Here is a 57,671-nt window from a genome sequence, read left to right on the forward strand (position 1 = left end):
CTTCCGGCTTCCGGCTTCCGGCTTCCGGCTTCCGGCTTCCGGCTTCCGGCTTCCGGCTTCCGGCTTCCGGCTTCCGGCTTCCGGCTTCCGGCTTCCGGCTTCCGGCTTCCGGCTTCCGGCTTCCGGCTTCCGGCGGATCACACCCAGAACTCGTTGGTCCTGTCGATGTCCGCGACGCACTCGTCGAGGTCGGTGATCTTGTCGCCGACGATCCGGAAGACGATGCCTCCCATCTCGTCGATGTGCCGGTCACCGCGGTCGGCGGTGAAGTGGTGCACGGACACGGCGTGCCCGCGGCCGTCGACGAAGACGTTGCGCAACTCGACCCGGAAGGTTCCACCCGTCTCCGAGTGAAGCCGGGCGTAGTACCCGCCGAGGATCGCGTCGGTCCCCTTGTGGTCACCCGAGAGCGGGTGCGTTCCGGGCACGTGCTGTGCGCAGTCCCCGGTCATCATGTCGCGCAAGGTGTCCATGTCCCCGCGCTGGAATGCCTCGTAGCCCTTGCGGACGAGCGCTGCGTGCGGGTGTTCAGCCATGGCGATCGCCACCTCTCCTTCGCTCGGCGATGAACGGCTGACACCTCCGATTCTCCTCGCGCCGGACCGGGATGACGAGACGAGCCGGAACCCGCTCGGCACCGGGGCACCTATCCGCGGCCCCGCGATCTTGCCGCCCGGGCGATGACGACGACCGCCTTCTCCAGGGCGTACTCGGGGTCGTCGCCGCCGCCCTTGACCCCGGCGTCGGCCTCGGCGACGGCCCGCAGGGCGACGGCCACACCGTCCGGCGTCCATCCGCGCATCTGCTGCCGCACCCGGTCGATCTTCCACGGCGGCATGCCCAGCTCGCGGGCGAGGTCGGCGGGCCGCCCACCGCGGGCGGAGGACAGCTTCCCGATGGCCCGCACACCCTGCGCGAGCGCACTGGTGATCAGCACGGGTGCGACGCCGGTCGCCAGGGACCAGCGAAGCGCCTCCAGCGCCTCCGCGGCCCGGCCCTCGACGGCCCGGTCGGCCACCGTGAAGCTGGAGGCCTCCGCCCGCCCGGTGTAGTACCGCCCGACGACCGCCTCGTCGACCGTGCCCTCCACGTCGGCGACCAGCTGGGAGACCGCCGACGCCAGCTCGCGCAGGTCGCTGCCGATGGCGTCGACGAGCGCCTGGCAGGCCTCGGGGGTCGCGGACCGCCCGGCGGCGCGGAACTCCTGCCGCACGAAGGCCAGCCGGTCCGCCGGCTTGGTCATCTTCGGACAGGCCACCTCCCGCGCCCCCGCCTTGCGCGCGGCGTCCAGCAGGCCCTTGCCCTTGGCGCCGCCGGCGTGCAGCAGCACGAGCGTGATCTCCTCCGCGGGCGACGAGAGGTACGCCTTCACGTCCTTGATCGTGTCGGCGGACAGGTCCTGCGCGCTGCGGACGACGACCACCTTGCGCTCGGCGAACAGGGAGGGACTCGTCAACTCGGCGAGTGTCCCCGGCTGAAGCTGGTCCGGGGTCAGCTCGCGCACGTCCGTGTCGGCGTCGGCGGTCCTCGCGGCGGCCACCACCTCCTGCACGGCGCGGTCGAGCAGGAGGTCCTCCTGGCCCACGGCCAGCGTCACCGGGGCGAGAAGGTCGTCGTTCGCAGTCTTCCTGGGCATCGGGACAAGCATGGCACGCGCCACCGACAGCGCCTTGCGGCCGTCTGTCGCAGCGGCCGCGGCGGGTGGGCCCGGCGGCCCCGGGGCGCGGACCGAGCCGCCACGGCCGTGGAGCCGACCGGCCGTGGCGGGCCGACCGCAGGTGGGCCGGCTCAGGTGGGGCGGCTCAGGTGGGGCGGCTCAGGTGGCAGCGGCTGCCGACGGGCGGGGTAGACGGGCGGGGTAGACGGGCCACGGGTGAGGCGGCTGGTGGCGGGCGGGTGGGAACGGCCGCGGCTGGGGGCAGCTGCCGGCGGGCGGATGAGGCCGGCCGCGGGGTGCGGGTGGCTGCGGGCCGGGGCTCACCTCACGGCTCCTCGCGCCACCCGTCCCACTCCCCCGCGAACGCGTCCAGCTCGCCCGGGTCGAGCCGTCCCTCCTCGTCCCGCAGCACGACGAGCCACTGCGCATCCTCCGCATCGTCCTCCCCGGCCAGCGCGTCCCGGACGACCAGCGGCTCCTCCCGTACCCCGAACCGCTCCGCGAGCGCCTCCACGGCCTCCTCCGCGGCATCGCGGTCGGGCAGCACCAGCACATGTCTCACATCACTCACGCCGCCATTTTCCGGCATGCCCGGACCAGGGACTGCCGGGCGCCCACGGCACCTTCCGCCCGTCCGGCCCGACCGGGTGCCGGACCCCGCCGTGCCGCAACCCCGTGCCGGTCCCGGCACCGCCGACGGGTTCGGCGTGGTCGCCGTACCCAACGCACCCGGCGGCCCCGGCACATCCGGCCCAGTCGCCGGGCCCCGCATGCCGCCCTCCCGGTTCGGCAGGCCCGGCAGGCAGGCCGCGTGCCCGAGGCCCAGGGGCCCGGGATCAGCCGTCGCCGTCGCGGTCCCGCACCTCCGGCACCCGGTCCAGCTCCATGCCGAAACGCTCCCGGTACACCGACAACACCTCCTCGTCTCCCTCCAGTTCCCGCGTCTCGCGCCCGCCGTCGGCGTCCGTCACCGTGAGCCGCCGCCCGCTGAGCGTGATCCGGCCCCCGTCCTCGGTGACGCGCGAGCACACCAGCGACTGCAGGAAGTGGGAGCGCGGGCTGGTGCTGTGCCACCAGGCGCCGGTCACGAAGTTCCCGAGCACCCGGGGCCGCAGCTCCAGGCGGTACTGGCGCGCGCCGTCCCGCAGGACGTCCAAGTCGCCTCCTCCGCCCGCCTGCTCGACCGCCCCGCCTCCGGCACCGGCCGCGTCCGGTGCCGACTCCGCGATGCGGAACACCCCGCCCGGGTCGAACTGGTCGCCCCGGTCGGCCAGTGCCAGCGGGTAGTGGCTGTGCGCCCCGAACCCGACGTCGGCCAGCCAGTCCCCGCCGTCCTGCGTCCGCACCCGCAGCGCGAGATGGTCGTACGGGACACCGAGCCGCCCGGCCTCCCCGTACACCCGCGCCGCGAGCAGCGCCACCTCGAAGCCCAGTGCGGAGAGCAACGCCCCGAACGCGCCGTTCAGTTCGTAGCAGAATCCGCCACGGCGGGCGGCCACCAGCTTGTCCACCAAGTGCTTGTCGTCCAGCACGATCTCCTCACCGAGGTGGACCGACAGGTTCTCGAAGGGGACGGTGCGCAGGTGGCGCAGGTGCAGCGCGCGCAGTCCCTCACCGGTGGGCGGGACGGGGGTGTCCGCGGCACCCAGGCGGCGGAGATAGGCGTCGACCTGTGCAGCATCCATGGCCTCAGTCTGCCGCCACCCGCAGCCCTCCGTCCGCCCCCGTGACCGCCAGCGTTCCGTCCCGGTCCGTGCGCAGCACCGCCGCCCCCAGGGCCCGCAGGGCCGCGACCGTGCCGGGCGCCGGGTGGCCGTAGGGGTTGTCCGCGCCGCACGAGATGAGGGCCAGCCGGGGTGCCACCAGGCGTATGAGGCCCGCGTCCTGGTAGGCCGAGCCGTGATGGGCCACTTTCAGCACGTCCACACGGCCCAGCAGCGCTGCCGCCGGCGACCTCAGCAGCGCGTGCTGGGACGGGGGTTCGAGGTCGCCCAGGAGCAGCATCCGCAGCCCGGCCGACCGCACGAGCAACGTGACGCTGGCATCGTTCGGCCCTTCCGGCTCCACGGTGGCCGCCGGGCCGCCCGGCGGCCACAGCACCTGCCAGTCGACACCCGGGGCCCGCCGCAGCTCCCCCGCCGCGGCCCGGGTCAGCGGGATGTTCCGCCGCGCCGCCTCCCTCCTGACGAACCGCACCTGGTACGGGGGCTCATCGAACCCCGTCGTCTCGATCGCACCGACCTGCCGCCCGCGCAGCACACCGGGGAGCCCGGCCACGTGGTCGGCGTGGAAGTGGGTCAGCACGACGAGCGGGATCCGGGTGACGCCCAGCCGACGCAGGCAGCGGTCGACGCGGCGGGGCTCGGGACCGGCGTCCACGACCACTCCCGTGTGCGCGCCGGCCGCGAGCACGACCGCGTCTCCCTGCCCCACGTCGCACATCACCAGCCGCCAGCCGGGCGGCGGCCAGCCCGTGACCACCCGGGTCAGCGGGGGCGGCTGCACCACGGCGAGCAGGAGCAGCACGCCGCAGGCACCGCAGAGCCAGGGGCGGCCGGGCAGCAGCCGGCGTCCGACGAGAACGAGCGCCACGGTGACGAGGGCGAGCAGCAGGGCGCCGGTCCAGCCGCCTGGCCAGTCCACGGCCCCACCGGGCAGCGCGGCGCCGGTCCGGGCGATCCCGGCGATCCACCCGGCGGGCCAGCCCGCGCACCAGGCGAGCCCCTCGGCCACCGGCATCGCCACCGGCGCGCACGCCAACGCGGCGAAGCCGAGCACCGTGGCCGGCGCGATCGCGACCTCCGCGAGCAGGTTGCAGGGCACCGCGACGAGGCTGACCCGCGCGGACAGCACCGCGACGACGGGGGCGCACACGGCCTGGGCCGCCCCTGCCGCGGCCAGTGCCTCAGCCGTCCGGGCAGGGACCCCGCGCCGCCGCAGGGCGGCGCTCCAGTACGGTGCCAGCGTGAGCAGGGCACCCGTGGCCAGCACGGACAGCAGGAAGCCGTAACTGCGGGCCAGCCAGGGGTCGTACAGCACCAGCAGGAGCACCGCCGTCGCCAGCGCCGGGAGGAGCGACCTGCGGCGCCCCGTGGCCAGTGCGAGCAGCGCGACGCCCGCGCAGGCCGCCGCCCGCAGCACACTCGGGTCGGGCCGGCACACGAGCACGAACGCCAGCGTGAGCATCCCGCCGAGCAGCGCCGTCGCGCGCAGTGTGAGGCCCATGCGGGGCGCTGCGCCGCGGCGCTCGGCACGCTGGGCGAGCCCGGGCGGCCCCAGCAGCAGGGCGAGGACGACGGTGAGGTTGCTCCCGGAGACGGCGAGGACGTGTGCGAGGTCGGTCTCGCGGAAGGCGTCGGCGAGCTCCGGGGCGATGCGGGCGGTGTCCCCCACGACCAGCCCGGGCAGCAGTGCCCGGGCATCCGCCGGCAGCCCGTCGGTCGCCTCCCGCAGCCCGGCCCGCAGCCGCCCCGCGAGCCGCTGCGGTCCCGACGGCTGCCCCACCACGAGCGGTGGTGCGGCGCCCCGGACCCGCAGCACGGCCGCGATCCGGTCACCGGTCACGGCGGGCGGTGCCAGCCGTCCGGTCACCCGCACCCGCGTCGTCGGCAGCAGCCGCAGCCATCGCGAGCGGTCCGGCGCGCCGTCCGTCTCCTGGGCACGGCCTCCTCGGGCCGGGACGATCACCAGCACCGGGGTCCTGGTCGCCACGGGCGCCCCGGCGCCGTGCTCGATGCCGCGCACCTCCGCCTCCAGCACCACCGAGGGCGGGGCCGCACGGTCGCCCGTGACCCGGGGGCGGGTGAGCCGGGGGTCGGACACGACCTCCACGTCGGCGGTCACGGTGGCGTAGCGGCGGGCCAGCTCCGGCAGAGGTCCCCGGCTCAGGTCCGCCCCGTGCAGCCCGGCCGAGGCGGCAGCCGCGGCGGCGCAGAGCAGCGCGGCGGCGGCCGTGGCGCGCGGCCATCCGCTCCGCCCCGGCCCGGGAGGGCCTGCGGGCCGGCGCCGCCGGGCCGCCAGCAGCAGGGCGGCGGCGAGGCAGGCGACGACGGCAGCGGTGACCGCGGCCTGCGGGGCGTTCAGCGCGAGGGCCGCCGCGGCCCAGGCGGCCAGTGCCGGAGGCACCAGTCTGAGGTCCGCCGGCGCCTCCTGCCGCGGGTGGGCCGCGCCGAGGCGGCTGCCGGAGGCGCGGTGCACGTCGTGCCGCCGGGCGGGCGGTGCCGAGGCGGTGCGGGCGGTGCCGTCCTCGCTCCGGCTCACGGCCGCACCAGGTTCCGCAGATCGGCGAAGCGGCGCTCGCCGATGCCGTTGACCTCGCGCAGTTCGTCCACCGAGCGGAATCCGCCGTGCCGGGTGCGGTAGTCCACGATGTGCCGCGCCAGCACGGGGCCCACGCCCGGCAGCGTGTCGAGTTGGTCCAGGGTGGCGGTGTTGAGCGAGACGGGGGCCACGGGCACCGCACCGGGCGCCATGGGGCCACCCGGTGCGGTGCCCGCGCCCGTCACGGTCACCGGGGCCGTCGCGCCGACGATCACCTGCTCCCCGTCGGCAAGGAAGCGGGCCCGGTTCAGGCCCGTGAGGTCGGTGCCCGGACGCGCCCCGCCCGCGGCGTCGAGCGCGTCGGCCACCCGGGAGCCGGCCGGCAGGCGGTGGATCCCGGGGCGGCGGACCTTGCCGCCGACGTCCACGACGATCTCCGCGCCGGGCGCGGCGCCCGGCGCGCCGCTGTCCGCGCCGCCGGGCCGTGCCGCCCCTCCGCCGGAACCGAAGGCGGGTTCCGGACCGGTCCCGGCCGCGGTGCCCGCGGGAGCGCTCGCGTCACCGGTCCGCTCCATGCCGTGGGGAGCCGCCGCCCGGACCACCTCCGGGGCCCGCACGGGCCTGGTCCGCCCGCCCCAGAAGTGCTGTGCCGCGAAGGCGACGGCGACGACGAGCAGCACGGCGAGCGCGATCACGCTTCTGCGTTCCAGTCCGCACCGTGTCTGGACCCAGACCGGCATCCGCTCGCGCAGCGCCATCCCGGCACGCGCCCACCACGCTGCCCCGGCGGGCGCGGCCGCGACGGCGGCGTCCGTGCCGGCGTCGGGGTCCGCCGGCGCGGGAGGCCCCGGGTCGCCGGTCCCGGCGGTCCGCGGACCGCCCGGAGGCGGTCCCGCGCCCGACTCGTCTCCGGGGCGGGCGCGTTGGTGCTCCTCGCCGGCGTGTCGCCGCTCCTCCTTGCTGTGCGGGGTGAGGAGGAGCGCCTCCGCGCGCCGCTTGAGGTCCTCGGCCGGCGCGCGGCGCTGCCGGGTGTGCCCGCGGCCCCGCGGGCGGCGGTGGTGGACGCGGCGGTCGGAGCCTGGCTCGCGGCCCGGTCCACTGGTGGCGGTGTGCGAACGTGATCGAAGTGCCATGCCCCGAGAATGGGGCACGGCCGGACATCGCGATGATCTTGCTCAGTTTCCGGGGACGAGGGCCCGATTGTGGACAACTCCGCCACCCGCACGAGTGATGCGTCGTACGGGCCGCCTCCCGGGGACGCCCCCGGTGGAGCGCACGTTCACCGCGAGGAGACCACGACCCCCAGCAGTCCCGGCCCCGTGTGCGCCCCGATCACCGCGCCGACCTCGCTCACGTGCAGGTCGGCCAGGCCCGGCACCCGCTCGCGCAGCCGGTCCGCCAGGGCCGTGGCCCGGTCGGGGGCGGAGAGGTGGTGGACGGCGATGTCGACGGGGGCGCCGCCGGCGCGGTCGGCCACCAGCTCCTCCAGCCGTGCGATCGCCTTCGACGCCGTGCGGACCTTCTCCAGCGGCTCGATCCGGCCCTTCTCCAGCTGCAGCAGCGGCTTCACCGCGAGGGCCGAGCCGAGCAGCGCCTGGGCCGCGCCGATCCGGCCGCCGCGGCGCAGGTAGTCGAGAGTGTCGACGTAGAAGTAGGCGAAGGTGCCGGCGGCGCGCTTCTCCGCGGCCGTGACGGCCTCGTCCAGCGTGCCGCCGGTCTCCGCCGCCTCGGCCGCGGCCAGCGCGCAGAAGCCGAGGGCCATGGCGATCATCCCGGTGTCGACGACCCGCACCGGCACCGGTGCCTCCCGGGCGGCGGCGACCGCCGCGTCGTAGGTGCCGGACAGCTCGGCCGACAGGTGCAGGGAGACGATGCCGGCGGCCCCCGTCTCGGCGACCTTGCGGTAGGTCTCCGCGAACAGCTGGGGGCTGGGCCGCGAGGTGGTGACGGGGCGTCGCTTCTGCAGCGCCTGGGCCAGGGAGCGGGTCGAGATCTCGGTGCCCTCTTCCAGTGCCCGGTCGCCGAGAACGACGGTCAGGGGCACCGCGGTGATGCCGTGGCGCTCCATCGTCCGCGGCGGCAGGTAGGCCGTTGAATCGGTGACGATCGCGACATGGCGGGACATGAGCTGGAGATTACCTGTCGTACCGCTCGTGCGGCAGCCCGACCCCGCTCACCCGGGACAGGTGTGGCCGGATCACGATGTGCTCTCGGGGCGGGGCTTCTTCTGCCAGGAGTACGTCGTGCGAGGGGTCGGCGGGGTGACGGCGGGGCGGGCCGCTTCCCCGGGCAGCGGGGAGGACGGGGGCGGCTCCGGGGCCGTCCAGTGGCGCAGTGCGCCGGCCTCCACGTCGATCTGGGCGCTCAGGGAGTCGAGGTCGTCGTCGGCGAAGCGGCGGGCGCGGTCGCGTGCCGCCCAGCGCAGCGAGTCCGCGGACCGCGTGATGCGTTCGGTGCGCTCGCGCAGGGCGGGCAGCAGCCGGGCGAGCGCCACGCGGTCCGGTTCCGCCTCCAGGCGCTTGAGTTCGTCGTCGAGTTCACGCCCGTGCAGGCTGAGCCGCTCGAACAGGCCGACGGACTCCTTGAGGGACTCGTCGCCGCTCACGCCCGCGTGCAGCGCGTCCTGGGTGGCGCGCATCGATGTGCGCAGGGTGAGGCGGAGCTGCGCGATCTCGCCCGCGGGCCCGGGCTGGGTGAGCGACTTGGCGCGCAGGGTGTGGTCCTCGACGGTGCGGCGGGCCTGAGTGAGGGTGCGGTCCACTCCGCGCCTGGCGGCACCGATCGCCTTCACCGTGACGTACGCGCCGAGGCCCACGAACAGTACGAAGAGCAGGGCGAAGACGGCGACAACTACTTCCACGGCACTCCTCCTCCGGCCCGCGGCACCCGCCGCGCCGCTCTTCCACGGTAAACGCAACGGGCAGGTTCGGGGTTCCACCGGGAACCCCGAACCTGCCCGTAGGGGACTACCCCGAGCGGGACACCGGCCCGCCCCGGCGGCTCACGCGGGCACGATGTTCACCAGCTTCGGCGCCCGCACGATCACCTTGCGGATCCCGGCGCCGTCCAGTGCCGCGACGACCTTGTCGTCGGCCAGCGCGGCCTTCTCCAGTTCCTCCTCGGAGATGGCCGGCGGCACCTCCAGCCGCGCCTTGACCTTGCCCTTGATCTGGACGACGCAGGTCACGGTCTCGTCGACCACGTAGGCGGGGTCGGCGACCGGGAAGTCCCGGTGGACGACGGAGCCGGTGTGGCCCAGCTTGCGCCACAGTTCCTCGGCGATGTGCGGGGCCAGCGGCGCGACCAGGAGCACCAGCGCCTCGGCCACCGGCCGCGGCACCGGGCCGCCCGCCTTGGTCAGGTGGTTGTTCAGCTCGGTGACCTTGGCGATGGCGGTGTTGAACCGCATGCCCTCCAGGTCGCCGCGCACGCCGTCGATCGCCTTGTGCAGGGCGCGCAGCGTCTCCTCGCCGGCCTCGGTGTCGACGACGGTGGGTTCGCCGGTCGCCTCGTCGACGATGTTGCGCCACAGTCGCTGCAGCAGCCGGAACTGGCCCACCACCGCGCGCGTGTCCCACGGGCGGGAGACGTCCAGCGGGCCCATCGCCATCTCGTACAGGCGCAGGGTGTCGGCACCGTACTCGGTGCAGATCTCGTCCGGAGTCACCGCGTTCTTCAGGGACTTGCCCATCTTGCCCAGCAGGCGGCTGACCTGCTCGCCCTGGTAGAAGTAGGCGCCGTCGCGCTCCTCCACCTCGGCGGCGGGCACCGCGATGCCGCGGCTGTCGCGGTAGACGTAGGCCTGGATCATGCCCTGGTTGAACAGCTTGTGGAACGGCTCCGCGGAGGACACGTGCCCCAGGTCGTAGAGGACCTTGGACCAGAAGCGCGCGTACAGCAGGTGGAGCACGGCGTGCTCGGCGCCGCCGACGTACAGGTCGACGCCTCCGTGCGGCAGGCCCTCGCGCGGGCCCATCCAGTACTGCTCGATCTCGGGGTCGACCAGCTTCTCGCTGTTGTGCGGGTCCAGGTAGCGCAGCTCGTACCAGCAGGAACCGGCCCAGTTGGGCATGGTGTTGGTCTCACGCCGGTACTTCTTCGGCCCGTCGCCCAGGTCCAGGGTGACGTAGACCCACTCCTCGTTGCGCGACAGGGGCGTCTCGGGCTGGGTGTCGGCGTCGTCGGGGTCGAAGGTGCGCGGGCTGTAGTCCTCGACCTCGGGCAGCTCCAGCGGCAGCATCGACTCGGGCAGCGGGTGGGCGATGCCGTCCTCGTCGTAGACGATCGGGAAGGGCTCGCCCCAGTAGCGCTGGCGGCTGAACAGCCAGTCGCGCAGGCGGAAGTTGACGGTGCCCTCGCCGATGCCGCGGCGCTCCAGCCACTCGGTGATGCGCGCCTTGGCCTCAGTGACGCCCAGTCCGTCCAGCTCGACGCCGTCGCCGGCCGAGTTGACGATCGTCGCGTCGTAGGAGGAGAACGCGTCGTCCCAGGTGGTCGGGTCGGTGCCACGGCCGTCGGTCGGCTCCACGACGCAGCGCACCGGCAGCTCGAAGGCGCGGGCGAAGGCGAAGTCGCGCGTGTCGTGCGCCGGGACGGCCATGATCGCGCCGGTGCCGTAGCCCATCAGCACGTAGTCGGCGATGAAGACCGGGACCTGCTCGCCGTTGACGGGGTTGGTGGCGAACGCGCCGGTGAAGACACCGGTCTTGTCCTTGGCCTCGGCCTGCCGCTCGACGTCGGACTTGGACGCGGCCTGCGCCCGGTAGGCCGCGACGGCCTCGGCCGGGGTCGCGTGGCCGCCGGTCCACGTCGCGCGGGTGCCCTCCGGCCAGGCGGCGGGGGTGAACTTCTCCACCAGCGGGTGCTCGGGCGCCAGCACCATGTACGTCGCGCCGAACAGGGTGTCGGGGCGGGTGGTGAAGACGGTGATGCGCTCTCCGTCGATCGGGAAGTCGACGCGGGCGCCCTCGGAGCGGCCGATCCAGTTGCGCTGCTGGAGCTTGATGGCCTCGGGCCAGTCCAGCTCCTCCAGGTCGTCCAGCAGCCGGTCGGCGTAGGCGGTGATGCGCATGTTCCACTGGCGCAGCTTGGCCTTGAAGACGGGGTAGTTGCCGCGCTCGGAGCGGCCGTCGGCGGTGACCTCCTCGTTGGCCAGCACCGTGCCCAGGCCGGGGCACCAGTTGACCGGCGCGTCGGAGGCGTAGGCCAGGCGGTACTCGCCCAGCACGTCGGCGCGCTCGGTGGCGCTCAGCTCGCTCCACGCGCGCGTGGTGCCCGGAACGGCACGCTCACCGGAGGCGAACCGGGCGACCAGCTCGGAGATCGGGCGGGCCCTACCGGCCGCCTCGTCGTACCAGGAGTCGAAGATCTGCAGGAAGATCCACTGGGTCCACTTGTAGTACTCCGGGTCGATCGTGGCGAACGACCGGCGCTTGTCGTGGCCCAGACCCAGCCGGCGCAGCTGGGCCTTCATGTTCTCGATGTTGGCCTCGGTGGACACGCGCGGGTGCGTGCCGGTCTGCACGGCGTACTGCTCGGCGGGCAGGCCGAAGGCGTCGAAGCCCAGGGTGTGCAGCACGTTGTGGCCGGTCATCCGCTGGAAGCGGGCGAAGACGTCGGTGGCGATGTAGCCGAGGGGGTGGCCGACGTGCAGGCCCGCACCGGAGGGGTACGGGAACATGTCCATGATGAACTTCTTGGGCCGGGCGACCAGCTCGGGGTCGCCCGCCAGGTCACCCTGCGGGTTGGGCGCCGCGTAGGTGCCCTCGGCGTCCCAGAAGTCCTGCCAGCGTGCCTCGATCTCGGCGGCCACGGCAGCCGTGTAGCGGTGCGGCGCAGCCACCTCCGAAGCGGCAGCGGTGTTCGTCTCGCTCATGATCCTCTAAGCTCCATCGATCGTCTCTGCCTGCGCTTCACCCAAGAAACGAAAAAACCCCTCGCACAGGAGGGGACGCCGCGCCGACTCCGACCACGTTCTCACCGGTGGTCGGGACTGATCAGCGCGGCCCGCTAAGCAGAAGGCGTACGGCACGCATGGCGCCAGGGTACCGCACGGCTTGAGCAAGCCGCGACGCCCTTCCGTACGCCTAGTCGACACACCCCGTCGACGCCCGCATCCACAGAACCGAGGTCGGATTACTTCGCGTAACACACCCTAAGGGACATCACACCGGCCGCATTGTCCTTTGATAACAACGCAATAACTCAAACCTCGTACTGATCGGTATGGCGCGACCTAGAGTGCGGCCCGGGACCGCTCACCCGAACTGCTCGGAGTTGCCCCCATGAACCCTCGTCGTAGTACCACCTCACTCCCCAAACCGGGCCGCTCGGCCTACGGGGCGGCATCCGTCGTCGTCCTGCTGCTCATACCCGTGATCGTGCTGATCGGAGGTGAATGGCTGCGGAACTTCCTCAACTTCGGTGCCGGCGTGCTGTCGCTGGTCTCGCTCAGCTGCTCGGTGATCTGGGGCCTGGTCGCCCAGGACCGGCTCCTGCTCAACATCCGCCAGCGGATCATCGGGCAGGCGGTGCACCGTACGACCGCGGTCGCCTCGATCGCCTTCCTCCTGGTGCACATCACCATCAAGCTCGCGCTGGATCACACCGAACTGATCGCCGCGGTGATCCCCTTCTCCCTCGGCTTCAGCAGCAGCGGCGGACTCATCGGCCTCGGCTCCCTGGCCGGCCTGTTGATGATCTTCGTCGGCATCACCGGTGCCCTGCGCAGCAACTTCGCCGCCCCGGCCCCGGTCGCGGCGCGCTGGCGGGCCATGCACATGCTGGCCTACCCGGCCTGGTGTGCCGCGCTCGTCCACGGGCTCTACGCGGGTCGCCCCGCCAAGCCGATCTTCACCATCCTCTACGGTCTGTCCGTGCTCGGCGTCATGGCGGCGCTCGCCCTGCGGGCCGCCCCGCGACCGGTCAAGCGCAAGGTCGCCGACCGGATCATGGAACTGCTCGGCACCGAGGACCGGCCCGGCCGCGAAGACCTGGACACGAGCCGGGCGCGAGCGGCGGACACCGGTTCCACCGCCCTGCCGGGCTATGAGGGCCGCCGCCGAGCGAACCCCGCCGAGTCGCCCGCCGCACCGCTGTTCGACGCCCCGGAGCCCGCAGAGCCCGCCGGTTCCGGATTCTCCGCGGCCTACCGCGCCGTGTCCTCCCGCGGGCGGGGACGGCAGCAGTACGCCACCGGCGAGACCGCGTACAGGGACGTCCCGCAGGCCGCTCAGCCCACGGAGACGCTCCCGCGCGTCGACAGCGGCGGCAGCACCTCGGGCAGCTGGCCGATCCCTTCCCCGCCGCCGGTCGGAGAGGCGCCGCCGTCGGCGTACGACCCGCTCACGGACACCGGATACACCGTCCCCACCTATGGCAATCCGGGCGCCGGCGGCTACGACGGACGTGATGTGTACGACACCGGTGAGACGAACACGGGGTACGGCACGTACAACCAGAACGACACGTACAACAGCGGTCCCGCAACCGAACCACTCCCCGGCACGTTCGACGCGCCGGGTTCGGGCGAACCTTGGAACATGCCGTCCGGAGGCTATAGGTGAACGAGGCCCTGCCCGACGTCCCCGAAGTCCGCGTGGTCGGCCTTCCCCAGCTCACGTCAGGTTTCGACCTTGTCGAACGGCTCGATCTGCCCATGCACCTGAAGGTGCACGGGCCGCTCGAACCGATGGGCGGCGAGCAGCTCGCGCAGCTCGCCGAACGCATCAACCTCAGGGGCCGCGGCGGCGCGGGCTTCCCCTTCCACAAGAAGCTGCGGTCGGTCGCCGAGTCGGCGATCCGCCGCGGCGTGAGGCCGGTCGTCGTCGTCAACGGCAGTGAGGACGAACCCGCCTGCCGCAAGGACACGGTGCTGATCAACCGCTCCCCGCACCTCATCCTGGACGGCGCCCTGCTGTGCGCCGAGGCCCTGGGTGCCCGCACGCTCGTGGTGGGGGTCACCCGGGAGTCGACGCAGCGCTCCATGGAGGCGGCACTCGCCGAACGCGGTCTGAGCAACGGGCGCCGATCGGCGCTCCGCGCGCGCGTGCAGCGCAATCCGGTACGGATGGTGACCGGCGCCGCCGCCTCTCTGATCCGCTCGATCGACGGCGGCCCGGCCATCCCGCCCGGCCGCAAGGTCAGCGCCTCGCAGACCGGCGTCGGCGGCGCACCCACCTTGCTGTCGAACGCCGAGACGTTCGCCCAACTGGCCATCGCCGCCCGCATCGGCCCGGAGCGCTACGGCAACACCGGCCTGTACGACGAACCCGGCACCGTGATGCTGACCGTGTCCGGCGCGGTCGCCCGCCCGATGGTGATCGAGGTCCCCACGGGCGTGCCGCTGCGCTACGTCCTGCAGCTGGCCGGTGCCCCACCGGTGCCGCAGGGCGTGCTGACCGGCGGCTACCACGGCCGGTGGATCGACGCGGCGACGGTCAACGAGGCGATCGTCTCCCGCAACTCGCTGGACGCGGTGGGCGGTGCGCTCGGCGCCGGCGCGATCCTGCCGATCACTCAGGAGACCTGCCCGCTGGGCGAGTCGCTGCGGGTGGCGCAGTGGCTGGCGGAGGAGAGCGCGGGCCAGTGCGGCCCGTGCTACCTCGGGCTGCCCGCGGCGGCGCGCGGCATGGAGGACATCCTCAACGGCGGCGGACCGGCCGCGTTGGAGGCCCTCAAGCAGGTCGCCAAGAGCGTCAAGCGGCGCGGCGCGTGCTCGCACCCGGACGGCTCCGCGATGTTCCTGGAGTCGACCATCAAGGCGTTCACCGACGACCTCGCGGCGCACGTCCTCGGCAACGGCTGCGGACGCCCCGTGGAGGGCGTGCTGCCGCTCTTCGAGGGGGGCAGGGCCCCGACGGGCATCCCGGGCGGCGCGGAGTCCGAGGAGAACGGTCCCAGCCGCCAGAAGATCTACGTCGACTGGACGCTGTGCCGGGGCCACGGCCTGTGCGCGGACATCCTCCCGGAGGTCTTCCAACTCGGCGCGGACGGTTTCCCCACCGTCGCGCAGGCGGCGGTTCCGCGGTACGCGGAGGCGAAGGCGCTGCGTGCGGTACGCCGCTGCCCGGCCCTCGCGCTGCGCCTGGAGGAGGACACGCGCGCGCAGGGGGAATCCCGCACCAATCTGCCGGTGCTCTCCCAGGGGCGCGGCAGGCGGGCCCTGGGACGCTGAGCGACGGAGCGGATCCTCCACCGGGGGGATCCGCTCCGCTCCGTCCGCGTCGCGTACGCACGCGACACCAGCCGGGTCACCGAACGTCGAGGGCGGGCCACCCGTTCCGGATGGCCCGCCCTCGACTTCTGTGGAGCTAAGGAGAATTGAACTCCTGACCTCTTGCATGCCATGCAAGCGCTCTACCAACTGAGCTATAGCCCCTTGTTGTCATGTGGTGGAACCACATGCTTTTTCATTTCGCCCGGTTCCCCCGGCGACGACGACAACATTACACGGTCCTGGGGGGTGAACACCAAATCGGTTCTCCGTCGGGCCGTCAGGCCGTGACGAACGAGTAGAACCGCTTCAGCGTGCAGTGTTCCTCCAGGAGGCGGCCGTAGATCGGCTCGCCCTCCAGCTCGCGGTAGGTCTCGATCGGGTCGCCTTTTATGATCAGCGCCCGCGCGCATTCCTCGCACCAGTACTGGTAGTCCGGGTTGACCGGTTCCATGTCCCGCACGATCGGGGTGCCACTGCCGCACCAGTCGCACTTTCGCCTGTGTGCACCCATCGATCAGCTCCAGCTGTGACCGCAGGAGGTGCACACGTACGAGATTCCGCCGTTGTCGCCGAGGACCTGGGCCACATGTGCGGAACCGCAGGAAGGGCAGCTGAGGCGGGTCGCCGTGTCCCGTGTCCAGCCTGCGTCGGAGAGGTGACCGACCTCTCCGAGGATGCACGAAGGCATCACTGCTCCCTCCCGTCGGGCCGCGCCCCCTTCCGGCCGTTTGATTCTGCCACGGCCCGGCCGATACGGTCAGCGACGCCTCAGGACCAGTCCGGACACCGCACCCGCGACGGCCGTCGCGGCGAGGGCGAGCATGCATGTGAGAAGCGCTTCCGCAGAGGTATACGCCCCCGGGGCCCCGAGCGACTCAAGCCGACCGAGGAACAGGGCGCCGAAGGCCGCGACTCCGACCAGCTGGCCGAGCTGCGCGACCGTGGCGAGCAGTCCGCTGGCGTCCGCCGCGTCCTCGGGCCGGACCGCGGCGAGCGCCCGGGTGAGCGTCGGGCTGAAGGCGAGCGCGAGCCCGGCCCCGACGCCGGTGTACGCCGCCCAGAGCGCCGCGCCGCCGGAGCCACCGCCGTCGAAGGCCAGGCCGACACCCGTGACGCCGACGGCGGTCACCGCGAACCCCGCCGGCGTCAGCGCCCGCTGCCAGGAGGCGGGCCAGCGGCGCCAGGTCAGGCCGACGGCGCCGAAGACGGCCGCGGTCGGCGCGAAGGTGAGTCCGGCGCGCAGGGCGCTGTAGCCGAGGCCGCCCTGGACGTGCAGCGTGACCCCGAACAGGAAACCGCCGTTGACGGCCATGACCGCCAGGATGCGCAGCACGGCCAGGCCCATGCCGGGGTTGTGCAGCACGCGGGGCGCGATCAGCGGGGCCCCGCCGCGCCGGGCGAGCCGGGACTCGTATCCGCGGAACAGGCCGAACACGACGGCGGCCGAGGCCAGGGACAGCCAGGACCACAGCGGCCAGTCATGCTCCTGCCCGAGCACCAGGGGCACCGTCAGCAGCGTCACCGCACCGCCGAGCAGCACCAGGCCGGGCAGGTCGAGGCCGCGCTCCCGTTCGCTCCGCGGTGTGGCGCCCAGCGGCAGGACGCGCCGCCCGAGGGCCAGCAGCAGGGCACCCACCGGCACGTTCACCAGGAACACGGGCCGCCAGCCGGTGCCGAAGAGGTCGGCGTCGACCAGGATGCCGCCCAGCACCTGCCCGGCGGCCGCGCCCACGGCGAGCACCGCCGAATAGGCGCCGAGGGCCCGGGCCCGGCGCTCGCCGCTGAAGGTGCGCTGGATCAGACTGAGCACCTGCGGGATCATCAGGGCCGACCCGGCGCCCTGCAGCAGCCGGAAGGCGATGAGCCCGGTGGCGCCCTGCGCCAGGCCGCAGGCGAGCGAGGCGGCCGTGAACAGGGCGAGCCCGGCGAGATGGACCCGGCCGTGGCCGAGCCGGTCGCCCAGCCGGGCCCCGGTGATCATCAGCACCGAGTAGGTGACGGCGTAGCCGGCGATCACCATCTGCAGGTCGGCCCCGGAGGCGTGGAGGTCGGAACCGATCGTCGGGGCCGCCACGTTCACGATGAAGACGTCGAGCAGTGCCATGAACTGGGCCGAGAGGACCAGGGCGAGCAGCCGCCGGTCTCGGGTGCCGGTGGCGGGGGCTTCACTGGATGCGGGGCCCGGCAGGGGCGCCAGGCCCGGCTGCGTCCCGGGAGTTGTCGTCATGCGACCCAGCCTGGCGACGCCCCGGTACGGGTGCCGAGTGCCCGCCGATGCTGGTGGTGGCAGCACCTGGCAGGCGACGGAGCGGGACGCGAGGATGGGGGACGTGACGGTGGGTACGACACAGCGGCGCCGGCCCGAGCTGGCCGCCTTCCTGCGCAGCAGACGCGCCCGGGTGACCCCGGCCGACGTGGGCATGCCGCCGGGCCTCCGGCGTCGCACGCCGGGGCTGCGCCGCGAGGAGGTCGCCCAACTCTCGGGGGTCGGCGTGACCTGGTACACCTGGCTGGAGCAGGGCCGCCCGATCAACGCCTCCCCACAGGTGCTGGACGCGGTGGCGCGGACCCTGCGCCTGGACCCGGCGGAGCGCGAGCACCTCTACCACCTGGCCGAGGTGCCCTGCTCCCCCGCCCCGGAGGCACCGGCGCAGAGCGTCGGCCCGGAGATCCAGGGCATCGTCGACGCCCTGGATCCGCGCCCGGCGGTGGTCTACAACTCGCGGTACGACGTCCTGGCCTCCAACGCCGCCTACCGCGACCTCTTCCACCCGGGCCTGCTGCCCGCCGGCCGTCCCGCCAACGCGCTGTGGACGCTGTTCACGACCCCGGAGGAGGACTGCCCGCTGGTGCAGCGGGACAGGGAGCTGCCGGTGATGGTGGCCACCCTGCGCGCGGCGTACGGCCTGCACGCCGGCGAACCCGTCTGGGACGACTTCGTCCTCCGGCTGTCGGCGGCCAGCGGGCTCTTCGCCCGGCTGTGGGCGAGCGGTGACGTGGCGCTGCCCGGCCGGCGGGTGAAGGTCTTCCGCCACGGGCACGTCGGCGAGCTGCGGATGAGCACCCTGTCGCTGTCGGTCGACGGCATGCCGGAGTGCCGGGTGGTGGTCTACTCCCCGGACGACGCGGAGACGGCGCGCCGGGCGGCACTGCTGCGCGAGCGGCGGGAGAGCCTGTGGCCGCGGGGGACGGAGCATCGGGAGCGGACACCGTGACAACAGAAGATCCCGCCCCCTGTGGGGACGGGATCCTCGTACCGTTCCTCGGCGACTCCGTGGAGTACCGATCGGTGGAGCTAAGGAGAATTGAACTCCTGACCTCTTGCATGCCATGCAAGCGCTCTACCAACTGAGCTATAGCCCCTTGCCGCCATGCGGTGGAACCGCATGCCTCGTCCGCCCCACCCAGCGGGGCGAACAAGAAGAACTCTAGCCTGCCACCTGCCGGAAAGTGAAATCCGGGGTCGGCGGCCGCTTCGGGCGGCAGTCAGTCGTCGTCGCCGAGCACCGGCTCCGGCAGCGTCCCCGCGTTGTGCTCCAGCAGGCGCCAGCCGCGGGCGCCCTCGCCGAGGACGGACCAGCAGCAGTTGGACAGGCCGCCGAGGCTCTCCCAGTGGCGGCCTTCCAGGCCGAGGAGGCGGCCGATGGTGGTACGGATGGTGCCGCCGTGGCTGACCACGACGAGCGTGCCGTCGTCGGGCAGCTTGTCGGCATGCCGCAGGACGACGGGCGCTGCACGCTCGGCGACCTCGCTCTCCAGTTCGCCGCCGCCGCGGCGCACCGGCTCGCCGAGCTTCCAGGCCGCGTACTCGTCGCCGTGGCGTTCGACGATCTCGTCGTGGGTCAGCCCCTGCCACACCCCTGCGTACGTCTCCCGCAGACCCTCGTCATGGGTGACGTCGAGCCCGGTGAGCGCGGCGAGTTCGGCAGCGGTGTTCGCCGCCCGCTGCAGGTCCGAGGAGACGATCGCGTCGGGGCGCAGCGAGGCGAGCAGCCGCGCGGCGCGGCGGGCCTGGGCGATGCCCGTGTCGGTGAGTTCGACGTCGGTCGTGCCCTGGAAGCGGCGCTCCACGTTCCAGGACGTCTGGCCGTGGCGCCACAGGATGACGCGGCGGCCCCGGCCCGGCCGGCCGGCGCTCACCTCACCGGTGCGGCTCACCGCCACTCACCACCCGGTCCCGCCGCCTCCTCGGCCGCCTGCAGCTCGGCGTGCTCCTCGGCCTTTCCGCGGGTCGCCTTGGCGTCCTCGGGCAGCTCGATCTCGGGGCAGTCCTTCCACAGGCGCTCCAGCGCGTAGAAGACGCGCTCCTCGCTGTGCTGGACGTGGACGACGATGTCGACATAGTCGAGCAGGACCCAGCGGGCCTCGCGGTCGCCCTCGCGGCGTACCGGCTTGGCGCCGCGCTCCTTGAGCAGCCGCTCCTCGATCTCGTCGACGATCGACTTGACCTGGCGGTCGTTGGGCGCGGAGGCCAGCAGGAAGGCGTCCGTGATCGACAGCACGTCGCTGACGTCGTAGGCGATGATGTCGTGCGCGAGCTTGTCGGCGGCGGCCTGTGCGGCGGTGTCGATCAGCTCGAGGGAACGGTCGGTTGCGGTCACTGCAGGGCTTTCCGTCGGCGGTCACTTGCCGTCCAGGGTCTCACGGACCGCCGCCGGCACCCCACGCGATAACGGGATCACGCCGGGCGGCCACGCTCCGTCACCGGGACCGGGCCGCCGCGGCACCGCCGCCGTCCCCCGGGGCGGCGCCCGGGGGACGGCGGCGGTCAGGGCTTGTAGTCCTGGCCGAGGACCACCGAGACGTCGGCGTTCCCGGAGACCTTGCCCTGGACGACCGCCCCGGTCGGCAGGCCGAGGGTCTTGGCGACCTCGGTGGCTCCGTCCTTGTCGGCGGCGTCGGCGTAGGTGACCGTGGAGGACGTCCGGGCGGTGCCGGTGCCCGCGTCCAGGAAGGTGAAGCCGCCGTTGAGCAGGACGACGCGGGCCTTGTCGGTGTTGCCCGTCGCGCCGCTGGCGTTGCGCACGGAGACGCGGACGGCGCTGCCCTGGTCGGGGCTCTTGGCGGTGCCGCCGAGGACGTCCTTGACGACGCTGTCGGACGCCTTCGCGCTCAGGGTGCCGTCGTCCTGGACCGGCAGCAGGGCGGTCTTGTAGTCGCCGCCCTTGGCGAGATCGGCCAGTTCGGCGAGGAAGGTGCCGAGGTCCTTGTCGGTGAGGGAGGGGTCGAGGATCTGCGCCAGGGTCTGCACGGTGACCGTCGCGGCCTGCGGGTCGGACGACAGCTTGCGCAGCACCCCTTGCATGACCTGGCCGAAGCGCTGCAGCTGGGCGTTCTGGGACTCGCCGGAGGCGCGGTAGGTGGCGTAGGCGACGGCCGTCTTGCCACTGAGGGTCCGGTCGGCGCCCTTGCGGACGACGGGGGGCGCGCCCTTCTTCTTGGCGTCCGGGTCGGGGACGTCGGTGTCCGCGTCGACCTCGATGTTGCCGACGAGGTCGACGAGGTTCTGCAGGTAGGGGGTGTCCAGACGCCAGGTGCCCTGGATGTCGGTGCCGAGAACGCCGTCGAGCGCCTCGCGGGTGCCGGAGGAGCCGTCGCCGTCGACGGACTTCGCCAGGGTCGTGGTGGTGCCGTCCTCGGAGGTCAGGGCGAGGGCGTTGGGCAGCAGGACGGTGGTGCCCTGCCGGGTGGTGGTGTTGTCCACGAGCAGCGCGGTGGCCGTGCCGCCCTTCTTGGTGTCGTGCAGGTGGACGACGATCACGTCGCGTTTCTGGGCGCCCGCGGCGGTCGTGCCGCCGGACTCGGCCGCGGAGTCCGACAGGCCGGGCAGCTTCCCGGCGTACCAGAGGTAACCGACGCCGCCGACGGCGACCAGGGCGAGGACGACCAGGAGGGCGATCATGCGGCTGCGGGCGCGGCGGCGGGCCTCCTCGCGGCGCTCGGTGCGGTTCTCGGTGAACTTCAGCCAGTCGATGACGTCCTCGGAGTCCCGGTCGGGCTCCTCGACGAAGGCGAACTGCTCGGTGTGGTACTCCCGTTCGGCGGACCCTTCGGACGCCTCCTGCTCGGCGGGGCCGGCCTGCTGCGGGATGTGGGCGGTCTGCTCGGCGACCCGGGACTGCTGCCCACCGGCCGGGGAACGCCCGTAGGGGTCGGACCCGCCGGCGGCCTGCCGGGGCATGCCGTAGGGGTCGTGCCCCACCGCGGGCTGCCGGCCCGTCTCATAGACGCCCTGACGCCCGGCGGGGTGCGTTCCCGTCTCATAGGCGCCCTGGTGCCCCGCGGCGGGGTGCTGGGGGGTGCCGTACGGGTCGTAGCCGGGGGCGGTCTGCGGGGGCGTTCCGTAGGGGTCGTAGCCGGAGGGCGCGTGCTGCGGCGAGCCGTAGGCGTCGGGTCCGGTGGGCTGCTGCTGCCGTCCGGTGCCGTAGGGGTCGTACGGAGGCACCGGCGGCTGCTGACCGGTCGCGTACGGGTCGTAGCCGTAGCCCTGCTGTGCGTGAGGGTCGTACGCCGGGTGGGGCGCCTGCTGCGACACCTGCCGGTAGACCGGCTGCCCGTACTCGTCGTAACCGACGAGCTCGTACTGGTCGCCCCCGTGACCCGCGTCGTATCGGTCGTTCACCGGTAGCCCCTCTCGGCTCACTCGCCGCGGTACAGCCGGCGTTTGGCGATGTAGCGCACGACTCCGTCCGGCACCAGATACCAGATGGGGTCGCCTTTGGCGACTCGCGCACGGCAGTCGGTGGAGGAGATGGCGAGGGCGGGGACCTCGACGAGGGAGACTCCGCCCTCGGGGAGCCCGGGGTCGTCGAGGTGGTGGCCGGGCCGGGTGACGCCGATGAAGTGTGCCAGGGAGAACAGTTCCTCGGTGTCGCGCCAGGTGAGGATCTGGCCGAGCGCGTCGGCACCGGTGATGAAGAACAGGTCGGTGTCGGGATTGAGGACGCGCAGGTCGCGCAGGGTGTCGACGGTGTACGTCGGACCGCCGCGGTCGAGGTCGATGCGGCTCACGGAGAACTGCGGGTTCTCGGCGGTGGCGATGACCGTCATCAGGTAGCGGTCCTCGGCCGGGGAGACCTTGCGGTGGGTCTTCTGCCACGGCTGGCCGGTCGGGACGAAGACGACCTCGTCCAGGTGGAACTGCGCGGCGACCTCGCTGGCCGCCACCAGGTGGCCGTGGTGGATCGGGTCGAACGTGCCGCCCATGACGCCCAGGCGGCGCTTGCCCGGGTTCGACGGGCCGGCTCCCGGGTCGGGCGCGGGCCGGGGCGCACCCGTGCGCACCGCGTCGGCCGCGCGGTGCTCCGTGTCGACCGGATCACGCACCGTGTCGTGCGCCGGACCGGTAGGCATGTCCTGCTCTCCCATGCGTGCAGACCCTACCGGCCCGGTCCGAGAGCCTCCGCCGCCAGTCGACCGGCGCCGGCCGGGAGGGTCTGCCGGGCAGGGCTCAGCGGTCGCGGTTGAAGCGGGTGGTGACCCACAGCAGCAGCAGCAGGATGACGAGGGCGCTGCCGCCGGTGACGTAGGGGCTCAGGCTCTCGTGGTTGCCGCCGTGCTCCTCGCCCTCGGCGGCGAGGGTGACCAACTGGGCAGCGGCGCTGTGGAAGCTCATCTTCGGCAGGACCTATCCGGTGTGGGCGGGACAAAGACGTCGGCCCATCGTAAGCGGGCGCCTCCTCGGCGATCACGCCGACTCCGCCAATGGGAGCCGCGGCTCGGCCGCACCGGGTCCCGGGGGAACTTTCCGGGCGCCTCAGTCGTCCTTCCGGCTGTAGCCCCGGAGCAGGAACCACCCGGTCAGGACACACCCGACGACCATCACGATCAGGATGACCCGGAGCAGGTACCCCGAGCCCTCGTGCGGAGCGGTACCCGCTGCCTCGGCGAGCCAGGCGGCGGCAGGGGGGTACTCCATGGCAGGGGACTCCTTCGCTGTGGTGCCCGTCCACGGTAACTCCACCTAGGCTGGGCTCTGCCTCGGGGGCGCACAGGGCCAAAGGACGGCCACATCGACGCACATGGGGGACCACATGTCCGAAGACGGCCACCGGTACGACGAGCACGCGAACGTGCCGAGCAGGCAGCGCAGGCGCTTCCCGGGGATCTCCTCGCGTGCCTACGAGCACCCGGCGGACCGCTCCGCCCTGGTGGCCCTGCGCAAGCTGAGCGGGTTCGACACCGTCTTCAAGGCGCTCAGCGGACTGCTGCCCGAGCGGAGCCTTCGGCTGCTGTTCCTGTCCGACTCGGTGCGCGTGTCGGACCAGCAGTTCGCCCACCTCAACGACATGCTGCGAGACGCCTGTTACATCCTGGACCTGGAGAAGGTCCCCCCGATGTACGTCAACCAGGACCCGCAGCCGAACGCGATGTGCATCGGCCTGGACGAGCCGATCATCGTGGTGACCACCGGGCTCGTCGAGCTGCTCGACGAGGAGGAGATGCGGGCGGTGATCGGCCACGAGGTGGGGCACGCCCTGTCCGGCCACGCGGTCTACCGGACGATCCTGCTGTTCCTGACCAGCCTGGCCGTCCGGGTCGCCTGGATCCCGCTGGGCAATCTGGCGATCATGGCGATCGTCACGGCGCTGCGGGAGTGGTTCCGCAAGTCGGAGCTGTCCGCCGACCGGGCGGGCCTGCTGGTGGGGCAGGACCTGACGGCTTCGATGCGCGGCTTGATGAAGATCGCGGGCGGCAACCACCTGCACGAGATGAACGTGGACGCGTTCCTCCAGCAGGCCGAGGAGTACGAGGCCGGGGGCGACCTGCGCGACTCCGTGCTGAAGATCCTCAATGTGCTGCCGCGCTCGCATCCGTTCACGGCCGTGCGGGCGGCCGAGCTGAAGAAGTGGGCTGCGTCGCGGGACTACCAGCGGATCATGGACGGCCACTACCCGCGGCGCGACGAGGACAAGGACACCTCGGTCTCCGACTCCTTCCGTGAGTCGGCGGCGCACTACGCCGGCCACGTCAAGTCGTCGAAGGACCCCCTGATGAAGCTGGTCACCGACCTCGCGGGCGGGGCGGGCGACCTGGGCGGCCGGGTCCGGCGCGGCTTCGCCGGGTTCGCGGGACCGGGCGGCCAGGAGGCGCAGGGCACCGGCGGCGCGACGACGAAGGACCGCCCCGCGGGGGACCCCCGGGACGAGGACGAGGACTGATGCGCCGCCGCAGGCGGCAGGCGGCGCCTCCGCCCGGCCGTCAGCGGCCGGCGGCGCCCCCCGGGCGACCGCTGCGGGCGGTCCGCGGCGCACCCCGGGGAGCCTCCCGGACGGTGGCGTGACTCGGGCGACCGGAGAGCGGCCGCATGCCTCGGGCGACCGGTGGACGGTGGCGCGTCGCGGACGGCGGACATCAGGCGGACGACGGCCGGCGGCCCAGGAGCCTCGCTCCGGCGGCTCGCCGGTGACCGGCCGCTCACAGCCGCGGCTGCGCGCCCGCCGCCATGGAGCCGCACAGGGCCGTCGCGCTGCCCGTGGCGTAGGGGTCGGTGCCGGCCGGGCCGCCGCTCTTCGCGGTCTGCCCGGCGAGCAGCGGGTGCAGCTCCCCGACGGTGTCCCCGGAGCAGGACAACGGGCCGGCCTGCGCGGAGGAGGCGACCAGCTGGGCCTGGTGCAGGCGCAGGTCCTCGCGGTCGAAGCGGAACTGCACCTGGCGGCGGACGGTGAACAGGGAGATCTGACCACCCGCGCCGGAGCCGGCCGGGCTCAGGGCGTAGACGAAGGTGTGGTCTGCGGTGACCTCCAAGGTGGTGGCGTCGGTCTCGGCGGCCTGGAGGGTGCCCTGGACGCGGATCTTGGCATCGGCGAGCCGGGCCTCTGAGGAGGCGAAACGGACCAGCCATCCGGTGGGCTCGTGCCGGCCGTCGGCGGTCGGGTGGTCGAAGCTCTCGTCGAACTGGCTGAGTTGGCCGGGATCGACCAGGACGCGCACGGGGCGGATCTGCTCTCCGGTGAGCACCTCGGGATAGAGGGAGGAGCGGACCAGGTAGTCCTTGGCGGTGGTCAGGGCGGCCACGACCTGGCTCTCGGAGAAGTGCGCGGTGCGCCGCGAGGCCGGCAGCGGGATGCCCTCGGCGCCGATCCGGAACTGGGCGGCGGGGCTGTGCGCGTACAGGTACTCGGCGTCGGCGGCGCCGGGCACCCGGCCCTCGGGGGCGAGCGGGACGACGGTCATGCGCAGGGGCTCCGGGGGCCGCCGCGCCTCGGAGGACGCGTACGGGTGCCGTATGCCCATGTAGACGGCGGTGCTGAAGGCGACGGCGATCAGCAGGACCAGGCCCAGCACCTGCCGGGACAGGCCGCGGTGCAGCGGCGGGCGGCGGCGCACGGCGGGGGTGTGCTCGGCCATCCGCTCCCGGGCGGAGTACTCCTGGAGTCGGGCAGCGCGGACGAACGACTCGTCGAAGACGACGGATCGGTACTCGTCCTCACCACCACCGGGGGCTCCCTCGGGTGTCCCCTCGGGTGGCTCTCCAGGCCCGCCCATATCTTCAGGGTAGGTCTCCGCAAGCCCCGATAAACGCCCAGGTACACGACAAGTTCTGACAGGTCCTCAACAGCGGGCGCGGGCGTCGGGAGGTCCGGGTGTCAGGGGGTGCGGGGGACCGCGGAGACGGCGGGCTGCGAGTAGTCCGCGGAAGCCGAGGGCGCCACCTCACCGGCCCCGTCCAGCCCGGTCGAGGCGGGCGGCGGCGGGACCTGGTCGCGGCTGCCTCCCGAGGAGGCGCCCCGGTAGACCGCGGTGAAGGCCAGCGCGACCATGCCGACACCCATCACGAGGGCGAGGACCCAGGCGACGGGGCGGTGCCAGCGGGCCTGCCGGCCGTAGGGCCGCCGGGTGTCGTGGTGGTCGTCGAAGGCGTAGGCGTCGTCGACGTCGTCCGGGGCGCCCAGGTCGGGACCCCCGCCGGGCCCCCGGTATCCGTCCGGGCCTGGGCCGTCGTGGCGCTCGCCGCGGCGGCGGGCGCGACGGGCCTCGAACTCGGAGGCCTCCGCTCTCGCCCGGGCGGCGGCCAGGAGGCGTTCGACGGCGGTCGGCTCATGCACCGTGGCCGCCCGCACGAAGGCCTCGTCGAAGACCACGGAGGCGAACTCTTCGTCCGACACCCCGCGGTCGTGGTCGTCGTCGGGCTCCCAGCCGTCGCGAAACGGCGTGCCCCCCACGTCCTCCGGCACGGAACCAGAGTAGACCTGGGGGGTCAATTTGGGCAGACGGTATGGAAATTCATCCGCCGGGTGAGACGGCTTTCGAGCGGCGCGCGCCCGGCCCGGGGGCGCATGCCGGTCGCATATGCGCCCGCCGGACGGGGGTCTCAGGGGCGCACGTGCCCGTCACCGGTGACGATGTACTTGGTGCTGGTGAGCTCGGGGAGGCCCATGGGGCCGCGGGCGTGCAGCTTCTGCGTGGAGATGCCGATCTCGGCGCCGAAGCCGAACTGGCCGCCGTCGGTGAACCGGGTCGAGGCGTTCACGGCCACGGTGGTGGAGTCCACCAGCTGGGTGAACCGGCGGGCCGCCGCCTGCGAGGTGGTGACGATGGCCTCGGTGTGACCGGAGGTCCACAGCCGGATGTGCTCCACGGCCCGGTCGAGGGAGTCGACGACGGCCGCGGCGATGTCGTACGACAGGTACTCCGTCTCCCAGTCCTCCGGCGTGGCCTCCACCACGGTCGCCCGGGAGGCCTTGGCGTGGGCCATGACGCGCTCGTCGGCGTGAACGGTGACACCGGCGTCGGCCAGGGCGTCCAGGGCGCGGGGCAGGAACTCGGCGGCGATGTCCTGGTGGACCAGGAGGGTCTCGGCGGCGTTGCAGACACCGACGCGCTGCGCCTTGGAGTTGATCAGGATCTCGACGGCCATGTCGATGTCGGCCTGCGCGTCGACGTAGACGTGGCAGTTGCCGGTGCCGGTCTCGATGACCGGGACGACGGACTCCTGGACGACGGCGTTGATCAGCGAGGCGCCGCCGCGTGGGATCAGTACGTCGACCAGGCCGCGGGCGCGCATCAGCTCGCGCACGCTCTCGCGGCTCTCGCCCGGCACCAGCTGGACGGCGTCGGCGGGCAGCCCCGCCCCGCCGACGGCGTCGCGCAGCACGCGCACCAGGGCGGTGTTCGAGCGGTAGGCCGAGGAGGAGCCGCGCAGCAGGACGGCGTTGCCGGACTTCAGGCAGAGGGCGGCGGCGTCGACGGTGACGTTGGGGCGGCCCTCGTAGATGATGCCGACGACGCCCAGCGGGACGCGGACCTGGCGCAGGTCGATGCCGTTGGGGAGGGTGGAGCCGCGGACGACCTCGCCGACCGGGTCGGGCAGGGCGGCCACGTGGCGCACGTCGGCGGCGATGGCGCGGACCCGTTCCGGGGTGAGGGTGAGCCGGTCGATCATGCCGTCGCTCATGCCGCTCTCGCGGGCCTTGGCCAGGTCCAGGGCGTTGGCCTCCACGATCTCACTCGTGCGGACCTCCAGCGCGTCGGCGATGGCGAGCAGTGCGTCGTCCTTCTCGGCCCGCGGCAGCGGGGCGAGCGTCGCGGCGGCGGCCTTGGCCCGGTAGGCGGCCTGGGTGACCGGGGACATGGAGTCGTACGGCGAGAGCGTGGTCATGGGGGAAGGGTAGTGCGCCGGGCGGCGCCGGCCGCCGCGTGTTCCACACCCCGAGACATTCTCAAAAGGGGTGAACTCCGACAGGGACCGCCGGTGGCGGGCCGTAGCCCTCGGCCACGCGCTGGTGGTACGTCTCGCGGTCGATGACCTCCAGGCCGACGATCTCCCAGGGCGGCAGTCCGGCGGTGCGGCGGTGCTCGCCCCACAGGCGCAGTGCGACGGCGGCGGCGTCGTGCAGGTCGCGGGCCTCCTCCCAGTAGCGGATCTCCGCGTGGTCGCCGGCGTAGCGGCTGGTCAGTAGGAAGGGGTGGTCATGGGCGAGCTGCTCCAGCCCCCGCCGCACCTCCGTCAGCGGTACCTCCCGGCCGGAGACGCTGAGGGTGACGTGCCACAGCCGCGGCAGGTCGACGGGGTCCCTGCCGCCACCGCTTCCGATCCCCGGGGCGGGGACACTGGCCAGGGAGCGCTCCTCACCGTCGGTACGGGGGCCCCGCGGGCCGCCCGCGCCTCCGTTCGCGCCACCGCGGGACGCCGCAGCCCCAGGGCGTACTCGTCTCACGACGGCCACGACTGCCTCCTTCGCCCGGTCCTCGCCCACTGCTCGTACGGAATGCGCGTCGCGGGCACATCCCCTGGGACACAGTTGAGCAGGCCGTACGGCTTCGCGGGGCGGTTTTACGGAACGTCCCCCACCGGGACCGAGGGTTTCGACACCGTTTACGGGTGGAGGAGGACCAGGTCGTCCCTGTGTACGACCTCGCGTTCGTACGCCGGGCCGAGCTCGCGGGCCAGTTCCCGGGTCGAACGGCCGAGCAGCCGGGGGATCTCCTTGGCGTCGAAGTTGACGAGCCCGCGCGCCACCGCGTGCCCCGCGCCGTCCCGCAGCTCCACGGGGTCGCCCGCGCTGAAATCGCCCTCGACGGCGGCGATGCCCGCCGGCAGCAGGGAGGTGCGCCGCTCGACGACCGCGCGGACCGCGCCGTCGTCCAGGGTGAGGGAGCCCTGCGGGGTGGAGGCGTGCTGGAGCCACAGCAGGCGGTCGGCGGAGCGCTTGCCCGTGGGGTGGAAGTAGGTGCCGGTGTCGCCGCCCTGGAGCGCGACGGCGGCGTGGACCGCGCTGGTGAGGACGACGGGGATGCCCGCCGCGGCGGCGATGCGGGCGGCCTCGACCTTGGTGACCATGCCACCGGTGCCGACGCCGGCCTTGCCCGCGCTGCCGATCTCCACGCCGGAGAGGTCGGCGGGGCCGCGCACCTCGGCGATCCGCGAGGTACCCGGCCTGCTGGGGTCGCCGTCGTACACGCCGTCGACGTCCGACAGCAGGACCAGCAGGTCCGCCCTGACCAGATGGGCGACGAGAGCGGCGAGCCGGTCGTTGTCGCCGAAGCGGATCTCGTCGGTGGCGACGGTGTCGTTCTCGTTGACGACCGGCAGGGCGCCCATGGCCAGGAGCTTGTCCAGGGTCCGGGAGGCGTTGCGGTGGTGCGCGCGCCGGCTCATGTCGTCGCTGGTCAGCAGCACCTGCCCGACACGGACACCGTAGCGGGCGAGGGAGGCGGTGTAGCGGGCGACGAGCAGGCCCTGACCGACGCTGGCGGCGGCCTGCTGCCGGGCGAGGTCCTTGGGCCGGCGCTGCAGGCCGAGGGGGGCGAGACCGGCGGCGATGGCGCCGGAGGACACCAGGACGATCTCCTTCTCGCCGCCGCTGCGGGTCTTGGCGAGGACGTCGACGAGAGCGTCGACACGGTCCGCGTCGAGTCCGCCGGCCGCGGTGGTCAGGGAGGACGAGCCGATCTTGACGACGATCCGGTGGGCCTGAGCGACCTGTCGCCCGGCCGCCACGACGCCGTCCTGCCTTGCCGCTGACACCTGCGGTCCATCCCCTTCACGCACGCTGCTGCGGGCCGATGCCCTGAGCGGCAATCTACGCGAAGCGGGGCCGGGGCCGCGCTCCGGTTTCAGTGGGTGGGCGGGACGCGGCGCGGGCGCCGCGCCGGCCACCGGGCCGCGGTGGACGCCGACGCAGTCCGTCGGGCGGGCACCGGTGGGCCGCGACGGTCCCCGGTGGCCGGCTCGCCCACCTGGCCGGCGCCTGGCCACGACCGCCCCGGCTCCGGTGCCGACGCCGGTCCGGGGGCGCGTTCCCCGGCCTCCCACGCGCCGCCCGTTCTTCCGCGCGGCGCTTCCGCCTCGTGCGCGCGTTCCGCTTCCGCCGTGTCCCCGCTCGTCTCCGCGGCGACCGGTTCTCACGGGTGCCGCCCCGTCCTGCGCGCGGGGACGCCGTGCCGCTCCCGCGTGCCGGATCGCCCCTCCCTGGTCGGCGCGACGGGGCCGGGCGCCGGCCCGGGAGCCGGTCCGCGCGCGGGCGCCTGCCGCCACGGGGCCGACGGCCCCGCGCGCCGGATCGCCCCTCCCTCACCGCACCGCACCGCACCGCACCGCCGAGCCTCACGCCGGACGGACGGGGGCGCGGTGGTGCAGCGCCCCCGCGGTCGGGGCTCAGGCGTGGTGGTGCCGCCAGCCCTGCCAGGCCGAGTCGATCATGTCGTCGAGACCGTGGCGGGCCGACCAGCCCAGTTCCCGGTGGATGCGGTCGGCGGAGGCCACCACCCGCGCCGGGTCGCCGGGCCTGCGTCCCGTCACCACCGGGGCGACGTCCGTGCGGCCGGTGGCCTTGAGGATGTGGTCGACCATCTCGCGGACCGAACTGCCCTCGCCGCGGCCGACATTGAGGGTGAGAGCGATGCCCGGCTCGGCGTCGGCCAGGCGGAGGGCCGCGGCCAGGTGCGCGGAGGCGATGTCCTGGACGTGAATGTAGTCCCGTACGCAGGTGCCGTCCGGCGTACTGTAGTCGTCGCCGAAGATGCGCGGCGCCTCGCCTGCCTCCAGGCGCTCGAAGACCATCGGGACGAGGTTGAACACGCCCGTGTCGGCGAGCTCGGGACCGGCCGCACCGGCGACGTTGAAGTAACGCAGGCTGGCCGCGCGCAGACCACCCGCCCGTGCGGCGGCGTTGATGAGCCATTCGCCCACCAGCTTGGTCTCCCCGTACGGGCTCATCGGCGCGCAGGGGGTCTCCTCGGTGACGAGGTCCACGTCGGGCATGCCGTAGACGGCCGCGGAGGAGGAGAAGACGAGCCGGTCGACGCCGGTGGCCGCCATGGCCTCCAGCAGCGTCTGCAGGCCGGTGACGTTCTCCCGGTAGTAGTGGAGCGGACGCTCCACCGACTCCCCCACCTGCTTCTTGGCCGCGATGTGCACGACACCGGCCACGGCGTGGTCGCGGATCGCCCGCTCCAGCAGGGCCGCGTCCAGCACGCTGCCGACGACCAGCGGCACGCCGGCGGGCACGCGGTCGGCGCTGCCGGTCGACAGGTCGTCGTAGACGACGACGCTCTGACCTCCTCCGATCAGCGCGCGCACCACATGTGCCCCGATGTATCCGGCCCCGCCCGTGACCAGCCAGCTCATCCGCACGTCTCCTCCGTCGACGGTCATCGGATGCAGACTCGCCCCTGCACACCGGAAAATCGAATCAGACATTCGGCACACAAGGCGGTAAGAAGCGGCAAATGGCGGACGGGTGGGAGTTCCTGTCGGCCATGAGTCGCCCGCCACCTCCCCCACGGAAACAGCACGTGAATCCTTTACCCTGAGGGCTGCGGTACCCCGGGCCGCAGGCGGGCACTCCGGCCCGCCGACCCCCTCGCGGTCAGCCCTCGGAACAGGTTGTAAGGATGCCCCGACTCTCTCTCATCGTCCCTGCCTACAAGGTGCAGGGCTATCTCTCCGAGTGTCTCGACTCCGTCCTCGGCCAGGACTACACGGACTTCGAGATCATCGCGGTGGACGACTGCTCGCCGGACGGTTCCGGGGCCATCCTCGACGAGTACGCCCGTCGCGACGCGCGCGTTCACGTGATCCATCTCACCCGGAACGTGGGCCTGGGACACGCCCGCAACGCGGGCATGGAGAAGGCACAGGGCGACTACATCCTCTTCCTCGACAGCGACGACACGATGACCGAGGGGGCGCTGGGGGCGATCGCCGACCGCCTGGACGCCACCGGGGACCCCGAGATCCTCATCTACGACTACGCCCGCTCCTACTGGGACGGCCGGATCGAGCGCAACTACCGCGCCGACCTGCTCCGGAGCGACGGCCAGGACGTGATACGGCTGGCGGACCGCCCGCAGCTGCTCGACCTGCTCCAGATCGTCTGGAACAAGGCGTACCGCCGCGACTTCGTCGACCGGGTCGGCCTCGCCTTCCCCACCGGGTACTACGAGGACGCCCCCTGGACGTACTGCTCCCTGATCAGCGCCGAGAGCATCACCCTGCTCGACCGGGTGGGCGTGCTGTACCGGCAGCGCAGGGAGGGCGGCAACATCCTCAAGACCACCAGCCGCAAGCACTTCGACGTCTTCGACCAGTACCAGCGCGTCTTCGAGTTCCTCGACGCCCACCCCGAGCTCGACCAGTGGCGCGAGCCGCTGTTCCGCAAGATGGTGGGCCACTACCTGACGGTGCTGGAAAAGCCCGGGCGGCTGCCGAGCGCCGACCGCGCCGAGTTCTTCCACCGGGCGTCCGCCGACTACCGGGCGCGGGTGCCGAAGGGCTTCACCCGGCCCGCGGGCGGGAAGGGCAAGAAGCTCGCGCTGCTGGAGCGGGACGCCTACGCCGCCTGGGCCGGCGCGATGACCGCGGTCAAGTTCCGTCAGACCGTCAAGAAGCGTGCCCGCACCGCCGTCAGCTTCTCCAAGCGCGGCGCGATGGGCGCCTTCTACCAGTCCCAGCTGCGCCTGCCGCTCGACGAGAACCTCGCCGTGTTCTCGTCGTACTGGAGCCGCAGCGTCTCCTGCAACCCGGCGGCCATCGACGCCCGGCTCGCCCTCCTCGCCCCGCACATCCGCCGGGTGTGGGTGCTCCGGCCGGACGCCGTGGGCGAGGTCCCCGCGGGCGTCGACCACGTGATCCTCGGGTCGCGCGAGTGCTGGGCGGCGCTGGCACGCGCCAAGTACCTGGTCAACAACGTGAACTTCGCGGACGTCGTGGTCAAGCGCGAGGGACAGGTCCACGTCCAGACCCACCACGGCACCCCGCTGAAGACGATGGGCCTGGACCAGCGCAAGTACCCGGCCTCCACCGACATGGACTTCGACAAGCTGCTGGAGCGCTGCGACCGCTGGGACTACAGCGTCAGCGCCAACCGGTTCTCCACCACCGTGTGGGAGCGCGTGTACCCGTGCTCGTACACCACACTGGAGACCGGCTACCCGCGCAACGACGTCCTGGTGAACGCCACGGCGGCCGATGTGCGCCGGGCGCGTGCGACGCTCGGACTGGCCGACGGCACCCGCGCGTTCCTCTACATGCCGACCCACCGCGAGTACCAGCCGGACTTCCGGCCCCACCTCGACCTCGCCCGGATGGCGGAGGAACTGGGCCCGGACGTGACGCTGCTGGTGCGCGGCCACTACTTCTACGGCTCGTCCCCGCGCCTGGCCGACCTGCGCCGCAGCGGCCGGATCGTCGACGTGTCCGCCCACCACCCGGTCGAGGACCTCTACCTGGCCGCCGACGCGCTCATCACGGACTACTCCTCCGCGATGTTCGACTACGCCGTGCTGGACCGGCCGATCATCATCCACGCCCCCGACTGGGACGTGTACTCCGCCGTCCGCGGCACCTACTTCGACCTGCTCCAGGAGTCGCCCGGCGCGGTGTCGACCTCGCAGGCCGAACTGGTCCGCCTGCTGGACTCCGGCGACTACGACACCGCCGACACGACCGAGCGCCGCGCCGCCTTCCGCAGCCGTTTCTGTGAATTCGACGACGGCCACGCAGCCGAACGGGTGGTTCGGAGCGTCTTCCTCGGTGAGGACACTCCGGTGCCCTTCGTCCCGTTCCCCGAGCGCACCCACGCTCCGACTCCCGCCCAGGCGCTCGCACCCGTCGAGCGGGCCTGACCCCGACAAGGAGACCCACCACGCCATGGCCCCTCGGCTCAGTGTCATCGTCCCGATCTACAACGTGGAGCGGTATCTGCCCGCGTGCCTGACGTCGCTGGCTGCGCAGACCATGCCCGACCTCGAGGTCGTCATGGTCGACGACGGCTCGCCGGACGGCTCCGCGGCCATCGCCGAGGAGTTCGCCGCGAAGGACGCGCGGTTCCGCCTGGTGACGCGGGAGAACGGCGGCCTGGGCGCGGCCCGCAACACCGGACTGGAGCACCTGGCGCCCCAGAGCGAGTTCATCGCCTTCGTCGACAGTGACGACGTCATACCGTCGGACGCCTACCGGCTGATGCTGGCGAGCCTGGACGAGTCCGGTTCGGACTTCGCCACCGGCAACGTGCTGCACGTCAACAGCAGCAAGATCTGGCAGTCGCCGATGCACCGCATCCTGTCGCGCGGTGCCGTGCAGGGCACGCACGTCACCCGCGACCTGCGGCTGCTGACCGACCGGATCGCCTGCAACAAGGTGTTCCGCAGGTCCTTCTGGGAGCGCCACGACTTCCGCTTCCCCGAGGGCGTGCTCTACGAGGACACCCCGGTGATCGTGCCGGCCCAGTTCCTGGCCCGGTCCGTCGACGTCATCAGCGCTCCCACGTACTACTGGCGCCTGCGTGACGGCGAGGCCGCCCCTTCCATCACCCAGCGCCGCTCCGAGCCGAAGGCGGTCCGCGACCGCACGTCCGCCGTCCAGTCCGTCAGCCGGTTCTTCGCCGAGCGCCCGGAGGCGACCGCCGCGGAGATGAAGCGCGAGTACGACCGCACGGTGCTCACCGGCGACCTGCGGATCTTCCTGAACGTCCTGCCCGAGGGCAAGGAGGAGTTCCACGCCGAGTTCTTCCGCGTGGTCAACGGCTACCTCGACCAGGTCGACCCGGACCTGGTCATGGAGCTGCCCGCGCCGGCCCGCGTGAAGTGGCTGCTGGTGCGCAAGCACGCGCTGGCCGAGCTGCTGGAGCTGTTCGAGTCCGAGCGGCGCGGCGACCGCGTCCGCATCGACGGCCTGCTGCGCAAGTACGCCGCCTTCTCCGCGCTGGAGAACAGCTCGCTCCGGCTGCCCAAGCGCGTGCTGCGCATCGACCGCGACATGACGGCCGCGGCCCCGCTGCGCGAACTCAGCTGGCGCGGCGGCAAGCTGCACATGGCCGGCCACGCCTGGATCAACCGGGTGGACCAGTCCGGCCCGCGCAGCGCCATCAAGGTGCTGGCCCTCAAGCGGGACGGCTCCCGCAAGCGCACCGTCCTGCCGCTGCGCAACGTGCACGCGCCCGAGTGCACCGCGCTGTCCAACCAGCGCCAGTACAACTACGACTGGGCCGGCTGGGAGTACGAGTTCGACCCGGCCCGGCTGCGGCGCGGCAAGACCTGGCAGGAGGGCACCTGGCACCTGGGCGTCGGCATCGCCTCGGCGGGCCTGGTCCGCAAGAAGGCCATACACACCAGTGGCGCCGCCGCCCAGAACCACGCCACCTACCAGTGGCTGGACGAGAACTTCCGGATACTGCCGAGCACCGCCACCGGCTCGCTCAAGCTGCGGATCGAGCGGGTGCGCGCGGTGGTCACCGACCGCCGCCAGGTCGACGACGCCCTGGAGCTGAAGGGCGAGATCCGGGTACCGCTGTCGCCGAACGAGCGCGTCGCACTGTCGGTCACCAACCGCAAGAGCGGCGAACGGCTCGACTACCCCGTCGAGCTGGGCGCGACCCAGGGCGAGCGCACCGCGTTCCGTGTCTGCGTGCCGCTGGAGGACGTGGCGCTGCTGCCCGAGCACATCGACGCCACCGGCACCGATGTCTCCAGCGGCGGCGCCGACCCGGCGCAGGTCGCCACGCGCACCTGGTCGACGGAGCTGGTCGCGACCGACCTGGAGGGCAAGAAGCGCAAGTTCGGCACCGTCGTCGCGGACGCGCTCCCGGACCTCCAGATCCGGCTGCCGCTCTCCCTCGGGGAGGGCGCGGACCACTTCGAGCTCGCGGTGCTGGGCGGCAACACCGGCTACCTGAAGTTCACCGGCCGCAGCCTGCGCGCCTGTGTCACCGGCGTGCGCTGGGCCGACGGCCGCTACACCGTCCACGGCACGGCGCCGCGGGACATCACCGGCTGGACGTTCCTGATCAAGGCGCGCGACTACTTCGACGAGAAGACCATCGACCTGACGGTGGACGCGGACGGCCGCTTCGAGGCCCACTTCACGCCGTCCCGGATGTCCGGCGCGGCGAAGAACCTGCCGCTGAAGACGGGGCGCTGGAACCTGTTCCTGCGCTCCGGGGGCGACGAGCCGGACATGCCGTGCATCCTGGACCGCCATGCCTCTCCCAAGCTGCCGATCTCCGGCGAGCACAACGGCCGCGGCTACGACTTCGAGGCCCGCTGGTTCGACCACCCGCAGCTGCACTGCCTGCCCGACCTGACGATGGAGGAGCGCGGCGCCTTCCACCAGGCCCGGCTGCGCAGCGAGGTGTACGAGCAGGGCCGCACCAAGCCGCTGCGCGAGTCGGTGCTGTTCATCAGCTACAACGGCAAGCAGTACTCCGACAGTCCGCGCGCCATCCACGAGGAGCTGGTGCGCCGGGGCACGGACCTGGAGCAGCTCTGGCTGGTCCGGGACGGCCAGGTGGACGTGCCGTCGACGGTCACCCCGGTGCGGTTCCAGGGCGCCGACTGGTACGACGCGCTCGCCCGCTGCCGCTACATCGTCACCAACGCGCACCTGCCGCACTGGATCGAGCGCCGTCCCGAGCAGGTCGTCGTGCAGACCTGGCACGGGACCATGCTGAAGAAGATCGGCCTCGACATCGACGCGCCGAAGTTCAACCCGGACTACCACGACCAGCTGCGGCTGGAGGCGGCCAACTGGTCGATGATGGTCTCCTCCAACCGCTTCAGCACCCCGATCCTGAAGCGGGCCATGGCCTTCGACGGCGAGATCGTCGAGACGGGCTACCCCCGCAACGACTACCTGTACGCCTCCGACCTGGACGAGCGGGCGGCGGAGGTGCGGCGGCGGATCGGCGTCCCCGAGGGGAAGAAGGTCGTGCTGTACGCGCCGACGTGGCGCGACGACCTCTCACACCGCGTGGGCCAGTTCCGTTTCGAGCTGCGCCTGGATCTGGAGGACGCCCAGCGCCGCCTGGGCGACGACCACGTCCTGATGATCCGCCGGCACTCCAACGTCGTGGACAGCATCCCCGGCGCGGGCAACGGCTTCGTCTTCGACGTCTCGGAGTACCCGGACATCGCGGACCTGTACGTCGCCGCGGACATGATGATCACGGACTACTCGTCGGTGATGTTCGACTACGCGCACCTGCGCCGGCCGATGCTGTTCTTCACCTACGACCTGGAGCACTACCGGGACCGGCTGCGCGGGTTCTACTTCGACTTCGAGAACGACGCGCCCGGACCGCTGATCCACACCTCCGAGGAGCTGATCGACGCGATCCGCGACATCGACCGGGTGTCGGACAAGTACCGCGCCGAGTACGACCGCTTCCACACGCTGTTCTGCGACCTGGACGACGGCCATGCCGCCGAGCGCGTCGCCGACCTGATGTTCGAGCAGGCGCGCCGGTACGACAACAGGCTCTGATCCGCCTCGCCGTGTCTGCCGGCGGGCCGGGACGGTCGGTGCCGCCGGGCCCGCCGGCGGGCTCAGACGGTCACGGTCTTCACGGACAGCTGCGCCGCGCTGTTGAAGTACGGGCGCACCTCGACGCCCTTGGGCGGCTTGGGCGCGGCCGTACCGGTGATCTTCCGCCTGACCCGGCGCAGCTGCCTGCCCAGCGGGCTGGGCTGGGCGGGCGCGACGGCCTTCAGCACGGGCCGCGGATAGGTGTAGACGTCGATCGGCTTCAGGACGTCGGTGGCGAGCTTGCTCAGCGGCAGCCGCTCGGCGTCGGGCGCGGGCCGCAGCCACACGTCCCAGATGGTCTCCTTGCCCTTGTGGTCGCCGATCAGCCGCTTGCTGTCGAGCCGGGCCGACAGCGCCCCACCGGAGCCGGGCTGCGTGTCGAAGGTGATCGTCGCCGGTTCCTTGCCGCGCCGGGTCGCCTCGATGACGGCGCCGCTCGCCGCCGCGCCCCACAGCGCGGCGTCGACGACCAGCGTGAAGCCGTCCACGGTGAGGCCCGCGACCTCGGCGTGCCGGTCACGGACCCGGCTGCGGACGCGCAGCCGCCCGTCGCCCTGCCGGTACGGCAGCAGCCACTCCAGGGCCGGGCCGTCGCCGGTGCGCGGCAGTTCGACCGTGAGCAGGTCACGGGTGTCGACGCCGAAGCCGTCGGTGGTCAGCGGCACCTCCAGGCCGTCCGCGGTGCCCACGGACACCTCCCACTCGCCCTCGGGCAGTCCGTCGTGCCAGGGCACGAGCGCCTCGCCGGCCGGGGACAGCGGGAAGCGGCGCTCCTCCTCGTCCTGGCCGGGCCGACGGCAGATGATGTCGACCTCGCCGAGGTCGGCGGGCATCCGGTCGACTGCGACGAGGACGGAGCCGTCGCCCTGGACGACCGCGGTGGCGGTGTGCGGCAGCCGGCGGCGCGCCAGGGCCCGTTCCAGGACGGCCTCGAACCGCTCGCGGCTGCCCGTCTCGTGGAAGCGTTCGGCGTTGCGGACGGCGGCCCGGCCCATGGTGCGGCGGCGCTCGTCGTCCCCGACCAGCGTCATCATCGCGGCGGTCATCGCCGCGACGTCGCCCTTGGGCACGACGAAGCCGTCCTCGCCGTCGGTGACGATGTTGCGCGGCCCGTGGTCGGCGTCGGTGCTGATCACCGGCAGTCCGGCGGCCATGGCCTCGACGATGACGTTGCCGAAGGCCTCGCGCTTGGACGGCATCAGGAACACCGATCCCTTGGCGAACTCCGGGGAGACCGGGGTGGCCGGGCCCATCAGCAGCACGTCGTTGTACAGGCCGAGCTTCTCGATCTGCTTGCGCAGATTCGCCTTCTCCGCGCCGTTGCCGTAGATGCGGAGCTTCCAGCCGGGGTGCTCGGCGACCACCGGGGCGAACGCCTCGACGGCCATGGCGAAGTTCTTGTTCTCCTTCAGCAGGCCCGCCGCGATGATCACCTTGTTGTCGCCGGTGGAGCGGTGCGTGGAGGCGGGCACGCAGTTCGGCATGACCTCCAGCCGGTTGCGCACACCGGGCACCAGCTTGCCCAGGCTGGCGACCTCCTCGGGGGTGAGGGCGGTGATCGCGTCGAGGTCGTGGTAGGTACGGAAGAGCGGCTTCTTCTCCCACTCCGCGTAGATCGCGGGCATGGAGTGCTCCTGCGCCAGCCGGAGATAGTCCTTGCGGGCGTGACTGAGCATGATGGTGATACGCGGGTTGGAGCTGACCACCGCGTCGGCGTCGGTGGTCTCCAGCCACTCCAGCAGCCTCAGTTCGGCGAGCCGGCTGATCCACGGCGTGCCCTCCCGCTCCTTCGGCGGGAAGACGTAGACCTTCGGGAACTCCTCGATCAGCGGGTTGTCCAGGTCGGAGGCGGGGGAGTTGCCGCGCAGGTCGGTGAGGACAGTGACCTTCACCCGCGGGTCGAGCGGGAAGTAGGACTCGTCGCGTGACTTGCGCAGGCACACGATTTCCACGTCGTGTTTCTCCGCCAGCGCCCCGGCGAGGTTCTGCGTCGCGCTCACCACACCGCCGATGTGGCAGAGGTTGCTGACAATGAATGAAATCTTCATCTGTGCAAGTACTTTCCGTCCGGCGGTGAGGCGCAGCGCTGGCAGGCGCCGACAACAGAGGCCGCTGTCGTCTCAGGGAAGACGTCCCACCGCTCGGAAAAGTTGTAGACCTGGGGCCATTTTGACGGCGATCGGGTGAACACCGCGTGAGGACCCGTCAGAACGGCTCGAAGTCGTCGTACGCACGCTCCGACTCGTCCCGTTCGGCCTGCCGGTCGCGGCGGCGCTGCGCCGCGGGCCGGGGCGCCTCGAAGCGGTGGTCCTCACCGCGCCGGCCCAGCATCTCCGCACCGGCCGTCACCGTCGGCTCCCAGTCGAAGACGACCGCGTTCTCCTCGGGGCCGATCGCCACACCGTCGCCGGAACGGGCGCCCGCCTTCATCAACTCCTCTTCCACACCGAGGCGGTTGAGCCGGTCGGCGAGGTAGCCGACGGCCTCGTCGTTGTTGAAGTCGGTCTGGCGCACCCAGCGTTCGGGCTTCTCGCCGCGGACGCGGAAGAGCGGCTCGCCGCCGACGTCCTCCCGGGTGACCGTGAAGCCCGCGTCGTCGACCGCCTTGGGGCGGATGACGATCCGGGTGGCTTCCTCCTTGGGCCTGGCCGCCCGCGCCTTGGCCACCAGCTCGCCCAGCGCGTACGTCAGCTCCTTCAGCCCGGTGTGCGCCACCGCGGACACCTCGAAGACCCGGTAGCCCCGCTCCTCCAGGTCCGGCCGCACCATCTCGGCGAGGTCGCGGCCGTCCGGCACGTCGATCTTGTTCAGGACGACGACGCGGGGACGGTTGTCCAGGCCGCCGTACTGCCGCAGCTCCTCCTCGATGACGTCGAGGTCGGAGACCGGGTCGCGCTCGGCCTCCAGGGTGGCCGTGTCGAGGACGTGGACGAGCACGCTGCACCGCTCCACGTGCCGCAGGAACTCCAGCCCCAGGCCCTTGCCCTCGCTGGCGCCCGGGATCAGGCCGGGGACGTCGGCGACGGTGTAGACGGTCGAGCCGCTGGTGACCACGCCGAGGTTGGGGACGAGGGTGGTGAACGGGTAGTCGGCGATCTTCGGCCGGGCCGCCGACAGCACCGAGATGAGGGACGACTTGCCCGCGCTCGGGTAGCCGACCAGCGCCACGTCGGCGACGGTCTTCAGCTCCAGGACGACGTCCTGGAGGTCCCCCGGCTCGCCCAGCAGCGCGAATCCGGGCGCCTTGCGGCGGGCGGAGGCGAGGGCGGCGTTGCCCAGCCCGCCCCGGCCGCCCTGTGCGGCGATGTACGACGTGCCGTGGCCGACCAGGTCGGCGAGGACGTTGCCCGCCTTGTCGAGCACGACCGTGCCGTCCGGCACCGGCAGGACGAGGTCCTGGCCGTCCTTGCCGGAGCGGTTGCCGCCCTCACCGGGCTTGCCGTTGGTGGCCTTGCGGTGCGGGGAGTGGTGGTAGTCGAGGAGCGTGGTCACCGACTGGTCGACGGTGAGGATCACGTCGCCACCGCGTCCGCCGTTGCCGCCGTCGGGCCCGCCCAGCGGTTTGAACTTCTCACGGTGGACGGAGGCACAGCCGTGGCCTCCGCTACCCGCGGCGACGTGCAGCTCGACGCGGTCCACGAAGGTGGTCATGGTTCAGTGCCTCCAGATACGTGCGGTCATGGCGTTGCAGTGCTGTGTTCCATGAGAACAAGCGAAAGGCGGACCCGCCTTCCCGCACGGGAAGTGAGGTCCGCCTCGCGAAGTGATGCGTCCGGTCAGGCGACCGGGACGATGTTCACGACCTTGCGGCCGCGGTGGGTGCCGAACTGCACCGCGCCGGCCTGCAGGGCGAACAGCGTGTCGTCGCCGCCACGGCCCACACCCGCACCGGGGTGGAAGTGGGTACCACGCTGGCGGATCAGGATCTCGCCCGCGTTCACGACCTGACCGCCGAAGCGCTTCACACCGAGCCGCTGGGCGTTGGAGTCGCGACCGTTCCGGGTGGACGATGCGCCCTTCTTGTGTGCCATCTCTCCTCAGTCCTTACTTCGCAGCCGCGGGGATCGACGTGACCTTGATCGCCGTGTACTGCTGGCGGTGGCCCTGGCGACGGCGGTAGCCGGTCTTGTTCTTGTAGCGCAGAATGTCGATCTTCTGCCCCTTGTGGTGGTCCACGACCTCGGCCTGGACCTTGATGCCGGCCAGCACCCACGGGTCGCTGGTCACGGCGTCGCCGTCGACAACGAGCAGGGTCGAGAGCTCGACCGTGTCGCCAACCTTGGCGGTGGAAATCTTGTCAACCTCGACGATGTCGCCGACAGCAACCTTGTGCTGCCGACCACCGCTGCGCACGATGGCGTACACGCGGAACTCACTCTCTCGCTCGGGAAACGAACCCCCGCAGGCCAGCCTCCCGTGATGCACGGGCGACCTCTCCCGGCCAACCCTGTGACCGGGAGGAAGAAGGTTTACGGGGATGCGGCGTGCGCAATGGACACGCCGACGGTCTAGGTTACGGGGCCACGGCCGACACGGTCAAACCGGGCCCAGGTCCCCGCATCGGCCACGCCGTACGCGGCTCAGCTCTCCTCGGCTGCGGCCGGGACCGCGGTCTTCTTCGCCGCCGTCTTCTTGGCCGCGGCCGTCTTGGTGGTCTTCGCCGCCTTCTTGGCCGTCGCCTTCTTCGCCGCGGTCTTCTTCGCCACCGTCTTCTTGGCCGCGGCCGTCTTGGCCGCGGCCGTCTTGGTGGCGGCCGTCTTGGTGGCGGCCGTCTTGGTGGCGGCCGTCTTGGTGGCGGCCGTCTTGGTGGCGGCCGTCTTGGTGGCGGCCGTCTTGGTGGCGGCCGTCTTGGTGGCGGCCTTCTTCGCCGTGGCCTTCTTGGCGGCCTTGCGGGCCGTCTTCTTGGCCGGCGCCGTCGCCTCCTCGGCCTCGGGCCCGGCCTCGGCGACACCCTGTGCGGACGCCTCCGCTCCGGCGGCCTCGTCCTGCGCCGCCGGCAGGACCACGACGGCCGCGTCCTCAGGCGCGGTCGGCGCGGTGGCCTTGCGGACGGCACGGCGCCGCGGTCGGGCCGGGGCGGCGGCCTCGGCGGCCGGCACCTCGTCGGCCGGAGCGGCCGACGCGGCCTGCGCCGCGGGAGCCTCCGGCTCGGCGGCCGGAGCCGGGGTCGGCTCCTCCGCCGCGGGTGCCGTCTCCGGCACCGTCACCACGGCCGCCTCCGCCCCGGCGGGCGAACCGGCCGGTGCGGACACCTTGCGGGTGGCCCGGCGGCGGGTACGGCCCTTGGGCGCGGCCTCCTCGGCAGCCGGGGCCTGCAGGGCGACGACCGCGTCCTCGACCGCGGCGGGCTCGGCCAGCGCCTCGGCAGCCGTCTCGGGCTGCACCGGGCGCTCGGCCTCCTCCCGCACGGTCACCTCCTGCGCGGTCGGCACCTCGGCCCGGGGAGCACCTGCGTGCGCGGACGCCCGGCGGCCGGCCCGGCGGCGGGAGCGGCCCCGGCCGGCTGCGGCCTCCGCCTCGGCGACACTGCTGTACAGCTCCTCGTCCGGACCGAAGTCGGGCGAGGGCAGCGCGACCGGCTCCGCCGCCGCCACGGGGGCCTCCGCCTCGGCCTCGGCCTCCTGCTCCGCGGTCTCGACGGCCGCCGCGGCCTCGTGCTCGTGCGGCTGCTCGGCGGCACCGGCCCGCGCACGCTTCTTGCGCTTGCCGCCGCCGCCCTGACCGGTCGGCTGCTCCAAGTGGACGATGACACCGCGCCCGTTGCAGTGGACGCAGGTCTCCGAGAACGACTCCAGCAGGCCCTGGCCGACCCGCTTGCGCGTCATCTGCACCAGGCCCAGCGAGGTCACCTCGGCGACCTGGTGCTTCGTGCGGTCGCGGCCCAGGCACTCCAGCAGGCGCCGCAGCACGAGGTCGCGGTTGGACTCCAGGACCATGTCGATGAAGTCGATGACGATGATGCCGCCGAGGTCGCGCAGCCTGAGCTGGCGGACGATCTCCTCGGCCGCCTCCAGGTTGTTGCGGGTGACGGTCTCCTCGAGGTTGCCGCCCTGGCCGGTGAACTTGCCGGTGTTGACGTCGATGACGACCATCGCCTCGGTCCGGTCGATCACCAGCGACCCACCGCTGGGCAGCCAGACCTTGCGGTCCAGCGCCTTGGCGAGCTGCTCGTCGATCCGGTACGTGGCGAAGACGCCGACGTCGCTCGTCCACTTCTGCAGCCGGTCGGCCAGGTCGGGCGCGACGTGCGAGACGTAGCCGTGCACGGTCTGCCAGGCCTCGTCACCGCTGACGATGACCTTGGAGAAGTCCTCGTTGAAGATGTCGCGGACGACCCGGACGGTCATGTCCGGCTCGCCGTACAGCAGCGACGGAGCGTTCGAGCCGCCGCCGTTCTTCGACTTCTTCCGGATCTCCTCCCACTGCGACTGGAGCCGCTCGACGTCCCGGCGCAGCTCGTCCTCGCTCGCGCCCTCGGCGGCGGTGCGCACGATGACGCCCGCGTCCTCGGGGACGATCTTCTTGAGGATGGTCTTCAGCCGGGCCCGCTCGGTGTCGGGCAGCTTGCGGCTGATGCCGGTCATGGAGCCCTCGGGCACGTACACGAGGTAGCGGCCCGGCAGGGAGACCTGGCTGGTCAGACGGGCGCCCTTGTGCCCGATCGGGTCCTTGGTGACCTGCACGAGGACGGACTGCCCGGACTTCAGCGCGCTCTCGATGCGCCGCGGCCCGTTCGCCAGGCCGAGCGCCTCGAAGTTGACCTCGCCGGCGTACAGGACGGCGTTGCGGCCCTTGCCGATGTCGATGAAGGCGGCCTCCATCGACGGCAGCACGTTCTGCACCTTGCCGAGGTAGACGTTGCCGACGTACGAGGTCGACTGCTCCTTGTTGACGTAGTGCTCGACGAGCACGCCGTCCTCCAGGACGCCGATCTGCGTACGGTCGCCGTGCTGCCGGACCACCATGACACGCTCGACGGCCTCGCGGCGGGCCAGGAACTCGGCCTCGGTGATGATCGGCACCCTGCGGCGGCCCTGCTCGCGGCCCTCGCGGCGGCGCTGCTTCTTCGCCTCCAGACGCGTGGAGCCCTTGATGGACTGCACCTCGTCCGACGGCTCGGCGGCCTTGCGCGGCTCGCGGACCTTGACGACGGTGCGCTCGGGGTCGTCGGCGGCGGGCTCGCTGTCGGTACCGGAGTCCCCGGCACGCCGACGGCGACGGCGGCGACGACGGCTGCTGGAGGAACCGCCGGACTGCTCGTCGCGGGCGTCGGCGCCGTCCTCGGCGTCCTCCTCGACCTGCTCGGCGGTGTCCTCGGCGTCCTGTTCGGCCTCCTCCGCGGCGAGGTCCTCGTCGGTGTCACCGGCCTCCGCGGCTTCACCGCGACGACGGCGACGGCCACCGCGGCGGCGGCGACGGCGCGACCCGGTCTCCTCCTCCTCGGTCTCCTCGCTCTCGGCGGCGGCCTCCTCGGCCTCCTCGGCCTCCTCGGCCTGCGGGGCCTGCTCCTGCTGCTCCGCCTGCTGCCGGGGCGCGGTCTCGGCGCTCTCCTCGGCCGTCTGCTGGACGGTCTCCGTCTCCTCGCCGAAAGCGGCACCCCGACGGCGACGGCGGCGACGCCCGCCCGACTGCTCTTCCGGGGCCTCCTCGACCTCGGCGGCCTCCGCCTCGGCGGCGGCCTGCGCGGCGGCCCGCTCCGGCGTCTGGAACTGCGGCTCGGCGAACACCGGAGCCTGGAACACGGCGACCGCGGGACGCGCGGGGCGGCGCGGCGACTCGGCCTCGGCCCCCTCCCGCGGCGCGGGCGCGGAGAACCCGGTCGCGGCAGCGCGCGCGGCCCGGCGGCGGCCACGGCCCTTGGGCGCGGCCTCCTCGGCTGCGGGCGCCTCCGGGGCGGACTCGGCGGGGGCCTGCGAGGCGGCGACGGGCGCCTCGGCCACGGGCTCGCCGGCACCGGCCTCCTGCGTCGCGGCACCGGAGGTGACGGGCGTCCGAGCCGTCTCGGACGCGGAAGAGGCGGCCCGGCGAACGACACGCCGACGGCGGCGCGGCGCGGCCTCCTCGGCAATGGCCTCGACGGCAGCGACGGGAGCCGGCTCGGCGTCCGTGCGCTCCTCGGCGGCGGGCACCTCGGCCTGCACGGCCTCCTCCGTGCCGGCGGGGGCGCCGGCCGGAGCGGACGCGCGGCGCGTGGCACGACGGCGGGTACGGTGCGCGGGGGCGGCCTCCTCCTCGGCGGCGGCCTCGGCGGACGCGGCGGCCTCGGCGGCGGGCTCGGGCTCTTCGGCGGGGGCGGGCACGCCGGAGCCGCTGTCGGCGGCCTCGGCGGACACAGGCGTCCCGGCGGGCGCGGAGGCCCTACGGGTGGCCCGGCGGCGGGTGCGCCGGGGGGCGGCGTCCTCCGCGGCCTCTGCGGCGGGCACCTCGGCGGCCGACTCGGCGGCGGGTGCTGCGGGGGTGGTCGGCACCACGGTCTCCGCGGGCTCGGTGCCCGTCGGGGACCCGACGGGCGCTGAGGCGCGGCGGGTGGCACGACGACGCGGGCGACCGGCGGGCGCGGTCGGCTCGGCGGCCTCCTCGGCGCGGGTCTCTTCGGGTGCCACGGTCACGGCCTCGTCGGGCTTGACCTCGGCCTCGTCCTCCGCGGCCGGTATGGCCGGCTCCACCGTCTCGGTGGGAGCGTCGGAGGCGCTGGCGGCCGGCGGACCGGCCGGGCGGGACGCGGCACGGCGCCGGCGACGCGGCGGCAGGGTGTCGCTGGGGGTGTTGGATTCGGAACCCTGGGTGGGCTCAGTCGGCTCGAGCATGCGGGCGTTTCTCCCGTCAGGCTCCCGGGCGCCGCGCCCGGTCCGGCGCCGATCGTGAGGATCGGCCGCCGTTGACGTCCGCGGCTCGCGCGATGCGCGGTGCCGCCGTCCGGGGCGCGGGCGCCGCACGGGAGCTCTCTGTGTCCTGTCTCGCCGGTTCCGTATGCCTTGTCGCGTACGGCCTGGCGAAAGTCTTCTGGTCGGTGCGCTGCCCGACCCAGGTGGCTCCCGAGTACGAGGGCGGCGCTACGACGTCCGTCCCTACGCGGAACCTTCCGGCATCGGCGCCGTCGCGGCGGCGGCCGGGACGGCCGTCTCAAGGGCCTCGGCTGCCTCGCGGTCGGGCGCGAGCGGGTCGGTCACCGTGCCGGTCTCTTCATCGAGCAGCCCCTGCGCCAGCCTGGTCACCGCTGCGGGGACCGGCGGCGCCAGGTCGGCCACGGCGCGGAGACCGGACAGGACGTCGTCGGGTCGTACGGCAGGCGTCACGTGCCGAACAACCAGCCGCAGTATCGCACAGGGCTGGTCACTCGGCCCAGCATGGAGCGGGGCGTCGGCGGCTTCGGTGGCGCCGGCGCGCGCATTCAGGCTGACCACGGCCGGTCGGGCGTCGAAGGTCCGCAGGCCGTTCTTGGTCCTGCGCTGGACCTCGACGGCCTCGGCCGCCTCGAACGCCCGCACCGCACGCTCGGCGTCCGCCGGGTCCACCCCGTCCAGCCGCAGCTCCCAGACGGAGGCCGTGAGCCGGTCGGCGAGCCCGGAGGTGCGGGCCTCGACCGCCTCGACGACGTCGAGCCCGGTGGGCAGCGACTCGTCCAGAAGGCTCCTGAGCCGTTCGGGGTCGCGGGATGCGGTGAGTGCGATCTCCAGGTACTCCGCCTCGCTGCCCGTGCCGGTGGGTGCGGCATTGGCGTACGACACCTTCGGGTGCGGCGTGAACCCCGCCGAGTACGCCATGGGCACCTCGGCGCGGCGCAGCGCGCGCTCGAAGGCACGCTGGAAGTCACGGTGACTGGTGAACCGGAGGCGGCCTCGCTTGGTGTAGCGCAGTCGGATGCGCTGCACCGCAGGTGCGGGCGGCGGGCCTACGGGCTGTCGCTTGCCCAGTGGAACTTCTCCTCGTGTCGCGATCCGTGGCGCTGCCCCGCGTCGGCGGAGAGCGCCTCCGGGCCGGCTCCTGCCCGGGGTCGTGGTCCGGATCACCCCCGCGTCGGCGGGAACGTTTCGCGCCGGACCCTCTGCTCCAGAGTACGCGTTTCGCCGTCGGTGAGTTCCCGCCCGCCCACCGCCTCCTTCTCCCAGGGCGCCCCGAACAGGGCCCGGCGCACATCGGCGCGCACCTGGCGGGCGGTCTCGCGGGCGCCGGCGAGAGCCTGCCGGACGGCCCGGCCCGCGCTGCGCGCGGCCTGGGCGGCGGGCCGCAGCACCGCGTCCCGCAGGACGTGCCCCACCGGCGTCAGCATCGTCCGGTACACCCACCGCAGCGGTTCCACGAAGAGCCACCGGAAGGCGGTGCCGAGGAAGCGGCCGACGGCTCGCGAGATCCGCCCGGCCACCCGCCAGGCGTGCCCGAGCGCCTCACCGGCCTCACGCGCGACGATCGCGAGCACCCGAGCGACGGGCACGAGCACCCACCGCCACGTGGCGAGCACGGGCAGCACGACCAGTACCCGGACCGTCCGGTACAGGGCGGCCCCGACCCCCGTGACGGCCAGCACGATCACCTGGGCCGCACCGCGCGCACACCAGGCCAGGGCCCGCCCCACAGGCCGGAGCACCCAGGTGTACAGCCACACTCCGGGCACGACGACGAGGTACCGCACGATCCGGGAGGCGACCGCGTACCCCCCGGCCACGAGGACGGCCGGCACGAGCCCGGCCGCCTTCAGCAGCCACCCCAGGACGTGGCCGAGCGGCGTCAGCACGTGCGCGTACACCCACACGGCCCCGGCACCGAACCCCCGGCACACCCGGACGACGGCGTGCCCGAGCGGCGTGAGCACCCGCCGGTAGAGCCACACCGCCGGCCCGACGAGGAGCACCCGGCCGAGCAGACCCAGCAGCGTCCCGAGCGGCACGACGACGTACCGCCACACGCCGACCGCGGGCCACACGAGCAGGGCACGCCCCAGCCACAGCAGCGCGCGCCCGGCCGGCCGCACCACGGTGTCCCGCAGCACCCGTCCGGACACGACCAGCAGGTCCCACAGCATCCGCACCGGCACCACGAGCACGAGCACGACGATCCGCACCGGAATCCGGATCGCGGTGACGAGACGTCCCTCGGGCCCCGGCACGGCGGGCGGAGCGACACGCTCCCCGCCCGTCGCACATCGGTCGTCCACACGGTCCTCCATACCGACCCAGACGCACCGCGAGGCGCCGTCGTTGCGACGGAACACCTCTTCACCGAGGTGTTGCCCGCCCGGCCAGGCGACCGATGCGGCTCGCCCGCGCGCCTCGACCGAACGCCACCCAGCCGGCCGTCGACGTTGACCTCGAACTCGCGAGCCACGGACGATCCGGAAGCCCGCGACACACACGGGCGATCAGGGGGGCGTCATGGCCGGAGAGCACAAGCGCAGCGAGACCGTTTCCGCGTCGGCACGACATCCCGCGGCGCCGGCCGAGGTACTGACCGGGCTTCTGCACAAGGAGGCCGTCGCGGCCTGGGACACGCTCTCCTGGCGTGCTCTGCCGGACGAGGTGGTCGACGCCATCGTCACGCACCCCGACCACAGACTGCGAGGGGTGTCGACCGCGAACGCCGCGGTGTCGGCGGCCCAGCTCGCCCTCGTGCACGATCCCGATCCACGCGTCCGCCGCGATCCGGCCATCGGACCCGACGGGTTCGGCACCACCGTGCGGCCGCTGCCCCTGCCGTCCCAGGAACTCCTGCTCGCCGATCCGGACCCGCAAGTCCACCGAAGCGCGGCCTTCTGCCGTCACACGGCTCCGGGCCTGGTCGCCGCGCTCACCGACCGTCAGGACGCGGACCTTCGCCGGGCGGACTGCCGTCAGTGGGCCTCATTGCCCGAGGACACCCGAAGCCACCTGCTACACGAAGCCGGGTGTCGGTCGGGTGGTCTCGGAGGACTAGTCCTCCTCGAAACGCCAGAGCACCAGGACGTTCTCGTCCGACACACCAAGAAGGCAGACGTCGATGGTAAGTCCGGCAAGGACATCGGCGTGAAAGGACGAGGCCAGAAAGTCACCCTCCTCGCCGTCCTCCGCGTGCCCGTGATTCGTGAAGAATCGTGCACCGTTTCCGACAGCTCTCAGAACCTCCCGCAGGCAGGCGTCACGTTCCGCGTTCGGCACACGAAGGGACTCGCTGGGGCCGTGCACGAGCGATCCGACCGAGATCAGTCCGACCAGTTCCACGGCCTGGCTGGGCGAGACCTCCAAGAGGCTGTCCTGCAACTCCCGGCGGTCGACGTGACGCAACACCGGATGACCCCGGATCGATTCCATCACCGTGACGCGCCAGTCCTCGCCCGTGCGGGCGAGCAGTGCGGCGAAGGACTGAAGTTCGTCGAACCGTCCCCGCACACAGGGAGGCAGACCTGTCGTTGCCGTCATCGATCCTCTCCCGGCAGGCTCACAGCAGTCTCGGCATTGCCTGGACGTCGGCAGGGGCGAACACCACTCCACCGCCGTCACCCCGGGCGGGAAGAAGGCATTCGACAAGCGGCTGCCCGACACCGAGCCCAAGCTCCGCGAGTGTTCGCCGAACCCGAGCCCTGCTCTGCCTTGCCAGACGCCGGGCCGATGTCCTTTGCGCGATGCTCCACGACGGAACTTTCTACGAGCCCCGGCCCACCGCTGTGGCCTGAGATCGCTCACGAGTGGCAGTGCTTGGTCGTCGAGAGGGGCGACTCGCAGTCAAAATCGAAGGTCTCCAAGGCGGCGTCGGCGGGGAACTCCGGGTGGTCGTGCCAGATTCCGGCCAAGGCGACCAGCAGGTTCCACGAGGCGGCTGCATGCAGGTCCGTCTCCCCTGCATGCTCGACCGGAGAGTTTCGGTGGAAGATCACCGCCGCGATCTGTCTGTCTTGCGGCCAGACGCAGAGCTGCGGCCGTGCGGCGGGCTTCGCCTTGAAGCGGAGCCGTTTCGGGGATGCGTGCCGACACGAAGCCGACGAGCCGAGCGACCTGGTCCTCAGTGATCCGTTCCACTCATACCTCCTGCGGTCAGCAACCCTATTCGCCTGCGGAGACGCCGACTGTCGCACCGCAGTGCACTCCTCGCTGTGTCCCAACGCCCTGGCGCAGCTGGATCCAGGCATGCACCGGGCCGGTCAGCCGTCCGCTCCCAGTCGTCGGCGAAGCGGCTCCGGCAGCAGATACGGGCGTTCGGCCGGCGCCTCACGCTCAGCCTCCTCGATCCTGCCATCGAGTACGAGAGAGTGCGTCGTCCGCACCAGTTCGGTGACGTCCGCGATGTCCACGATCCAGTGGTCCACGTAACGACTCACGGCTTCGCCGGACAGGCCGACCTGAATGGCGCGCCACGGCTGCGGTTCCAGAAGGACCGACCGGTCCGGGTCCCACTGCACTCGTACCGGGCACGCGGCAACCTCTGCGCGCCACTGGTCGCGGTCCGTGTGCACACCGGGCTGGAAATGGCTGAGGGCCGAATGCGTCAGCGCCCACTCGAACCCCACCCGGTCGATCTCGATGCGGAGAACGCGTTCCTGGTTCGGCTTCCGGGCCCAGCCGGAGCGATACATCATCCACAGGAAGGATGGTTTGATCCACGTCATGCGTTCACGCTTGAACGGCGCCACGAACGTCCCCGCGCGCAGTGCCGGTTCGGCGATCTCCTGTGGAAACGCCTGGTACACGGTGATCGTGGAGTCGGAGTACGCCGCTCGCACGAGGCGACCGTGGTCTGCCTCCCTCACCGACCGCCCACCTCCGACGCCCAGGTGACCGCCTTGTGGACCTCCGGCCCCTCGACACGTGCGGCGCCGGCCGTGTAGAGCAGCCACAGCAGCTCAAGAGATCCGAAGAACGATTCCCCCCAACTGTCCACCCAGACGCGGACCTGCGCCGGGCCCACCGGAACGGCGTCCCAGAACTCCCAGCCGCGCGAATCCTCGTCCGGCTCGAAACGGTAGATCCAGTTCTGCAGCGACCAAGGGTTTCCACCACTCCGATCCATGTACGCAGTGCAGCCATGCCGGGCGAAATGCTGCGGCGCCTCACCGCTCCGGGCGCAGAGCGTCGTGAACCAATCCGGGAACTCGTCCACCGGCAGATCTTCGTCGTCGAACTCCGCTGTGCAGGCCAGGTGGAGTGCCGCCGAAAGGACGTGCCGCACCCGCTGCACATAGGCCTCGGAGAGACCCCCGGCAACATCGACGGTGAACACCGCCAGAACCGGCGGAGCCGACTCGACTGCAGGGCGCTGCCGGACACGGTCCAGTTCGGCTGCGACGCTCTCCTCGCTGTGGATCATGGTTCGATCCTATCCTTCCTGCACGATGCGTCCGGAGTTCTCGGCGATCGCTTGACGCAAGCCGGGGAAGAGCTTGCGCGGAATGCCGTAAAGATCCGGACCCTTGGTCGGATCGGAGATCTCTGGGTATTCCTTGAGCAGTTCCTTCCATTCCTGCCTGGTAAAGGCATCGCCGTCCGGATGGTCATCCTTGTTCTGCGGCAGAGCCGATTCCCGGATCGAGTCTCGGTAGTCTCTGGAGACTTCGAAGGAAACGATCTGTCCACCGTCCCCTCGATATTCGACGGTATGCCTGATGTCGTCGCTCATGTTCACATAGAGCTTGCCGTTCCCCGTAATGGTCACCTCCCCGTTCTCACCGATGTGAATGCGCTGGCTCAGCGGGTGGTCGGTCTGTTTGCGGTAGACCGTGATCGCGTCCTCGTCGCAGGGTGTGAGTCCCAGCGGATCCATCCACGTGAGCGGGTTGTGCACGTACGCCGTGGGGTTGGGCGCGGGCGCGAGACCCAAGGGATCGGCGGAGAGGTAGCGGGCTGTCTCCGGGTCATAGTGGCGGAAGTAGTTGTAGTGCAGGCCTGTCTCGGGGTCGCTGTACTGGCCGGGAAAGCGCAGCGGCGTATAGGCGGTGGCGTCCTTGTTCCAGGTGGTGGTGCCCCACAGGGTGGTACGGGTGCGCCAGGCAATGTCCCCCTTCTCGTCGACCAGCTCGCGCGGCGAGCCGACGAGGTCGGTGACGATCGCGAAGAAGCGCGAGTCGATCTCCTGCTGCGGGGCGTCGGCCACGGTGATGCGCTCGGTCTGGGCGATCGGCCTCAGCCCCTGGTGGTCCCAGGTGAGAGTGACCGGGTGCGGCAGGGCGGGGGCCCTTGTCGTCTGCTCGCACAGCGTCGTGCCGTCCCAGGTGAAGTCGACGCGTTCGACGATGGTGTCGCCGTCGGCGGCAAGGCGGAACTTCGCGGTGCGCCGGCCAAGCGGGTCATAGGTGTAGCGCCAGCAGGTGCCGTCCGGGGTGGTCACCTGGACGAGCCGGTCCTCCGTGTCCCACACGTAGCGCCAGGTCTCCGGCTTGCGCGACAGCCGGTTCTTCTGGCGCAGGGTGATCCGGCCGAGGGCGTCGTATCCGTAGCGAACGTTCCCGGCGCGGGTGATGCGGGTGCCGGTGTACACGCGCTCGCCGGTGGCCTCCTGGCCAGGGTAGGAGGCGGGCCAGGAGGCCGCCCTCTGGTTGCCGGCGGCGTCGTAGGCGTAGGTCTCGGTCCAGTTCTCGGCGTGGACGGCGGTGACGCGGCCGACCGGGTCGAGGTCGAAGCGGCGTGGGCCGTTCAGGCGGTCGTCGAGGACGACGAGACAACCGTCTCCGCGATAGGCGTAGGCGCGACGCTGAAGAGTGCGGTCGTTCCGGCCGACGGCCGACTGGGTGGCGAGTCGGCCCAGCGTGTCGTACGTGTTGTGCAGCGTGAGGAAGTCGCCGACATGCCGGGTGAGCTCGCGCCCCGCAGCATCGTAGGAGATGTCGACGGAGCGGCCGGAGGCGACGAGGCGGATACGCCGGCCTGTCGCGTCGTACGCCCACGTGCTGGTCGCGCCGCTGGGAGTCGTCCGCCCGTTACGGCGGCCCAACGCATCGTAGCGATAGGTGAGTTCACGTCCGCCGACGGTCTCCGAGCGGACGAGGCCGTACCGGTCGCGGGTGATGGACAGATGCGTGCCGTCGGGGCCAGTCGCCTCGGCGAGGCGGCCGCTCACATCGTAGGCGTAGGTGGTGACCCGGCCGCCGGCGTCCTTGCGGACGATCTGGCCCAGCGTGTTGCGCTCGAAGACCGTGGTCTCGCCCAAAGCGTTCGTCCGGGCGACCAGGCGGCCTGCGGCGTCGTGCCGATAGCTGAGCGCGCGGTCGTCGAAATCGGTCTCCATGGCCAGACGGCCCGCCGGGTCACGGGTGTACCTCCAGACCAGTCCCTGAGGGTTGGTGACCCGGGTGAGGCGCAGCTCAGTGTCGTGGCCGAACTCGTGGCGCACCCCGTCGGGGGTCGTGCGGGCAGTGAGCAGATCGAAGTGGGTGTACTCGAAACGGGTCTCGCCACCGAGTGGATCGATGTGGGTGGTGCAGTTGCCTTCGCCGTCATAGGTCCAGGACTCGCGGCTGCCGTCCGGCAGAGTGCGCCGGGCCAGTCGGTTCTCGGGCGTCCATTCCAGCCGGGTCGTCGCGCCCGTGGGGTCCGTACGGGTGACGGGGCGGCCAAGGGCGTCATGGGTCTGGCAAGTGACCGCCCCGAGCGGATCGGTGATCTCCTGGGGCAGCCCCGCCGGGTTGCAGAGGATGGTGGTGACGTTGCCGAGCGGGTCGGTGACCGAGGCCGAGCGCCCCGCCTCGTCGTAGGCGAAGCGGGTGGTGTGGCCGGCGGGGGTGGTGATGGACATACGGTTGCCGCGCTCGTCGTACGTGTACCAGGTGACGTTGCCGTCGGGGGTGCGGACGCTGACGGGCTGCGGGGACCCGCCGTACTCCGCGGTGGTCTCGGTGCCGTCGGGGCGTACCACCGCGACGAGCCGGCCCTCGTCGTCGTAGCGGTGGACCACGGTGTGGCCCAGGGGGTCGGTACGCGTGAGGAGGCGGTCCCGGTCGTCCCAGGTCTGAGTGGTCGTGTTCCCGAGCGGATCGGTGGTCGCGACGATCTGGCCGCGTGGGTTGGCGCGGTAGACGGTGGCATGACCGAGGGAGTCGGTGTAAGTGGCAGTGGTGGTCCCGTCGGCGTCCGGATCGCCGTATGCGATACGGGAGGTGAGGTAACCGCCACTGCCCTGGGTGGCGGTGACCCGGCCCCGGTCGTCGTACGTATAGGCGAAGACGGTGTCGTTGCTGTCGCGCCAGCCGGTGATGCGGTGCTCGTCGTCGTAGGTGAAGCAGGTGGTCGCGTCGACGGCGTTGGTCACCTCGGCCAGGTCACCGCTCTCGTCGTAGCGATAGCCGCGCAGCCGTACCGGGCCGTCCTCGGTCAGGGCGTGCACGGCGGTCACCCGGCCGGTGCCCTCGGCGCAGGTCGGTGTCAGCCGGTAGCCGCCGGAGTGGGTGACCTCCAGCAGGAGGTCGTTCGCGTCGCGTTCGAGGGTGATGTGATTGTGGTTCCGGTCCTCGACCCTGGCCAGCCACCAGATGCCATCGGTGGCCTCGGCGGGTTCGAAATGCCGGGTCAGGCCCGTGCAGGGGTCCTGCATCACCAGCACGTACCGGGCGCCCAGGGACACATACGTCAGCGACAGGCGCTCGCCCGCGATCGGGTCGACGCGGTCGCCGACGATGTCCGGGGTGCGTGGGTAGTAGAGGCTGGAGCCGTCCTCCCGGCGCCACCACACGCCGTCCGAACCCGGGTCGCGTTCCAGGCGCTCGTCCAGGGTGGAGGCCCAGGACGGGCCGAAGCAGGCGCCGTGCGTGTAGCCGGTGAGGTGCGTACGGCAGAGGGCCAGTGGGAGGATGCCAGGCAGGTCGACGTCGGTCTGGGCCAGAACCATCTGGCCGGAGGCCATGTCGATCGGGTCGCCGCAGGTCTCCTTGTTCGCCAGGGCACGGGCTTCCTTGGCGCGCTGCAGCCGGTCCGGATCGGGCCTGTCGTGGGTGTCGATCTTGAGGTGGGAGCCTGAGCCGGAGAGATGGTCGCCGCCGTCCTTGCCGTGGCCGTGCCTGCCCAGGGCGATACCATCGACCTTGCTGCGGATGTCGAGGTCGTTGTGCTTGTGCAGCCGGGAAGCGGCCCTCACCCGATCCGGCACCGTCTCCGTCACGTGCTTGGCGATCTTGCCGAGGGCCTTCTCGGAGCCGTGCAGTGCACCTTCCAGGACCGAGTCGAAGGCCCGGGTGAAGGGATCCTTACCCTTGGTGCGGCCGAAGAAGCTCTTGGCCCGGCCGAGCGGGGCCGCACTGTTCAGATGCAGTTCGCTGCCGTGGAAGGAAACCTTGCCGGCGCCGCTCTCGAACTCCTCGTGGTCGATGAACAGGTCCGCGCCCCCACCGCCGCCCGCCGAGTCGAGCCCGAAGCCGCCGCCAGCTGAGGCGAGTTGCATGCCGCCGTGCCCGTGGCCATGACCGGCACCGCCACCACCGGTCCCGTGGCCACCGCCACTGCCCGCGTTTCCGCCCGCGCCGGCGCCGGTCGGGTCGGGAGGCAGGAAGAAGGCGTCGTTCGCCAGGTTCAGGACCGCTTCCTCGACCATTGCCTCCAGCTTGGCGTTGACCGGCTCGGTGACCTTGGCGATCAGCTCGTTCACGATCTGGTCGGCCGCCTCGTCGATGATGCGTCTCACCAGCTGGCGCATGGCCGTGATCTCGGCCGCACCCAGGACTGCGGAGAGGCCTCCGGTGATGAAGGCCGCGCCGATCGAGAGGCCCACCGTGCCTGCCATGACGGCGAGTTCGGCCTCGGCCTTCGTCTTCATCCCGAAGATGATGTCCGCGACCACGTCACAGGCGTCGGCGAACAGGCGGGCCAGCTCCGGGATCTTGTCCAGGTGGCCGGCCTTGACCTGGTTCCAGTGTGCCTGCATCGAGTGCACGGCCCAACCCTTGGACGAGGCGAGGATCTGCCCCACCGCCTTGTGCGCGTCCCCGCCGTGTCCCTCGAACTTGTCGGCGAACTCCCGCATGGCAGTCGCCACGTGACGGTAGTCGTCCTCGTCGACGTTCGGGAAATCGATGCCGATGTAGTCCAGAACCTGGTCCAGCCAGCCCGGAATCGTGTAACCCATCCCTGTCGTCCCCCGTGTCCCGCGCCCCCAGAGCGAGGCCGCCGAGTGCGCTTCAGTGGCCTACTGACGGAGACGTTCCTGATGGAGCCCCGGTTGCGCATGTCGACGGGAGTGACCTGCCCGAACGGCCGACGGTACCTCACTCGCCCGCATCAGTGCGTGTGGCCACTCGCAGTGGGCGCCCGGCCGGTGTTCTTGACCGTCAGCGGCAGCAGCTTCTTACCGGTCGGGCCCACCTGGATCTGCGTGTCCATGGCAGGGCACACGCCGCAGTCGAAGCACGGGGTCCAGCGGCAGTCCTCGACCTCCGTCTCGTCCAGGGCGTCCTGCCAGTCCTCCCAGAGCCAGTCCTTGTCCAGGCCGGAGTCGAGGTGGTCCCAGGGAAGGACCTCCTCGTAGGTGCGCTCGCGGGTGGTGTACCAGTCGACGTCCACGCCGAAGTCCGCCAGGGCCTTGTCGGCGCACTCCATCCAGCGGTCGTAGGAGAAGTGCTCGCGCCAGCCGTCGAAGCGGCCTCCGTCGTCGTAGACGGCGCGGATGACGGCGCCGACGCGGCGGTCACCGCGGGAGAGCAGACCCTCGACGATGCCCGGCTTGCCGTCGTGGTAGCGGAAGCCGATGGAGCGGCCGTACTTCTTGTCGCCGCGGATCTTGCCGCGGAGCTTCTCCAGGCGGGCGTCGGTCTCCTCGGCGGACAGCTGCGGCGCCCACTGGAAGGGTGTGTGGGGCTTGGGGACGAAGCCGCCGATGGAGACCGTGCAGCGGATGTCGTTCGCGCGCGACACCTCGCGGCCCTTCTGGATCACGCGCGTGGCCATGTCGGCGATCTGGAGGACGTCGTCGTCGGTCTCCGTGGGCAGGCCGCACATGAAGTACAGCTTCACCTGACGCCAGCCGTTGCCGTAGGCCGTGGCGACGGTCCGGATCAGGTCGTCCTCCGAGACCATCTTGTTGATGACCTTGCGGATGCGCTCGGAGCCGCCCTCCGGGGCGAAGGTCAGGCCCGAGCGGCGGCCGTTGCGGGTGAGCTCGTTGGCCAGGTCGATGTTGAAGGCGTCGACGCGGGTGGAGGGCAGCGACAGGCCGATCTTGTCATCCTCGTAGCGGTCGGCGAGGCCGCGGGCGATGTCCCCGATCTCGCTGTGGTCCGCCGAGGACAGGGACAGCAGGCCGACCTCCTCGAAGCCGGTCGCCTTCAGGCCCTTGTCGACCATCTCGCCGATGCCGGTGATGGAGCGCTCGCGCACCGGGCGGGTGATCATTCCGGCCTGGCAGAAGCG

General features: G+C 72.3%; 43 protein-coding genes and 2 tRNA genes (1 of these 45 running past the window's edge). 6 read left to right on the forward strand and 39 right to left on the reverse strand.

The genetic code is table 11. The features are described from left to right. Positions 1 to 137: 137 nt before the first annotated feature. The 9 genes from JS756_RS19580 to leuS form a co-directional block, all read right to left on the reverse strand. The gene (locus JS756_RS19580; RefSeq protein WP_205384423.1) at positions 138 to 536 is read right to left on the reverse strand and encodes a nuclear transport factor 2 family protein; all 399 of its coding nucleotides are present in this window, start codon (positions 534 to 536) and stop codon (positions 138 to 140) included. Positions 537 to 646: 110 nt separating this feature from the next. Then, positions 647 to 1,636, reverse strand: a complete 990-nt coding sequence (gene holA, locus JS756_RS19585) for a DNA polymerase III subunit delta (RefSeq protein WP_205384424.1) — start codon at positions 1,634 to 1,636, stop codon at positions 647 to 649. 346 nt (positions 1,637 to 1,982) lie between these two features. After that, positions 1,983 to 2,228: a hypothetical protein gene (locus JS756_RS19590; protein WP_205384425.1), complete on the reverse strand. Its 246-nt coding sequence runs from the start codon at positions 2,226 to 2,228 to the stop codon at positions 1,983 to 1,985. A 265-nt stretch (positions 2,229 to 2,493) separates the two neighbouring features. Then, the gene (locus tag JS756_RS19595; protein WP_205384426.1) at positions 2,494 to 3,342 is read right to left on the reverse strand and encodes an arylamine N-acetyltransferase family protein; all 849 of its coding nucleotides are present in this window, start codon (positions 3,340 to 3,342) and stop codon (positions 2,494 to 2,496) included. Positions 3,343 to 3,346: 4 nt separating this feature from the next. Next, on the reverse strand, positions 3,347 to 5,917 hold the full coding sequence (locus tag JS756_RS19600; RefSeq protein ID WP_438817330.1) for a ComEC/Rec2 family competence protein: 2,571 nt from the start codon (positions 5,915 to 5,917) through the stop codon (positions 3,347 to 3,349). Then, positions 5,914 to 7,050 (reverse strand): ComEA family DNA-binding protein, encoded by a 1,137-nt coding sequence (locus tag JS756_RS19605; protein ID WP_205384427.1) that lies wholly within the window; start codon positions 7,048 to 7,050, stop codon positions 5,914 to 5,916. The genes JS756_RS19600 and JS756_RS19605 overlap by 4 nt, the downstream gene beginning before the upstream one ends. A 146-nt stretch (positions 7,051 to 7,196) precedes the next feature. Continuing rightward, positions 7,197 to 8,042, reverse strand: a complete 846-nt coding sequence (locus JS756_RS19610; RefSeq protein WP_205384428.1) for a DegV family protein — start codon at positions 8,040 to 8,042, stop codon at positions 7,197 to 7,199. Positions 8,043 to 8,114: 72 nt separating this feature from the next. Next, positions 8,115 to 8,777 carry a hypothetical protein gene (locus tag JS756_RS19615; protein ID WP_205384429.1) on the reverse strand — a complete coding sequence of 221 codons (663 nt, stop codon included), beginning with the start codon at positions 8,775 to 8,777 and terminating at the stop codon, positions 8,115 to 8,117. Positions 8,778 to 8,918: 141 nt separating this feature from the next. Continuing rightward, complete coding sequence (gene leuS / locus JS756_RS19620; RefSeq protein WP_205384430.1) at positions 8,919 to 11,792, reverse strand: leucine--tRNA ligase; 2,874 nt, start codon at positions 11,790 to 11,792, stop codon at positions 8,919 to 8,921. Between the two features lie 409 nt (positions 11,793 to 12,201). On the opposite strand from leuS, the gene JS756_RS19625 reads away from it, so the two are divergent. Both JS756_RS19625 and JS756_RS19630 read left to right on the forward strand, forming a co-directional pair. Beyond that, on the forward strand, positions 12,202 to 13,482 hold the full coding sequence (locus JS756_RS19625) for a cytochrome b/b6 domain-containing protein (protein WP_205384431.1): 1,281 nt from the start codon (positions 12,202 to 12,204) through the stop codon (positions 13,480 to 13,482). Further along, positions 13,479 to 15,092, forward strand: coding sequence for an NADH-quinone oxidoreductase subunit NuoF family protein (locus JS756_RS19630; protein ID WP_205384432.1), 1,614 nt, complete (start codon positions 13,479 to 13,481; stop codon positions 15,090 to 15,092). Before JS756_RS19625 ends, JS756_RS19630 begins: the two co-directional genes overlap by 4 nt. Before the next feature lie 131 nt (positions 15,093 to 15,223). Here JS756_RS19630 and JS756_RS19635 read toward each other — a convergent pair. From JS756_RS19635 to JS756_RS19650, 4 genes are all read right to left on the reverse strand, one after another. After that, positions 15,224 to 15,296: transfer RNA gene (locus JS756_RS19635), tRNA-Ala, on the reverse strand. Positions 15,297 to 15,411: 115 nt separating this feature from the next. Further along, the gene (locus JS756_RS19640; RefSeq protein WP_003976229.1) at positions 15,412 to 15,645 is read right to left on the reverse strand and encodes a hypothetical protein; all 234 of its coding nucleotides are present in this window, start codon (positions 15,643 to 15,645) and stop codon (positions 15,412 to 15,414) included. A gap of 3 nt (positions 15,646 to 15,648) precedes the next feature. Beyond that, positions 15,649 to 15,822: a hypothetical protein gene (locus JS756_RS19645; RefSeq protein ID WP_205384433.1), complete on the reverse strand. Its 174-nt coding sequence runs from the start codon at positions 15,820 to 15,822 to the stop codon at positions 15,649 to 15,651. A gap of 69 nt (positions 15,823 to 15,891) precedes the next feature. Further along, on the reverse strand, positions 15,892 to 17,361 hold the full coding sequence (locus JS756_RS19650; protein WP_205384434.1) for an MFS transporter: 1,470 nt from the start codon (positions 17,359 to 17,361) through the stop codon (positions 15,892 to 15,894). 94 nt (positions 17,362 to 17,455) lie between these two features. Between JS756_RS19650 and JS756_RS19655 the strand changes: the two genes are divergently transcribed. Next, positions 17,456 to 18,349, forward strand: coding sequence for a helix-turn-helix transcriptional regulator (locus tag JS756_RS19655; protein WP_205384551.1), 894 nt, complete (start codon positions 17,456 to 17,458; stop codon positions 18,347 to 18,349). A 75-nt stretch (positions 18,350 to 18,424) separates the two neighbouring features. Here the strand turns inward: JS756_RS19655 and JS756_RS19660 are convergent. The 7 genes from JS756_RS19660 to JS756_RS19690 all read right to left on the reverse strand — a co-directional run bounded on the left by JS756_RS19660 (position 18,425) and on the right by JS756_RS19690 (position 23,052). Beyond that, positions 18,425 to 18,497, reverse strand: a tRNA-Ala gene (locus tag JS756_RS19660). 123 nt (positions 18,498 to 18,620) lie between these two features. Then, positions 18,621 to 19,292: a histidine phosphatase family protein gene (locus tag JS756_RS19665; protein ID WP_438817331.1), complete on the reverse strand. Its 672-nt coding sequence runs from the start codon at positions 19,290 to 19,292 to the stop codon at positions 18,621 to 18,623. After that, positions 19,289 to 19,735: a ribosome silencing factor gene (gene rsfS / locus JS756_RS19670; protein ID WP_205384436.1), complete on the reverse strand. Its 447-nt coding sequence runs from the start codon at positions 19,733 to 19,735 to the stop codon at positions 19,289 to 19,291. Before rsfS ends, JS756_RS19665 begins: the two co-directional genes overlap by 4 nt. Positions 19,736 to 19,902: 167 nt before the next feature. Next, on the reverse strand, positions 19,903 to 21,756 hold the full coding sequence (locus tag JS756_RS19675; RefSeq protein WP_205384437.1) for an LCP family protein: 1,854 nt from the start codon (positions 21,754 to 21,756) through the stop codon (positions 19,903 to 19,905). A 17-nt stretch (positions 21,757 to 21,773) separates the two neighbouring features. Then, a complete protein-coding gene (nadD, locus tag JS756_RS19680; RefSeq protein WP_205384438.1) occupies positions 21,774 to 22,502 on the reverse strand; it encodes a nicotinate-nucleotide adenylyltransferase in 729 nt (242 codons plus the stop codon). An 82-nt stretch (positions 22,503 to 22,584) separates the two neighbouring features. Further along, positions 22,585 to 22,749: a hypothetical protein gene (locus JS756_RS19685; RefSeq protein WP_205384439.1), complete on the reverse strand. Its 165-nt coding sequence runs from the start codon at positions 22,747 to 22,749 to the stop codon at positions 22,585 to 22,587. Between the two features lie 141 nt (positions 22,750 to 22,890). Beyond that, positions 22,891 to 23,052 (reverse strand): hypothetical protein, encoded by a 162-nt coding sequence (locus JS756_RS19690; protein WP_205384440.1) that lies wholly within the window; start codon positions 23,050 to 23,052, stop codon positions 22,891 to 22,893. 115 nt (positions 23,053 to 23,167) lie between these two features. Here JS756_RS19690 and JS756_RS19695 point away from each other — a divergent pair, with 115 nt between their 5' ends. Then, positions 23,168 to 24,295, forward strand: a complete 1,128-nt coding sequence (locus JS756_RS19695) for a M48 family metallopeptidase (RefSeq protein WP_205384441.1) — start codon at positions 23,168 to 23,170, stop codon at positions 24,293 to 24,295. Positions 24,296 to 24,551: 256 nt separating this feature from the next. On the opposite strand, the gene JS756_RS19700 is transcribed toward JS756_RS19695, so the two are convergent. The 6 genes from JS756_RS19700 to galE all read right to left on the reverse strand — a co-directional run bounded on the left by JS756_RS19700 (position 24,552) and on the right by galE (position 31,206). Then, on the reverse strand, positions 24,552 to 25,622 hold the full coding sequence (locus tag JS756_RS19700; protein ID WP_205384442.1) for an SCO2583 family membrane protein: 1,071 nt from the start codon (positions 25,620 to 25,622) through the stop codon (positions 24,552 to 24,554). Positions 25,623 to 25,723: 101 nt separating this feature from the next. Further along, positions 25,724 to 26,311, reverse strand: a complete 588-nt coding sequence (locus JS756_RS19705; RefSeq protein ID WP_498063051.1) for an SCO2584 family spore wall biosynthesis protein — start codon at positions 26,309 to 26,311, stop codon at positions 25,724 to 25,726. Between the two features lie 137 nt (positions 26,312 to 26,448). Then, entirely contained in the window at positions 26,449 to 27,735 is a 1,287-nt protein-coding gene (locus tag JS756_RS19710; RefSeq protein WP_205384444.1) for a glutamate-5-semialdehyde dehydrogenase, read from the reverse strand. Between the two features lie 61 nt (positions 27,736 to 27,796). After that, complete coding sequence (locus JS756_RS19715; RefSeq protein ID WP_205384552.1) at positions 27,797 to 28,294, reverse strand: DUF8830 family protein; 498 nt, start codon at positions 28,292 to 28,294, stop codon at positions 27,797 to 27,799. Positions 28,295 to 28,452: 158 nt separating this feature from the next. After that, positions 28,453 to 29,604, reverse strand: coding sequence for a glutamate 5-kinase (proB, locus tag JS756_RS19720; RefSeq protein ID WP_307790804.1), 1,152 nt, complete (start codon positions 29,602 to 29,604; stop codon positions 28,453 to 28,455). A 630-nt stretch (positions 29,605 to 30,234) separates the two neighbouring features. Next, positions 30,235 to 31,206: a UDP-glucose 4-epimerase GalE gene (galE, locus tag JS756_RS19725; RefSeq protein WP_205384554.1), complete on the reverse strand. Its 972-nt coding sequence runs from the start codon at positions 31,204 to 31,206 to the stop codon at positions 30,235 to 30,237. A gap of 266 nt (positions 31,207 to 31,472) precedes the next feature. Between galE and JS756_RS19730 the strand changes: the two genes are divergently transcribed. Continuing rightward, positions 31,473 to 33,704, forward strand: a complete 2,232-nt coding sequence (locus tag JS756_RS19730) for a bifunctional glycosyltransferase/CDP-glycerol:glycerophosphate glycerophosphotransferase (RefSeq protein ID WP_205384445.1) — start codon at positions 31,473 to 31,475, stop codon at positions 33,702 to 33,704. Between the two features lie 25 nt (positions 33,705 to 33,729). Further along, the gene (locus JS756_RS19735) at positions 33,730 to 37,338 is read left to right on the forward strand and encodes a bifunctional glycosyltransferase/CDP-glycerol:glycerophosphate glycerophosphotransferase (protein WP_205384446.1); all 3,609 of its coding nucleotides are present in this window, start codon (positions 33,730 to 33,732) and stop codon (positions 37,336 to 37,338) included. Between the two features lie 62 nt (positions 37,339 to 37,400). Here the strand turns inward: JS756_RS19735 and JS756_RS19740 are convergent, their stop codons facing one another. The 13 genes from JS756_RS19740 to JS756_RS19800 all read right to left on the reverse strand — a co-directional run. Beyond that, a complete protein-coding gene (locus tag JS756_RS19740; protein WP_205384447.1) occupies positions 37,401 to 39,428 on the reverse strand; it encodes a glycosyltransferase in 2,028 nt (675 codons plus the stop codon). A gap of 157 nt (positions 39,429 to 39,585) precedes the next feature. Further along, the gene (gene obgE / locus JS756_RS19745) at positions 39,586 to 41,031 is read right to left on the reverse strand and encodes a GTPase ObgE (protein ID WP_205384448.1); all 1,446 of its coding nucleotides are present in this window, start codon (positions 41,029 to 41,031) and stop codon (positions 39,586 to 39,588) included. A gap of 125 nt (positions 41,032 to 41,156) precedes the next feature. Beyond that, positions 41,157 to 41,411: a 50S ribosomal protein L27 gene (rpmA, locus tag JS756_RS19750; protein ID WP_205384449.1), complete on the reverse strand. Its 255-nt coding sequence runs from the start codon at positions 41,409 to 41,411 to the stop codon at positions 41,157 to 41,159. A 13-nt stretch (positions 41,412 to 41,424) separates the two neighbouring features. After that, positions 41,425 to 41,745, reverse strand: coding sequence for a 50S ribosomal protein L21 (gene rplU / locus JS756_RS19755; RefSeq protein WP_030749991.1), 321 nt, complete (start codon positions 41,743 to 41,745; stop codon positions 41,425 to 41,427). Positions 41,746 to 41,960: 215 nt separating this feature from the next. Beyond that, positions 41,961 to 46,187, reverse strand: coding sequence for an Rne/Rng family ribonuclease (locus tag JS756_RS19760; protein ID WP_205384450.1), 4,227 nt, complete (start codon positions 46,185 to 46,187; stop codon positions 41,961 to 41,963). 261 nt (positions 46,188 to 46,448) lie between these two features. Beyond that, on the reverse strand, positions 46,449 to 47,252 hold the full coding sequence (locus JS756_RS19765) for a TIGR03936 family radical SAM-associated protein (RefSeq protein ID WP_205384451.1): 804 nt from the start codon (positions 47,250 to 47,252) through the stop codon (positions 46,449 to 46,451). A 134-nt stretch (positions 47,253 to 47,386) separates the two neighbouring features. Continuing rightward, positions 47,387 to 48,532, reverse strand: coding sequence for a hypothetical protein (locus tag JS756_RS19770; protein WP_307790807.1), 1,146 nt, complete (start codon positions 48,530 to 48,532; stop codon positions 47,387 to 47,389). A gap of 751 nt (positions 48,533 to 49,283) precedes the next feature. Beyond that, the gene (locus JS756_RS19775; RefSeq protein WP_205384452.1) at positions 49,284 to 49,769 is read right to left on the reverse strand and encodes a hypothetical protein; all 486 of its coding nucleotides are present in this window, start codon (positions 49,767 to 49,769) and stop codon (positions 49,284 to 49,286) included. 260 nt (positions 49,770 to 50,029) lie between these two features. Further along, positions 50,030 to 50,224, reverse strand: coding sequence for a hypothetical protein (locus tag JS756_RS19780; RefSeq protein WP_205384453.1), 195 nt, complete (start codon positions 50,222 to 50,224; stop codon positions 50,030 to 50,032). A gap of 264 nt (positions 50,225 to 50,488) precedes the next feature. Next, positions 50,489 to 51,094: a DUF4291 domain-containing protein gene (locus tag JS756_RS19785; RefSeq protein ID WP_205384454.1), complete on the reverse strand. Its 606-nt coding sequence runs from the start codon at positions 51,092 to 51,094 to the stop codon at positions 50,489 to 50,491. After that, complete coding sequence (locus JS756_RS19790; protein ID WP_205384455.1) at positions 51,091 to 51,651, reverse strand: hypothetical protein; 561 nt, start codon at positions 51,649 to 51,651, stop codon at positions 51,091 to 51,093. The genes JS756_RS19785 and JS756_RS19790 overlap by 4 nt, the downstream gene beginning before the upstream one ends. A gap of 9 nt (positions 51,652 to 51,660) precedes the next feature. Next, positions 51,661 to 56,391, reverse strand: coding sequence for an RHS repeat-associated core domain-containing protein (locus JS756_RS19795; RefSeq protein WP_205384456.1), 4,731 nt, complete (start codon positions 56,389 to 56,391; stop codon positions 51,661 to 51,663). A 152-nt stretch (positions 56,392 to 56,543) separates the two neighbouring features. After that, positions 56,544 to 57,671: the 3' portion of a TIGR03960 family B12-binding radical SAM protein gene (locus JS756_RS19800; protein ID WP_205384457.1), read on the reverse strand. It continues 843 nt past the right edge of the window; the window shows 1,128 of its 1,971 coding nt (coding positions 844-1,971); its start codon lies off the right edge, out of view; its stop codon occupies positions 56,544 to 56,546.

Source organism: Streptomyces actuosus, from assembly GCF_016921115.1.
In the GTDB taxonomy this organism is placed as follows: Bacteria; Actinomycetota; Actinomycetes; order Streptomycetales; family Streptomycetaceae; genus Streptomyces; species Streptomyces actuosus_A.

Coding starts and splice junctions, on each gene's coding strand:
- holA (WP_205384424.1), bottom strand. CDS start 1,636: ATGCCCAGGAAGACTGCGAACGACGACCTTCTCGCCCCGGTGACGCTG.
- JS756_RS19605 (WP_205384427.1), bottom strand. CDS start 7,050: ATGGCACTTCGATCACGTTCGCACACCGCCACCAGTGGACCGGGCCGC.
- JS756_RS19775 (WP_205384452.1), bottom strand. CDS start 49,769: ATGACGGCAACGACAGGTCTGCCTCCCTGTGTGCGGGGACGGTTCGAC.
- obgE (WP_205384448.1), bottom strand. CDS start 41,031: ATGACCACCTTCGTGGACCGCGTCGAGCTGCACGTCGCCGCGGGTAGC.
- JS756_RS19650 (WP_205384434.1), bottom strand. CDS start 17,361: ATGACGACAACTCCCGGGACGCAGCCGGGCCTGGCGCCCCTGCCGGGC.
- JS756_RS19595 (WP_205384426.1), bottom strand. CDS start 3,342: ATGGATGCTGCACAGGTCGACGCCTATCTCCGCCGCCTGGGTGCCGCG.
- JS756_RS19760 (WP_205384450.1), bottom strand. CDS start 46,187: ATGCTCGAGCCGACTGAGCCCACCCAGGGTTCCGAATCCAACACCCCC.
- JS756_RS19685 (WP_205384439.1), bottom strand. CDS start 22,749: ATGAGCTTCCACAGCGCCGCTGCCCAGTTGGTCACCCTCGCCGCCGAG.
- JS756_RS19655 (WP_205384551.1), top strand. CDS start 17,456: ATGGGGGACGTGACGGTGGGTACGACACAGCGGCGCCGGCCCGAGCTG.
- JS756_RS19625 (WP_205384431.1), top strand. CDS start 12,202: ATGAACCCTCGTCGTAGTACCACCTCACTCCCCAAACCGGGCCGCTCG.
- JS756_RS19730 (WP_205384445.1), top strand. CDS start 31,473: ATGCCCCGACTCTCTCTCATCGTCCCTGCCTACAAGGTGCAGGGCTAT.
- galE (WP_205384554.1), bottom strand. CDS start 31,206: ATGAGCTGGCTGGTCACGGGCGGGGCCGGATACATCGGGGCACATGTG.
- nadD (WP_205384438.1), bottom strand. CDS start 22,502: ATGGGAGAGCAGGACATGCCTACCGGTCCGGCGCACGACACGGTGCGT.
- JS756_RS19710 (WP_205384444.1), bottom strand. CDS start 27,735: ATGACCACGCTCTCGCCGTACGACTCCATGTCCCCGGTCACCCAGGCC.
- JS756_RS19640 (WP_003976229.1), bottom strand. CDS start 15,645: ATGGGTGCACACAGGCGAAAGTGCGACTGGTGCGGCAGTGGCACCCCG.
- JS756_RS19610 (WP_205384428.1), bottom strand. CDS start 8,042: ATGTCCCGCCATGTCGCGATCGTCACCGATTCAACGGCCTACCTGCCG.
- JS756_RS19740 (WP_205384447.1), bottom strand. CDS start 39,428: ATGAAGATTTCATTCATTGTCAGCAACCTCTGCCACATCGGCGGTGTG.
- JS756_RS19645 (WP_205384433.1), bottom strand. CDS start 15,822: ATGCCTTCGTGCATCCTCGGAGAGGTCGGTCACCTCTCCGACGCAGGC.
- JS756_RS19795 (WP_205384456.1), bottom strand. CDS start 56,391: ATGGGTTACACGATTCCGGGCTGGCTGGACCAGGTTCTGGACTACATC.
- rpmA (WP_205384449.1), bottom strand. CDS start 41,411: ATGGCACACAAGAAGGGCGCATCGTCCACCCGGAACGGTCGCGACTCC.
- JS756_RS19735 (WP_205384446.1), top strand. CDS start 33,730: ATGGCCCCTCGGCTCAGTGTCATCGTCCCGATCTACAACGTGGAGCGG.
- JS756_RS19790 (WP_205384455.1), bottom strand. CDS start 51,651: ATGATCCACAGCGAGGAGAGCGTCGCAGCCGAACTGGACCGTGTCCGG.
- leuS (WP_205384430.1), bottom strand. CDS start 11,792: ATGAGCGAGACGAACACCGCTGCCGCTTCGGAGGTGGCTGCGCCGCAC.
- JS756_RS19690 (WP_205384440.1), bottom strand. CDS start 23,052: ATGGAGTACCCCCCTGCCGCCGCCTGGCTCGCCGAGGCAGCGGGTACC.
- JS756_RS19700 (WP_205384442.1), bottom strand. CDS start 25,622: ATGGGCGGGCCTGGAGAGCCACCCGAGGGGACACCCGAGGGAGCCCCC.
- JS756_RS19695 (WP_205384441.1), top strand. CDS start 23,168: ATGTCCGAAGACGGCCACCGGTACGACGAGCACGCGAACGTGCCGAGC.
- JS756_RS19580 (WP_205384423.1), bottom strand. CDS start 536: ATGGCTGAACACCCGCACGCAGCGCTCGTCCGCAAGGGCTACGAGGCA.